The sequence below is a fragment of the Mycobacterium sp. D16Q16 genome (genome assembly GCF_002013745.1).
In the GTDB taxonomy this organism is placed as follows: domain Bacteria; phylum Actinomycetota; class Actinomycetes; order Mycobacteriales; family Mycobacteriaceae; genus Mycobacterium.
The window spans coordinates 1-57,671 of sequence record NZ_MAEY01000027.1; the positions used below are offsets into that span (position 1 = coordinate 1).

Sequence of the window (57,671 nt, forward strand, 5' to 3'; positions counted from 1 at the left end):
TCGATGGCCTCGGGAGCCAGGATCGTCATCTTGAGCCTCTCTGGTGCTTAATACTTGCCAAAGGCAAGCGCAACGTTGTGCCCGCCGAATCCAAACGAGTTATTGATTGCGTATTTAAAATCCCCGTGTCGTGGCTCTCCCGCAACGACATCCAGGTCGATTTCGGGATCAAGGTTGTCAAGATTGAGCGTCGGCGGGATAACGCCGTCGCGCAGCGCGAGCACGGTGAGCACCGATTCCAGGGCGCCGACGGCGCCAATCGAGTGACCCAGTGCCGACTTGGGCGCGTAGACCGCGGCGTGCTGCACACCAGCGACATGGATGGCGTTGGCCTCGGCGATGTCGCCGATCGGGGTGGCCGTGCCGTGCGCGTTAATGTGGTCAATGTCCTTGGGGGACAAGCCTGCTGTCTGAATTGCGCGGGTCATCGCGGCACCGGCGCGCACACCATCGGGGCCCGGGGCCACCATGTGGTACGCGTCGGAGGTGATGCCGGCGCCCATGACGCGGGCCAGGATCTGCGCGCCGCGAGCCTTGGCGTGCTCCTCGGTCTCGATGACCATGAGCGCACCGGCCTCGCCGAACACGAATCCGTCGCGGTCCTTGTCGAACGGGCGAGAAGCCTTCTCCGGCTCGTCATTTCGCGTCGACATGGCGCGCATCATGGAGAACGCAGCGATCGGCAGGGCTTCGATCATGCCCTCCACACCACCGCAGACGACCATGTCGGCATCGCCCATCACGATCTGGCGCCATGCGTGCGCGATGGCTTCCGAGCCGGAGGAACACGCCGACACCGGCGTGATGACACCCGCGCGGGCGCCGATCTCCAGGCCCACCACCGCGGCGGCACCGTTGGGCATACACATCTGTACGGCGAGTGGCGAAACCTTGCGAATGCCATGCTCATTCATGGTGTCGTAGGTCTCGACGATGCGCTCGCCACCGCCGAGCCCGGTACCGATGACGACCGCGAGGCGGTCCTTGTCGATGTCATCGGGCGTGCCGGCGTTCTGCCACACCTGACGGCCTACGAGCAGCGCCATGCGCTGCACGTAGGCCATCCGGCGAAGCTCCAGCCGGGTCATGTGGCTGTCGATGGGCTCCTTGAGGTGCCCACCGATCCACACGGGCAGACCGAACTTCTCGACGAATTCGTCTTCGAGAACCTCGATGCCGCTTTCCCCGGCGATGAGTCCCTTCCACGTGCCCTCGATGTCAGGCGCGATAGAGGTCGTTGCGGCGAGAGCCGTCACAACGACATTGGGGAAGCCACCGTTTGCAGTGGAAGGGGTTGTCACTGGTCCTAGCCCTCCAGCTGCGCGCGGATGTTGGCTGCGGCCTCGGGGTTTTCCTGCTCGAGCTTCTCGATGTAGTTGACGACATCGCCAACGGTCCGCAGACCGGCCAGATCCTCATCGGGGATCTTCACGCCGTACTTGTCCTCGGTCTGAACGGCGATCTCAACCATCGACAGCGAGTCGATGTCCAGGTCGTCGACGAACGACTTCTCGAGGGTGACCTCGGAGGGCTCGATACCGGTGACCTCTTCGATGATCTCGGCGAGACCGGCGACGATGCGATCTTTTTCTTCTGCGGTGGCCACTCGGTGGCTCCCTTCGGTGTTATGGACTGCAGGCGCAGCCCTGGGGTGAACTCTGATATTTGAAACTGGATGAGCGGGCGGCTCTGCCCACTGATCCGGGGTACTACTTATTGGTGGTTTGGCCGCTTACAGCTCGGCCAGGGCGTCGAGGTCTTCGAGGGCTTTCAGCGCGTGGTTGGTGACGCCACGCATCTCACGCTTGGCGATGCCGGACAGCGCACCCGAGGGCGGCAGTTCGACGACGGCCTGTACGTCCGCCGTCTTGAAGTACTCGGTGCACAGGTCCCAGCGCACCGGCGAGGTCAGCTGGTTGATGAGCTTCTCCATGGCATCGGCGCCGGAGGCGACGGGGGTGCCATCGAAGTTGGACAGCAAGGTGGTGACCGGTTCGGCCGGGACGATCGCGGACGCCGCGGCGGCGTACGCCTCCTGTGCGGGAGCCATGAAGTGGGTGTGGAAGGCACCGGCGGTGGCGAGCTGGCGGACACGCGCCTTGGCCGGGGGATCTTCGGCCAGCTTCTCCAGCGCCGTGATGCGGCCGGCGGCGACGATCTGTCCGACGGCGTTGCGGTTGGCGGGGATCAGCTCGAGAGCTTCCAGGCGCTCGAGCACCTCGGCCTCGTCGCCACCCAGCACGGCAGACATGCCGGTCGGATCCAGCGCGCAGGCCTTGGCCATCTCGGCGCCACGGGTGGCGGCGAGAGCGACGGCGTCATCGGCGGAGATGACCCCGGCGATGGCGTAGGCGGCGATCTCGCCGACGGAGTGGCCCGCGACCACGGTGGTCTTGGTGTTGAGGTGGCCACGCTTGGTCAGCTCGTCATAGGCCAGCAGGGTCAGGGCGACCACCAGTGGCTGGGTGATGGAGGTATCGGTGATCTCCTCGGCGCTGGCCGTGGTTCCCAGGCGCACCAGATCAAGTCCGCTGGCCTTCGACCACTGCTCAACTTGGTCCGTGACACCGGGCAATTCGAGCCACGGAGTCAGCATGCCGGGAGTCTGGGATCCCTGTCCGGGAGCAAGCAGCGCGATCACGTGTTTAAGAGAACACTGTGAAGGGTGGTTTGCGCCGTGTAAGAGAAAATGAATCTTGTCTTAAGTATTTGTGGGAAGTCTACAAAAAGGCATCCATTGCGACCCGATCTATACCGTCTCGCAATGTGGGACCTCGCAGGTGACCGGTCAGTAACTGTTCTAAGCCTTGATGACATTTATTGTGACTGGCGTGATTCCTGGTTCAGGAGTGAAAACGTCCGCATGGTCCTGGGCCAGTCTGCCGACGGTTGCCGCGACTCGCAAGACATAGGCATCACGCGGGGACGTTGGGTCTCTTCCGGTGAAATCGGTGATTCGCTTGAGTCGATAGCGGACGGTATTTGGGTGAACAAACAGTGCGCGCGCGCACGCCTCGATGGCGCCCCCGGAATCTAAGTAAGCGTCCAGGGTTTCGGTGAGCGCCGGGCCGGCATCGGCGAGAGGGCGCATCACTTCGGTGTTGAGGGCCGCGATGGCCGCCTTATCGCCCAGCAGCGCACGTTCGGGCAGCAGCTCGCGCGAGGACACCGGACGTGGGGCGCCGCGCCACCCCGATACCGCGTCCATCCCCGAGAGTGCCTCCACGGCGCTGTTGTGTGATGCGCTCAGGGTTCCTGAGGTCGGGCCCACCACTACTGGACCATCGGAGAAGACCTTGATGAGGTCCGCCAGGAACTTGTCGTGCGTGGTGAACGTGCCCGACACGATGGTCAGCAGCCGGGTGCCCTGGATGACGGCGAGTGCGCCACGCCCGTGGCGCTGTGCCACCTCATGCACCAGTGTTGTTGACGTCGCGATGATTTCTGGCCGGGGAGTGCCGACGATGACGGTGGCGGGTGCGGTGGTGTCCCAGTTCAGGGCCGCCGCGCGCGACAGCATGTCCGGACCGGTGTCGCCGCGCACCACCGCGTCGACCACCGTCGCCTCCAGCCGGGAGTCCCAGGCGCCCCGGGTTTCCGCCGCCTCGGCGTAGGCGCTGGCAGCTCCGAAGGCAAGGTCACGGCTGTAGCGCAGGATGCCCTCGGTGAGCGTCACCAGCTGCTCGTCGTTGCGGGCCAGCAGGGGCAGCACCTCTTCGAAGAACTCCATCGCGGTGCGCACCATGTCGACCGAATGACGCAGCGCGATGCGTTTGGCCAGGTCTTGCGGCACCACCTCGAAGGCCTGCATGGTGAAGCCGACAGTGCCCTCGGGGTCGCGGATCCACTCGACGAAGTTATTGATCGCCGTCTGGACCACCAGCGCCACGCTGGAGCGCTGTGAGGCCTCCAGGTCGGCGAAGAACGGCAGCCGGTCTTCCATGACATGTACGGCCTCGGTGGAGAGGCGTCCGGAGAACTGCTTGATCCGGTGCAGCAGCGCCTCGGGCACCTCGGCCCGCTCCCGCGGGGGCCGGGCGGCGCGAAACCCGCGCAGAGTGCTCACCGAATTGTCGGTCATCCCTAAAAGGTACCCCGGATTCCTGGTGGGAACCGCTAAATGTCCGCACTTTTGGGTCAGGTGCGCAGTTTGCGCCGAATGCCGTCGATGGCCAGATCGAGGCTGTCGCGCAGGACCGTGATGTCCATGGTCGCCCGCCCCATCAGCATGCCGCCCTGCAGGGTGGCAAGGACTGTCGCGGCCAGCCGCTGAGGATCTTCGGTGCGGTCGAGGTCGCCGCGATCCTGCATCCGGGTCAAGCCGTCGGCGAGCAATGACTGCCATTGGTGAAACGCGGCGGCAAGTGCGGGTTGATAGGCCGGATCGTTCTTGAGTTCGGCGGCCATGCTGCCCAGCGGGCATCCGAACGGGCCGCCGGGTACCTCGTGGTTGGCCAGGATTGCGTGGGCCCACTGTTCGACACCCTCGATCGAGTCGATCTGGGCGAGTGTCGGCTGTGCCTGCAGGACGAGCTCGGTCTGACGTTCCAGGACCGCCCTTACCAACTCGGACCTATCCTTGAAATAGTGGTACAGCTGCGACTTGCCCGTGTTGGAGGCGGTCAGGATGTCGTCGAGACTGGTTGCCGTGACACCCTTTTGATACATCATCTGCGCCGCGGCATCGACGATGGCCGCGCGGGTACGGCGGCCGTGTGCGGTCGCTGGGAGCTTGGCGGCGCTCTGTGGTGACGACTTACCTACCATCCTGGACAACATTAGCTGCGACCGTGGCGCGTCTCCGTCGCCGTATTGAGTAGTGGCCACTCGGCGCCGGAAACGCGAGGATGACCGCCGACAGCACCGCCATCACCGGGTACTGGCTGATCAGTTGGTCTGAACTCCAGTAGGTCACGAGCATCAACAGCGAAACCATGGCCGCGGGTTGGGGAAACAGCCCCAGGATCAGGATTGCCCCGAGTGCCACCTCCAGCAGGGGGATGGCGACGCCGAAAAAGCCCGGCCACACCCGAAGCACGCTGTCGGAGAAGACGGTGAAGTACTCCGGCACGCGAGTGTTGGACCGCGCGCTGTGGGTGATGAGCAGAATGTCCGCGCGGCCGAAGTGTGCGCTGTATTTGAAGATGCCCTCGTGCAGCCACAGCGCGCCCAGCGTCACCCTTGCCACGCCGAGGGCGATCGGCGCGGCAAGGGCGATCCAGCGTGCGTGGGTTCTCACATCAAGGCTGCCGCGCCGAAGGCCTCTTTGGCCTTATCGCAGTTGATTAGAACGGTGTCGTACATAGAGGTGTCCGCACCGTTGATGTCGAATGTCTGTGACGCTGCGTCGGAGGCGACCATGCCGAGCTCTTTGCCCGTGCTCACCGCGCTCTGGTCTGAGCCCTTGGTCAGGTAGATGTGCAGGTCGGGCCCCTTATCAGAGGAGAATCCGGTCAAGCTGACCCGCCCGTTGGCGATCGTGACGGTTCCCGAGACGTGCTTGCCGTCGATTCCGTTGAACGAGCCCGTACGCCTGGCGCCGGCCATGGCCTGCGAGGTCATGGGCTGTGACGACATCGCCTGCGGTGATTGACCGCTCGGTTGAGTGTCGCGTGCAGGGGCGTTACATGCGGCAACGGCTAAGCCGATGCCCAGAAGTGCTGTGCCAGCGAGAACGTTGAACCGCATGGTGGATTCCTTTCCGAGGGTGTGAGCGAGCGATCTCGACTGTACCGATCAGTACAATTGATGTCGACAAAAAAGCGCGAGCAGACACGTACCGCACTCGCGACCTGCGATCTAGGTGCGGTACATGTCTGCTCGCGCCAGCAGGACTAGGCGCTGCCGGTGTCCTTGAACGACACGTCGGCGGCCAACACGTCATCGATCTTGTACTGAGCCGCCGCACGGATGGCGACATCGCGGTCGACGGTGCCCTCGTCCGAGAGTGCCTCCAGGACCGCGACCACAACCGACTCGGCATCGGTGTTGAAGAACCGGCGCGCGGCGGGCCGGGTATCGGAGATACCGAACCCGTCGGCACCGAGCGTCCGGTAGGTGCCGGGCACCCACGGCCGGATCTGCTCGGGCACCGCGCGCATCCAGTCCGAGACCGCCACCTTGGGCCCCTGCGCGCTCTCCAGCGCCGTCGTCACGTACGGAACCGGCTTGGGACGGTCCGGGTGACGCAGCGCCTGGTGATCGATGGCGAGGCCGTCACGGTTGAGCTCACCCCAGGACGTCACCGACCACACGTCGGCGGCCACATCCCAGTGCTCGGCCAGCAGATCGGCCGCCCGCAGCGCATCGGGCAGCGATACCCCCGAGGCCAGGATCTGTGCCTGATGCGTGCGCGCCTCAGGTGCGGCACGGAACTTGTAGATGCCGCGAAGAATGCCCTCGACATCGACGTTCTCCGGCTCCACCGGCTGCACGTACGGCTCGTTGTACAGCGTGATGTAGAAGTACACGTTCTCGCTGTTCTCGCCGTACATCCGCTGCAGGCCGTGCTCGACGATATGGGCGATCTCGTAGGCGTACGCCGGATCGTAAGCCACCACAGCGGGATTGGTGCTGGCCAGCAGCAGCGAGTGGCCGTCGGCGTGCTGCAGCCCCTCGCCGGTCAGCGTGGTGCGACCCGCTGTGGCGCCCAGGACGAACCCGCGGGCCATCTGGTCGGCGGCGGCCCACAGGCCGTCGCCGGTGCGCTGGAACCCGAACATCGAATAGAAGATGTACAGCGGGATCATCGGCTCGTCGTGGGTCGAGTACGCCGTGCCGACCGCGGTGAAGGTGGCGGTGGACCCGGCCTCGTTGATGCCCTCGTGCAGGATCTGGCCCTGCGCACTTTCCTTGTACGCCAACATCAGTTCGGCATCCACCGAGGTGTACAGCTGGCCGTTGCGGTTGTAGATCTTCAGCGACGGGAACCACGAGTCCATACCGAAGGTGCGCGCCTCGTCGGGGATGATCGGGACAATGCGGTCACCGATGTTCTTGTCGCGCAACAGTTCCTTGAACGTACGCACCAATGCCATGGTGGTGGCGATCTCCTGCTTGCCCGAGCCCTTCTTCAGCGGGGCATAGGTCTCCGGGCTCGGCAGTGCCAGCGGGCGCGACTTGTTGCGCCGTGCCGGCACGAACCCGCCCAGCGCGCGGCGCCGGTCCAGCATGTAGCGGACTTCGGGCGCCTCCGGGCCGGGGTGGTAGTACGGCGGCAGATAGGGATTCTCCTCGAGCTGGGCGTCGGAGATCGGGATGCGCTGCTTGTCGCGGAAGTCCTTGAGGTCATCCAGCGTCAGCTTCTTCATCTGGTGGGTGGCGTTGCGCCCCTCGAAGTGCTTACCGAGCGTGTAGCCCTTGATGGTCTTGGCCAGGATGACCGTCGGCTGGCCCTTGTGCTCGGTGGCCGCCCGGTAGGCCGCGTACACCTTGCGATAGTCGTGGCCGCCGCGCTTGAGGTTCCAGACCTGGTCGTCGGTAAGGTTTTTCACCAGTTCCTTGGTGCGCGGGTCGCGCCCGAAGAAGTGCTCGCGGACGTACGCGCCGTCGTTGGCCTTGTAGGTCTGGTAGTCGCCGTCGGCCGTGGTGTTCATCAGATTGACCAGCGCGCCGTCACGGTCGGCGTGCAGCAGGGCATCCCATTCGCGGCCCCACACCACCTTGATGACGTTCCAGCCGGCGCCACGGAAGAAGGACTCCAGCTCCTGGATGATCTTGCCGTTACCGCGCACCGGGCCGTCCAGACGCTGCAGGTTGCAGTTGATGACGAACGTCAGGTTGTCCAGGCCCTCCGTCGCGGCGATATGCGTCAGGCCGCGCGATTCTGGCTCGTCCATCTCGCCGTCGCCGAGGAACGCCCAGACCCGCTGATCAGAGGTGTCCTTGATGCCACGGTCGCGCAGGTAGTGGTTGAACCGCGCCTGCATGATCGCGTTCATCGGCCCCAGGCCCATGGAAACCGTTGGGAATTGCCAGAAATCGGGCATGAGCCGCGGGTGTGGGTAGGAGGGCAGGCCACCGCCGGGGTGGCTCTTTTCCTGCCGGAACCCGTCGAGCTGATCGGTGGTCAGCCGGCCTTCCAGGAAGGCGCGGGCATAGATGCCGGGGGAGGCGTGGCCCTGAATGAACACCTGGTCGCCACCGCCGGGATGGGCATTACCGCGGAAGAAGTGGTTGAACCCGACCTCGTAGAGGGCCGCCGAGGAGGCGTATGTCGAAATGTGGCCGCCCACACCGACCCCTGGCCGTTGCGCGCGGTGCACCATGATCGCGGCGTTCCAGCGGATCCAGGCGCGGAAACGGCGTTCGGTGTCTTCGTCGCCGGGAAACCACGGCTCATTCTCGGTGGCGATGGTGTTCACGTAGTCGGTGGACGTTAGCGCCGGGATGGCAACCCGGCCGGCGTTCGCTCGTTCCAGCAGCCGCAGCATCAGGTACCGGGCGCGGGCGGGACCCGACCGGGCCAGCAGGCCGTCAAACGACTCGAGCCATTCACCCGTCTCGTCCGGGTCGATATCAGGCAGATACGACGCGACACCTTCGCGGATCACCCGAACGCGCTCGGATTGATTTGCGGCGCTTGAATTTCCGGCCAGGTCTTGGCGAACGAACTCCGTGGTCAACTTTTCTGCTCCTTAGGGGTGGGGGTGCAGATCTCAGTCACAATCAGATCGGTACCTCCATCGTGCCGCAAGTCACTTGCTACTAGCGAGTCTGGTCCAGTCACAAGGTCAGGAGCTGCTCTAGCGGGTACCGTCATGAGATGCGTATTGCGGCGCTGTTCATCGCGCTGGCGGCCATCTGTGCGGCGGCCGTGGCGGGCTGCACCGTGACCACCGGAGGGCAGGCGTCGGCGCCCAGCGAGTCGGTGTCGGAGTACCGCACCTACGTCTCACAATCCATCGAGACGTCGCGGTCCGAGGAGTCCAAGCGCCAGGAGACGTCCCGGGCGCAGGCGATAGCCGATGCGTGTGAGACCTTCGCCATGACGTCGAACGCCGCCGTTTCCGCGGGTAATGACCTGATCTCCGTCATGAACGACGAGGGCGGCTACGGCGCGAGCGCGGAGTCCAAGGTGGGGCCCGTCGTCAATGCCCTCAACACCAGCGCCGGGCAAATCGACTCCGCCAAGGCGAGCGCTCAGACCGACGAGCTGCGCGATGCGTTCACGCAGTACGCCGAGCAGTCGCGAAAACTGGCCGGGGCGTTCGATAATCGGCTGAGTGGCGGCACTCTCAACTCGGTGGTCCGTACTTTCAACGATGCGCGGGAGCGCGCCGGGAAGATCTGCGAGCCGCTTCTCCAGACAAAAGGTCGATAGTGCCTGACGAGGATTGCCGGTGGCATGCGACGATGTGAGCATTCATCCCAAGTGCGAAAGCACGCATCTGTGAACAAGGAGGGGCCGAACGGTGGTCGCGGCGGCTGACGCCTCGAACTACGCCCACAAGCTGGGCGTCCAGCGAGATCAGCTTGTGCAGGAGCTGGGCTGGGATGAGGACACGGACGACAATATCCGGGCCGATGTCGAGGACGCGTGCGGTTCGGAGCTACTCGACGAGAGCTCCGACGACGTCGTCGATGTGGTCCTATTGTGGTGGCGCGATGACGACGGCGACCTGGTCGACGCGTTGATGGACGCCATCACTCCACTTGCTGAGGACGGCGTGATCTGGGTGTTGACACCCAAGACAGGCAAGCCGGGCCATGTGCAGCCCTCGGAAATCGCTGAATCGGCGCCGACCGCGGGTCTGGTACAGACCTCGTCGGTCAACTTGGGGGACTGGAGCGCGACGCGTTTGGTGCAGCCCAAGACGTCACGCGGCGGGCGGCGCTAATGCTGCCTGTGGGCTCCGTCGCTCCCGATTTCACCCTGCGTAACCAGAACAACCAGCCTGTCAGCCTGAGCGATTTTCGCGGCAAGAAGGCCGCGTTGCTGGTGTTCTTCCCGCTGGCGTTCACCGGGGTCTGCCAGGGCGAGCTGGACCATGTGCGCGACCACATCGGAGACTTCGAGAACGACGACGTGCAGATCATCGGGCTATCGGTGAGTGCCGGGCCGATCCACAAGATCTGGTCGAGCTACAGCGGCTTCACCTTCCCGATCCTGTCCGACTTCTGGCCGCACGGCGCCGTTGCCGAGGCGTACGGGGTGCTCAACGAGAAGGCCGGCTATCCGAACCGCGGAACTTTCGTGGTGGATGCCGACGGAATCATCCGATTCGCCGAGATGCTGGATCCCGGGCAAGCCCGTGACCAGGCGGGTTGGGTAGAAGCGCTCGCCGCGCTACATTCGTGAGCTGATTCCCACGTCGGTGACGGCGTGGTCCGGGCGTGTAGCTCAGTGGTAGAGCTCTGGTTTTACACACCAGCGGTCGGGGGTTCGAAACCCTCCGCGCCCACCATATTCGTGATGCGGTTATGGCCTCCCTCGGGAGCATCGAGCGCAGCGATGGAACGCTGTGGGGCCGGGGAGCCGCAATCTCCTGGACGCGTGCCGCCGGAACGGGCCACCGTGCGACACATCCGCGAGTGGGTGGCATGGGCCATCAACTATGCACCCGGCTCACCAACATCTGTTCTATCGAAGCACGCCTAGCCGCAAGCCGCCGTCAATGTTTGCGGTTGGGTAAACGAAAAGTTCCCTAGCGATAAATCATCCGTCTCTGGTGACGCCGGTTCAAGATCTGCTCTGGCGAAGTTTCTGCAGCTAGCTGGCAGTCTCGCATTCCTTTTGATTCAGATATTTTTCAGTTAGCTTCAAATAAGGTTATGAACTCGTATTTTATGTTCTGTAGCGACGGTGTACCGTTCCGAACCATGGCCGCAAAAGAGACTTTCCAGCGCAGTAAGGGCAAGCTTATTTCTGTCCGTGATTGCCACCGGATTTGGCCAACAGGGCGCCGTGTGAGTCGGGATGCAGGTTTCCTGGAAGCTCCTTCCAGAAGATTGCCGTCATTGGTCAAGGCAGTAGCATTGCTCGCTGCTGTGGCGATCCCGCTGTCGGCGGTACAGCCAGGCACACTCTCGGATAGCCCGGTGCGGCTGGCCAGTGCACAACGCCAGGTAGATGCCGCTGAGTCGGCCTTCGAAGCCTCACCGTTCACCAACACCGCACCGTTGAGCGCCCAGCAGCGCAGCCAAGACTTACCTGTCGATCCGGAAGCGGGATTCACACTCCAAGACGGCCCCCAGGGAGCAGTGCAGATGGTCGCGGCCGACGGACTCGGCCAGGGCCGTGCGACCGAATCCGGACACATGCTCTACCCCGATGCAGGGGCCGGATACACCTTGATCGCGGGACGCACGGCGGCCGGTACCCGCACGTTCGCGCGTCTGGACCAGGGCAGTGGCCCACGGTCGGTGACGATGTTCCTGCGCACTCCGGCTGACACGGTAATGCTCGGGCACACCAACGGTTTTGTAACGATCAACGCTGCCACCGAGGCGGCGCCGACGCTGGGCATGTTCACCCCGGCAGAGGCCCGCGACAGTGCGGGCCGCATCGTGCAGTCTTCGGCGGTCCTGCAGCAGGTAGGCCCGCAGCTGTATCAATTCTCCGAGGTTATTGTCCCTGACGCCCAGACCGCATGGCCGGTGTACGTCGATCCAGGGTTCATGGACTTCGTCAAAGACCCCATCGGAGCCACCAAAGAAGTTGCCGCATCGGCAGTCTCGGCGGTCTCCAACGTCGCCGAGAAAGTCGGGGACCTATCCCAGCAGGCGGCCTCGGCCACCTGGTCTGGCATGAAGACCGTTGGTAACTTCGTCAAGGAGAACCCGCTTGAATCGGCGATGATCGTCGGCGGAGTTGCCTTGTCATTCACCGGGGTTGGCTCGGGTGCGGGCGCCGCGCTGATCGGCGCCGGCGTAGTCAACGCCTCGGCCACCGTCATGGATGCCGTGGCCGCTCACAACCCCGAAAATCAAACCCTGGGCAATGTGGCCATGGTGCTGGATACCGCCTCGCTCATCACCCCGCAAGGAGCGACCAAGAAGGTTCTCAAAGAAGGCCTGGAAGCCGTCGGCGAGCAGGCCGTCAAACACGTCGACGACGCGGTAGACGCCACCAAAAGCCTCCCGATACCCACGCCCAAAGAGCAACTCCGCCAAGATATCCCTGGCGCGGGAAGTGCACCGGCAGTCGCCAATCCGGCCGACGTGCCGAAGACGCCGAACGCGCCCCCGACAGCAACCACACCGAAAATACCCGGTTATGGCCCGTATGGGCCACGGTCGCTACCGGCGTGCACCAGCCGCGACTGCGGACATGTCGCCGACCTGCCGTCGGCGGTGTACAACGAGCATGAGATGCCCGGGCACATCGACCACAATCTGGATGCCATCGAAAACGGCAAACCGTCAATCATGACGAAGAACAACGGCCGACAAGAAACCGACCAGAACCGTTACCAGGCACAGAAGGGTCACGAGCGCGCGCCCGAGGGAAGTGTGCTGCACGAGTATCCCGTCGCCTCATCCCAGGAAGGCGGCCGGGGAGCTGTGGTAAGCCAGCAGCCGCGAACCGAATCCGATATCGAAGGGCAGACGTACAGGGACCTGTTTCGCCGCCAAGGCGTCAAGCCGGGAGACAAATTCACCCTCACCTTTCAGGGCACTGACGGCAAGACACGTTGCGCCCAATGCCAACTTGACCGACGCGCCCAGCAGCAGCACGCCGAGAGCGAAACGCAGCAGCACCGTGTCAGCGCTATTGAGGGCGCCCGGCCGCAGGACCAGCGCGACAAGCTCGCCCGCACAGCGGGGCAGGTAAACCGCGAAGCACTGCGGGAGCGGCCCGAATCGGCCGAGGATCAGCGCAAGCAACAGGCCACGCATGTGCAGGCCTCTACCAACCAAACTCGTCAACACGCCGTGGAACGAGCCCGCACCACCAACTCCCAAAGCGGCGGTAGCAGCAGCAATAATGGGCATAGCTCAAACTCTCACGAGGGTAGTGGCGGTTCGCACTCCAAGAGCAACGGCAGCAAGAAGAACAACAAGAAGAACGGTAAGGGCAACCGTGCCAAGAGAAGTAGAACGGGGCGCCGCTAGCAATGTCAGGTAATTCGCTACTACTTGAGACCGAGATCTTCCCCGACTACGGGGTGATCATCTTGGAAGACGTTGGCACGTTGGATTTTCCAGACGGGCCGTTCGATGAAGTGCTCGCATCGGACCACCAAATATCCGTTCGCGCACTGCCCACCGACCAAGCAGTCGCAACGGGGACGAACGTTCACGTCAGGGTGTTCAAAGGCGAAGAATCCACCGGGCTTGGCACGATTGTCTTCGACGGAAAACTCACGTTCACTAACCCCATTCTGGGTGTGGGCCAAATGCTCAGTGATCCAGAGGAGCTCGAGACCGTACCCCTCGACCGATCCGGGCCTGTGCACCTCCAGATATTCGTTAACCCGCCTCAGGATGCAACCGAGGTCAACGTCCTGATCCGCTACGACCTGAGCTAGCCAAGACTTCAATGGACCCGCGTCGGCACGAGCTCTTGCTCGACGTCAACGTGTTCCCCGACTATGGACAGATACGCATCGAAGACCTTGGCGCAAAAGAAGTTCCAGATGGCTGGGGCGTAGAAGAAGCATTCATCGCAAGAGAGCACGCTGTCTACGTCCTAACCATGACCGCCGACGAGGCAGACATGGCCAATCGGGGAGTGCAGGTACGAGTTCTACGCGGGTCGGATCATGACGGCCTGGGCGAGCTGATATTCGACGACCGATTGACTTTCGATAGCCAAATCCTGGCCGTCGGTGAGATATTGGATATTGACGACAACATGCACAAGGTTCAGCTCCCGGATGGTGGCCCGCTCCAGGTGCGGATTTTCACGGTAAGCAACATCCCAAGCGACGGACTTGAGTGGCCGATCGAAGGTGCTACCGAAATCAACATCGTTATCTAGCACCGACAATGGTCCCGCGAGTCTGGTTTACCGTCAGTCCAAGTCGGCGAGGGCCTTGCGGGCGGCCTCGAGTTCGGCTTCCAGCGCGGCGACTCTAGCGGCCTGCTGGGAGCGCGCTTCCTCGATGACCGCGTCGATAGGGGTAGACAGATCCTCGTGCAGCTCCTTGGCTGCGCGGGAGACGGCGGCGGCCGCGACGGCGAGGTTACGAGCTAGGTAGGTGCTGCCCTGCTTGAGCTCGGCGTGCCATTCGCCATCGGCGGTACCGGTGACGGTGAGGGTCAGTTCGAGAGTCTTGGTTCTCTTGCCCGTCGTCTTCTTGGCTGATGCCTTTTGCGGCTTGTCTTCGGTGGGAGCTTCAGAGATCGGCGTAACAGCGCTCGTCGGGACGTCGACGGGGCTCATCAAGACGTCGGAAGTGCTTGGCTCGGTGTCCAATACGTCTGCTGCTGAAGTGTCTACAGTCATCGTCACGGTGAGCTCCTTCTGAAGTTCGCGCGCAGGGGCGGGTAGTGACAGTCATTAGAACACATGTTCGATGCACTGGGTCAACCTGACGCGCGCGTGATCGGTCGGCTGGGGACCGGGGGTGAAATCCTCGGCGGTTACCAATACTGGTTAGCAGGCAAACGTCTCAATGTTGCCCCCTGGCAACCATTTGCTCGGCCGACCTTCGACGCTTGAGTCGGCGGCTCGGTGATCATCTGCCATCTTTCCGCAGATCTGGCGTGGGTTGGTGGCCTGGTCCTGTGGCATCGTGCCGTGCCTGGCGCTGCATGTTCGCTATCGCCGATGTTGAAATGTTTCCTGTAGCTGTGCTCACACTCTTTGGCTCTGGCCCGCAGTGACCTCGGAAAAGTTCGCGATCTTGATCACTCAAACTGTGACGACACGGTCTCAGTGTTGACAAGAGGGTGTCTCGGCCTTAGATTCTCCAACATTGCCATGTGATGTATTTTCCCAGGAAAAGGCAGTTGATGGCATTGCCTACGAATAGGCGGGCGTACGGGGGTCCGGCCCGATCGGGTTAGGACGGGACACGGAGGGGTTCGGTTTCATGAAGTTGCCAAATCTGGCACGTCGAAGCTGTGTCGCTGCCATCGCAACGTCTGTGACCGTTGCGATGGGGCTCATGGTGGGCGTTTCTGACGCTGCCGCGGATCCGCAGGGGATGCCGGACCAGTACCAGCAGTTCGTGACGGATGACGGCTGGACTGTCGGTTTGACACTGACCAACGAGGTCATCGACCACATCGACAACATCGCTGGTGCGAGCAACTCTTGGCAGGCGCGTGTTTCTTACCGGGCTGAGGCCACGATCACCGGTAACGGTGGCGCCGTGATCCAGGATGCGCAGCTGGAAACGGGGTATTTCGTGGGGTGCCGCACCGACTCCTCGTCGGGAGTCGAGCTGGGCGGTGACCTCGGTTTGACGCTCTCGCAGCAGGTATTCGGCCAGGGCTATGGCGGCGGCTACGGACAAGGTAGTCAGAGCGGTGGCGGTGGTGGCGGCTTCGGTGGTGTGTCCGGTGGCGGTTCGCTGGGTGCCCAGGAGCATATCGGCGGCTACATGCGCGTGCTGCTGAAGCCTGGTGGCCTGGCTCAGCTGCCGATGGACCGGATCAACTTTCGGAACATGCGTGCGGTCTCGCAGGTGCGTAACCAGAACGTCGAAGCCGACGGCTGCGGCGGCCAGGTGAAGATCCAGTCCTTCGCGACATTCCGGATCCGCACTGAGAACGGCAACGACACCCAGACCATCTACGGCGAGCCCAAGGACCTGTGATGACTACCCGTACTCGTGGTGTGGTACTGATGGCCGCGCTGGCGTTCGTGTTCTCAATTGTGATGGGTTCTGCGCCAGGAACTTTGGCGGATCCCATCCAGCCGCCACCCCCGAAGCCCATTCCGTATCCGGTGGCGCAGCCCGATGATTTGCCGCGAATTGCGCCGATCGGTGGGGCACAGGTCAAGACCAATACGCCGTTGGGTCTTGGGCCCGGGACGGGTCGGCCGTTGGCGGCCGGCCGCGAACGTTCCAACGCCACCATCTCGCCGTCACCCACCGATGGCACTCATCTGCCGACCGCGATCGCCGGTAAGGATGTCGTACTGCATCTGCCTCAGGAGCGAGAGCTCACACCGGCGCAGTGGGGCGACGGTGGTTCGGCGACCTTCACCTCCCATGACACCGACTACCGGATTTCACCGTTCGCGGGCGGCGGGGTCGATGTGAACATCATCCGGCGCACCATCTTCACGCCGGAGAACTTCACCTTCGGTCTGCGGGTTCCTGAGGGCACCCACGTGCGCCAGGGCTCCAATGTGGTGTTGGTCGAGTCCGACGCCGCGCCGGGTCTGCCGGCCACGACGATCGCCACGTTGTCGGTGCCGGTGGCACGCGATGCCAAGGGCAATCCGGTGCAGGTGAACCCGGTGATCCACGGCGACTACATGTATCAGCAGTCCAACCTCGCGTTGGATCTTGGACCCGCCGACATCTTCGCGTTCCCGATCACGATCACGCTGTCCTATCGTGCGTCGTCGATCCCCGCCAGCGGTCAGCTGACCAGTGACTGGGACGGGCTGCCCGAGGGGGGAGGCCCGCCAGAGGCGAAGAAGGCCGCCCAAATTATTGGTGCGCCAGGCGATTACGTTGTCGACCCGGGTGGCGCTTACCGGCCTGCCAGTGTCGATCCGGTGCTGTATGCCCAGCGGCATGCCGACCGCTGCCTATCTGGTCCGAACGAATTCCGATCCGAGGACGGACGGACGGCTGATTTCTGGAGTTCGTGCCAGCGGCAGGCAATGTGCCTCGACGTCACGCCAGCGCAGATGTCGGTGGACGTGTGCAAGAACCAGGCGTTCGCCAATATGTCGGCGCAGTGCACGGCCACGTTCGGCCAGACCGGGCCCGATTACGAGGCATGCCTGAACGTGGCCAACGGGCATGCGGCCTGGTCCAAGGAGAACTTGTTGGGCGGCGGGCTATGCCAACCCGCAGGCCCAGGTGCCAACACCAGGTTCCTACCTTCAAACAACAACCGTTATTGCAGTTGACCGGTCGGGGGACAACGATCGCAGGCCGAGCCTGACCTAGAAGAGAAAAGGCAACTGCTGATGACGCCGATGAAGGCGCGCAAAACGTCTGTACCCGAAGGTATCCGGCGCAGCTTGGCTGCTGTCGCAGTGACTGCTGTGGCTATGGCGGGCTGGCACATCACCGACGAGCCGGCAGGGATCGGAGCCATCAACCTGGTGCCGGGGGCCACCGCGGACCCCACAGGTCCTACGGGACCCACCGGCGGCATGACTGACGGCGGCGGATCGCAATTTCAGCCCCCAGGCATGCCCAGCTCCATGCCGGACTACCAAGGCGGCAACCGGGCGCCGTTAGACCAAAACAATGGGATCAGCATCTACAACACGGGTGCCCCGCAAGCTGGACAACAAGCAGGGCAGCAAGGCCAGCAGCCCCAGCAGGGCGCGCAACAACCCCAACATGGCACCCAGCCTCCCAATTACCAAACCGCTACCCCGTACACGCAAGGGCCCGGCCAAGCGAACCCGGACTATCAAGCCCCACAACAGAACACGCCACAACAAGGTTCGCAGCAGCAGCCTGAACAGCAGCAGCAGCCTGAACAGCAGCAGAATCAGCAGTCTGATCAGCGCCAGAACCAGCAGGATCAGGACAAGCAGGATTCTGAACAGCGGCGCCAGCAGTGCGATGAAGTTGGACAGCACTATCAAATCGCAGAGACGGTGTGGAACACCGGAGCCAGCGGTGGCTCTTTTGTTGGCGGTCAGGTGGTGCCGGGTCGGGAAGGGCCCGGTGAAGACGGCTGTAACTGCTCGAATACACGCAATAGCCAGAAGCAGTCCAAGGACGAGGAGTCCCAGAAGTGCAAGGGACAGCCCGTCAATGTGCCAGATGGCCAGGCCGCCTCGGCGATCGCATCGGGCCCTAACGATACCGATGCCGCCTTGCGCCCGCAGTTGGCAGAGCAGAAGAAATGGCTGGAGAACCGCAGAAACGAGATCAATGACAGCTTCTTGCGGCGCAACATCGGCAACCGCGGTGAGCTGTCCAACATCAACGATCGACTTAAAGAAATAGACGCGATCAAAGCCGCCCTGGATCAGTCGCCGAATACATACTTGGTGGATTTCAACGGCCCGGGCACCCCGACGACCGGCCGCGGGATGTGGGACACCAGTGAGCGGATTCTGGCCGCAATTTCAGTGGGCAATCCGGCGATGGCCGATCACGTCTCGGTGACGGTGCCCGGCATCACCAGCTGGACATCCTCATCGCTGTCGAGCATGGTTCCCGAGGCTTACAACCTCGCCGTAGAAGGCGGCAAGCAACTGCAGTTGTCCGGTCACGGCGGTGAGACGGTAGCGTCGATTGCGTGGATTGGCTACGACGCGCCCGGCATCGATCTGGGGGCCGCCACCCCGAGTAAGGCCGCCAAGGGCGCCCAGAACCTGAAGCTGTTCTTGTCCATGATGCAGGCGACTAATCCGAACCAGACGGTGGCCTTGTTCGGTCATTCCTATGGTTCGCTGCTGAGTTCGTATGCGCTCAAGAACGGCGCATCGGAGTATGTCGACTACGCGGTGCTCTATGGCTCGCCGGGACTGGCCGCGGGCACGCCCGGCGGGCTGGGGATGAGTCCTGATCGGGTGTTCGCGATGCTGGCCGAAAATGATCTGATCGGCGGTATCAACCCGTTGTGGTCCAGCCCCTATAAGGGAAATTTCAAGCAGCTGCTCGCTGACCAGGGAGGCTGCAGCCCGCTAGATAATCAGTTCCGCGAGCGTGCCTACGGGCATTCGGAATATCCGCGTAAAGGCTCTAACAATTTGCTGCGTATGTCGGGATACAACTTGGCTACCGTGCTCATCAACCAGCCGGGGCTGGCGATACCGGCTGAACCAGGAATCATCACCAAGGAAATGAAGTGAGGTTCCAAGTGCGAAGGTATCGCGATAACGTCCACGCAGGAGGATCTGTGTATGCCACGTCCAGACGTTCACGGTCACGCTGGAGCGCCGGGGCCGCGGCATTGGCAGCTGCGGTCGTGGTCATGAGCGGTTGCGGTAGCGGCGATTCGGGTAAGGGGCCAATGAGCGCGGAGCGCCTTCAGGAGGAAATCGCCAAGCTGGCTCCGAAAGGCTCTTCGGAAGAGGGTTACGCCGCTGCCGAAGCCGCTATCGCCGAGATGGCCGATCAAATAGCTGCTCTGGTGCCCGGTCTCACCTGGAAATGGCACGATGACGGGCTCCATTGGCTTAGCTGCCTCCAAAACATGGATTCGGATGCAATTTGGTCGGGCGACTCGGTGCTGGCGGTCACCCGCAACACACGGTCTGCATTGTTCAGCGGCCCGATCCCCGAGGACGTGTGGCCAGCCGCCGTCAAGATCGTCGAGGACAAAGCGCGCGGTTTCGGAATCACACAGTGGGCAGGAAACACCGATGTGGCCCAAAACCACGACATCGTCATCCACGACAACGACTACAACCCGGACTCCAACAACCAATGGACGAACAGCTTCGAAATCGGTACCCGCGTCGTAGCAAGGTTGGCAGGGTCAGTGGGCTGTCGGCTATGGCAGAAGACTCTGGACCGTTACCAGTCCGAACAGGGCAATCCTCCCGCCAGCGGCACCCGGTAAGGCCCAGAACGTGACTGACTCTGTAGATAACGACACCGACGAAACGCAGCGGAGCGAACAGCTCGATGACGACCCGACCACGGGCCCGGTCCAATCCGGCAGCCACCATCGGCAGACGAGCCGCCCACCGATTTGCCGCTGGGCATTAGTTGCGAGTGCAGCCCTCCTAGTTGTGGCAGCCCTCGCTGTCGCCGACATGATCTGGTGGCGCCGTGCCGGGCACGGCCCTTGGTGGTTCCTGGTCGCCGCGCTAGCAGTGGCGGCGGCCTGGCTGCTCGCCACACACACCTCGCGCACCGGGCGCCGCGCCCTGGCCGCCGGCGTAGTCGCGATAGTGGCCGCCGTCGCGGTCGGAGCCGACTATCTAGCCATCAGCCAAGGATGGCTAGCCCGCCAGTTCACCGACAGAGAAGTAGCGGCAGCCTGGGAACAAGCGTGGAAAGACCTCGACAAGGCTCCTCAGGCAGCACCTGACTTCACAATCCTGCCGCGCCAGTACCCCGACCCCGCACAAAAGGTTTCCACAGCGGACACCGCTGCTCCGGTAGGTGCCTGCGCGCAACTCGGCGGCACCACGGCGCACTCAACGCTGTCGGTCGTGCCCTGCGACTCCGAGCGCAGCAATGTCAAAATCATCCAGCAAGTCAGCCACCCTCGTGAATGCGTCCGCGATGCTGACCAAAGCTACTACCACAATGGCCCTGATGGGCAATGGACCGCATGTCTGGACTACGCCTGGCAAACCAGCCGCTGTCTAGCAATCAGCCCCGGGAAAATCATCAACGTTGCATGCGACGACCCCGCCATACCCAACAAAGAGAAACCGGTACGAGTCTTCCGCAACGTCAACCACACCCACGACTGCGCCCAAGGCGGATTCGCCCACCCCGTACGCCTCTACACCATCTGCACCGAAACCCAGCGCTAGCACACGCCGCAGCGTGGGTGTGGGCTGCTAAGGACGTATCGGCAACGATAACTGCGCGGCTCGCGACCAGCACCATTGCTCGCCGTTCCCGTATCGCACAGAAACTTACAGGCGTTGTACGCCAAGGGATCTGCCAAATCCCAACACGCTCTGCGACTGTAAACGTCACATAGCTACCCACAGCGGGCAAGTCATACTTGCCAACATTGGCCAGTTTTGCCCTGACTTAGTGCGATAAGTGAGCAGGAACTCGAACGGGCCACGCGTAGGCGTGCGTACGAGAAGCTGGCCAGTCTAGGTGTTCCGGTCCCACCCGAAAATCTCCCTGCTGCCGCCAGAGTCTGCGTCTGAGATACCAGGAGAGTCGGAGGATGAGTAGTATTTCGCCGCCACGCGACGGACAGAGACGCTGTTACTGGGCCCACCTCCATGACCCAAAGCAGCCTCCGTTGGCGGAGGTCTGTGCCGGTGTGAGTACATATATCCCGCGGCTCGAGTTGACCGTTTGTAGTCAATCCCTGCCTTAGGCTGATCCAATGATTCGGGCACCTAGATGGATGCTGGCAGTGGCTTGTGCCGTGACGATGCTGGTATCGGGATGCACGGCGATCGTCGACGGTGACGCGATAGCCACTCCTGGCGAGGAGGGTAAGCGGCTTACCAACCCCAAGTGCAGTTCGGTGACGGTACCCCTGTTGGAAATGCCGTTGGATGACGATTCTGAGCCGCGTGTAGAGGTTCCGCAGCCCTCAGGCTGGGAGCGCGTCAAGCGGTTCGAAAGCGGTGTGGTGCGTGTCTACTTGGCGGCTCCCGACCTTCAGGCCAACGGGTTTGTTCCGAACGCCACGGTGGCTATGGCCAACCTGACGGGCAAGGTGTCGACCGAGGAGGCCGCCTTCGCTGCGGAGCAGCAGGGGTTGGAGATGTTCGGCATTACGGACCTTGTTGAAGCTTCGAGCACTATCTGCGGGTATCCGTCGAAGACGTTGACCTACAACATGGCGCTGGGGACAATCCCTGTTCACCGGGTCACCACCACCATTGTGGTGGTGAAGAATGGCAGCAAGGTGTTCACCGTTGGGGTGTCGGTGCAGGCGTTGGACGACACCGTGCGGGGTTTCGACAGTGCCCGCGAAACAATCTTGGCGGGGCTACAGGTCAGTCCGCCGGCTACATCCTGATATCGGTTGCCGGAGGGGCCCATTGGGCATCGACAATGGCAGTGTGCTCCGGTAGCGGTGGCCGGTAGTTCCTGTCTTCTGCCATACGGTCGGCGACGCTGGCGTGAATCCAGGCGCCGTCGGGGATGTGTCGGCGGCGGAAAATCAACAGCGCCCAGAGCCAGTTGACGCGATGAATCTTGCCCATGGCATAAGTAGGTTCAACCGAGCAATACCGTTGGTATTTATCGGTATTGAGTAGTAACCCATGTTCGGCAGTGCCCTCGATTACCCACTTCAGTGCGATATCGGAAAGCCTGTCGTCATCGGCGTAATCTCCGCCGATGTCGGAGTGGATGCCAGCGAACCACGCTTCGTCGACGAGCCGCTGATCACCCAGGGATTTGATGAGGTACTCGCGGTAGGGTCGGCGTTTCTCGTCGATGGCTACCGCGTGGCGCCCGGCCAGTGCGTTGGGAACACTTGGTGCATAAGGCCATTGCATGCCGCGCTTGAAGATGCCGGGCGCGCTGACGGTATCCCACAGGCCCAGATATGCGATAGGGATGGAGAACTTGTCATCCTCGCGACGAGCGAGGGTCCGGGAGAACGAATGCAGCTGATCCCAGCGCTCGGGGGGCCAGCTCGCGCACGACTGCGCGTACAAGCTCGCTGCATAGGGTACGAGGTCTTGCGAGCCTGGGCGCAGCATGCCGACCGAGTTGAGAAGCCCGGCAAGGCCTCTGGCGCAAAAAGCACCGCGGCTGAATCCGAAGATGAAGATGCGGTCTCCGGGCTGCCACCGCTCGATCAGATATGTGTAGGCCTGAGCCAGTTTGGCACGCAAACCAATCCCGAATGCGAAACCTAGGACGCGGGCGACGAATTGACCTGCCGGAGCATAGGTGCCAACGGCTGGATCGGTGCCTACGCCGGGGTCGTAGTACGAGATCTGGCGGTCGGTCTGATCGTGGATCACCATGTCATAGCCGCGCACGACATTCGTGTTCCCCGCGGCGCGGATCTGATTGCCAGTGCCGTCGAAGCAGATGACGATGTTCTTACTCATCGTCATCTGGCGTTAGTCCTCGCCGTCGTATGGCTTCGGGTCGTACGGCGAAGCGTGCGGATTCTGGTAGTCGACGTGCTCCTCGTTCCAGACACCGATGACGGCGGGGGACACCTTGGGCAACGGGCCGATTAGCTCGTTGCCGTTGTCGAGGCTTACCAGGAACTCCGGCGTGAAGTGCTGGTCCTCGTCCTCTTGATGATGCTGACCGGCGGCACCCGCCGACATCATGGTTGGCGGCTGAGCGATGCCCATGCCCGACATCGGCGACACTGTGGGTGCGGCCGCGAGTCCCATGCCAGCACCCGCGGTGTACGAGCCGGCGATGATCGGTCCGGCGGCAAGGGGAGCGAGATCCGCGTTCTGATCCTTGTCCTTGTTTTCGTCCTTGTTGGTGGTTGGCTTGCCCCACCGGCCGATGCCGTAGGTGCCCGGGACCGATCCAGTGTTAGGACCGGTCGCGGTCGTACTGCCACCCGAGGAGGGTCGGGTTCCGGCTCCGGCGCCCGCTCCGGCAGCAGCGGACGCTGAGGCTGCGGGGCCTCCGGCGCCAGCTCCCGAACCACCACCCGCTGCACCTGCGGCGGCCGCAGCAGCACCGGCAGCGCCAGATCCGCCGGAGGCGGACGCTTGCGCTGGGTCCGCCAGAGCGGCGGCTGCAGCTGCGCGCACTGAGGCCTCGTCGATCGGCTTGATCTGGTCGGGCTTGATGTCCTTGCCGTTCCCCAAGCCGGATAACGATGATGCGGCGTTGACCGGCATGGCTGCGGCATCTGCGAACTGTGGAGCCGGAGGAAGAGCCGGGAGACCGGAAGCCGCCTGTTGAGACACGGGGGACCAGACGTTCCGCATGATCATGCGAGCTTCGTCTTGCTTCTGCTGAGCCAGCGCTTGTTGGGCGTAATAGTGCTCGTACGCCGCCTGTGTCCGTACCTGCGGTTCATCCACCTGAACGACCTCGGGCATGAGGCCCTTGATCTGCGTCATCGCTGTCTCAACCTCAGCGGGCTTAGTGGCCATGAGCGACATGCCATCGCTGACCTGTTCGGCGTGGCTCTTGTATGCGGAGATTGCCTGCTTGGCTGCCTCAGCTCCTTCTCCTGTCCAGCTGCCATTGATCGCTGTATCTAAGGAGCTCTTGAAGTTGTCGAGTACCGATTTGAAGCCGGTGGCGAGCGTCTCCCACTGGTTTGAAACTTCGAGGGCCGACTCCGAATCAAATGCGTCAGAAGCTTGCTTGATCTGTGCATGTGCCCAGCTGCCGAAGTCCTCGGTTGGGATGCTCGCCGACTCAGTTCCACCGTCGATGTTGGAGCCGTGTAGACGCTGCTTGGCATAGAGCACGTCGCGTTCGCGGTTGCCCTTAGTCCAGTCGTCTTCATCTCCGCTCATGGCAGCTCCTTCGTCTCGTGGCACACAAGTCCGCTATTAGGTTCTGACGTGACGGGCATCGATCCGGTTCCATGATTCTTGAACTTTTTCGAGATACTCGACGCGGTCTGATCAGTAGGGGAAGTACGGCATAAACGCCTCGATGTTCGCTTGGGCAGCAGACAAGCAATCGGGATATGGGTCAAAGCCATTCAGTCCATCCGAGACCAGGACCCCGTACACGCCAGTGGACGCCGCCACATCGATCGCACACCCGTCCTTCCTAGGCTGGGTGGATAGGTAGAAACTGAGTGCCTTCCTACCGTTGATTTCGAAATCTCTATAACCCCAATGGGTTGTGTCCTTTTTGTCCATCTCAAGGGTGTAGTTCGACGCAGATATGGAGAGGTAGTACCCAGACTGTGCTCTGTACTTGCATAAGTAGTTTTCAACCCCGCCGCCGTTGATTGAGCTTGGCTGCGGCGGCCGAGAGTCGAGTTTTTGCTGTGCGATGACGCTCGCTGGAATCTCCTTGCAGGGGTCGTAAGTGATACGAGTGTGGCCTTTGTCGTTCGTTGGGAGCGGCGACGTCACCGGTGTGCCGGAGATGTGCGGCCCGCACCCAATGAGGATCATGCCGACACCGGCCAGCGTCAATCTGCGAAGCAACATGTTTCTATCAGTCGGTTAACGACCGAATCCGCCAAACGAGTTCGCATTGCTGTGGTCGGTCCGTTCGTAGGCATCCCGAAGTGCAACAAACAAGCTCTTCATTTCCTCGACACGATCGATGTGCGACTGGAAGGTGTTCTCGGCACTGTTAGCATCTCCGGCCGCCTTCGCCTGGAACTTTCGCGCAAGTTGTGCACCTGAGTCGAGGTGCTCCTCAGAGAACCCGAGCTTACGTTCACTCAGCGCCTGGGCATCGTGTTTCAGGCTCTTCAATCCGTCCGTATACACATCACATGCCGTGAGGATTGCCTTGAACTGGCTCGGGTCCAGGTGTAGTACCAGGCCGTCATTGTTGGCGCTGTTTCTCAGGTTTTCCAGCGACATAGAGCCCCCTCAGGTCTTGGCCGGGTTTGGCCAGGTCAGGTTCATCGTATGTATATAGGACGTCGGACGTCCCGAATCGGTTCCATCGAATTTCGGGCAGTTGTGAAAAACCCGCGCTAGCCGCCCCAGCGTCTGCGCACCCCGGTGTAACGCCAGCCCAGCGCCGCTAACGCCCACGTCACGATGAACAGCGCCACGATCACGTAACCCATAGCGGCCAGATCCAACTCGCCCACCGCGGCCAGCGGACCCGTCGTGATGTTGAGCTTCTCGGTGAGAATCGAAATGATCTCCTGCGATCCGATCAGCACAGCCACCGCCACCGACAGTCCGGTGACCACCAGGTTGTAGTAGATCTTGCGGGCCGGCTCCTGGAACGCCCAGTCGTAGGCGAAGTTCATCAGCGACCCATCCAGCGAATCGAACAGCGACATCCCGGCACTGAACAGGATGGGCAGCACCAAGATCGCGTACCAGGGCAGCCCGGTCACGGCGGCACCTCCGGCGATCACCAGCAGCGACACCTCGGTGACCGTGTCGAACCCCAACCCGAACAGCAGGCCCACCGGGTACATCTGCCAGGGCTTGCGGATCGCCGCCATCAGCGGCCCGAAAAGCCGGTTCAGCCCACCGCGGTTGGACAGCTCGCGCTCCAGCGCCGCCTCGTCGACCTCGCCGCCGCGCATCCGCTTGGCAATGCGGTATATCCCGATCAGCGACACCAGATTAAGCAGCCCGATGAGCAACAGGAACGTGCCGGAGACTGCTGTCCCGAACACGCCCGTCCACTGTTGCAGCGACGAGTGCTCGTCGGACACATTGGCCGCCAACGCCTTAACGCCAAGCGCCAGCAGCCCGACCATGATGAACACGATCGACGAATGCCCCAGGGAGAACCAGAAACCCACCGACATCGGACGTCGTCCATCGGCCACCAGCTTGCGGGTGGTGTTGTCGATGGCCGCGATGTGGTCGGCATCAAAGGCGTGCCGCATGCCCAGCGTGTACGCCGTGACACCCAGCCCAACCCCGAACACGCTGCCCTGCACCGTGAAATGTGCGGGAGTGACCAGGAAGAGCAGCATGCCCCAGCCCAGGACGTGCAGTGCGCCCACCGCGACACTCATCCCGATGACGCTGCGCCTCTGACCTTCGTCCAATCGACGCCAGCCGGTGAGAATCTGCACGTCTGCGAGCCTAGACGACAGGCTTACCCAGACGCTCGCGTAATCGCATGTCCCAGATGAGCGCGGTATAGGACAACGTCCACACCTGTGCGGGCACCATCCGATCGGCGATCCGTAGCGCGCTCAGCAGTGCATCGAAGCGGCGCTGGTCGCGATCCGTCCAGGGAACCTGCAACAGCTCGCGGAACTGCGGGGGCAGAAACCCTTTGGTCGCAAACAGATTGAACCGTCCGGCCATCCGCAATGGCCACGGCAGCATCGTGAACGACGCGACACCCAACAGATGTTCGCGCACTGGTGCGTCGATCCGCAGCTCGTCGACGGACCGTTTCCAGTAGTCGTTGAACGCATCCCGATCCGGCGGCCACTGCTCGGGCCGCACCTGCAACGCGGTGCCGATCCGTGCGCCGTCACGATAGATCTCATCGGCCGTCGCATCATCGAGCGGGCCGTGCAGCGACTCATAGGCCTGCACGTAGTACTGGTACAGGCACGCCGCCACCCACAGCTGCAGTCCTGGATCAAAGGCGTTGTACTTCACTGGGCTCTTGGGGGTGGGGCGCACCTGCCGGTGCACCGCGTCAACACCGCGTTTCATCACCTCACGGTCGTGGCGGCTGCCCATCGTCGCGACCGCGAGAAACATCCCGGTGGTCCGGGCTCGTTTGAACGGATGCTTGTAGACGTTGCCGCTGTCGACGGGGCTCTCCAGCACTCCATATCCGACGCCCGGATGCGACAACTGCATGATCACGTTCGAGGCAGGCAACAGCAGCGAAGCGGGATTGACCAGGTCCACGAGCCTGGCAGGGGAGTGCTTCATTGCGCAGCAAATTCTATAGGGTGTGTGCGTGTCGCGCCGAGGATTCCGCGCCGCGGGTATCGCCCTCGGTTACGCCCTGGACCGGGCTTTCGGCGACCCGCGCCGGTTCCACCCGGTCGCCGGATTCGGGCAGGCCGCCGCGGCACTGGAGACGTACACCTACCGGGACACCAAGCTTGCCGGCGCAGCCCACACCGCCGCGTTACTGACCGCCGTCACCGTCACCGGATGGGCAGTTGAACGCGCAGCGCGCCGCTCGGCGACCGCCACCGTCATCGTGACCGCCATCGCGACCTGGGCGACCCTCGGCGGAACATCCCTGGTCCGGGTGGGCGCGCAGATGTCGGAACACCTGTATGACGACAACATCGACGACGCGCGGGCGCTGTTGCCGTCCCTCTGCGGCCGGGACCCGAGCCTGCTGGACGTCGACGGAATCGCCCGTGCCACCGTGGAATCCCTGGCAGAGAACACCTCCGACGCCCACACCGGGCCGCTGGTATGGGCGGCACTCGCGGGCGTTCCTGGTGTGCTGGCCTACCGTGCGGCCAACACCCTCGACGCGATGATCGGCCACAAATCGGCCCGATACCTGCGATTCGGCTGGGCGGCAGCACGGTTGGACGACCTGCTCAACCTGCTGCCCGCCAGGCTCACCGCGCTGGCCACGGCGGTTGCGGCCCCGTTTCTCGGGGGCTCAGCGGTCGCGACGCTGCGTGTCTGCCTGCGCGACGGGCAGCGTCACCCCAGTCCCAACGCCGGTGTCGCCGAGGCGGCCTTCGCGGGTGCTCTCGGCGTGCGTCTCGGTGGCCCCGTCCGGTATCCGTACGGCGAGGAGATCCGTCCCACACTGGGGTGCGGTGTCGCACCCAGGATCGGGGAAGTGCATGAGGCAGCTCGGCTTTCGCGTGCCGTCCAGAATGTGACAGCCGTTGCCGCGGTGATCGCTGCGTGGCGTCAGCGCCGCCCGTAACGGTCGGCCAACCGTTCTTCGGTGGTCTGTGGTGTCCCGGGTTTCACGGCGTTCACCGCGGCGGCCGCCGCGCGGCGCTGTCTGATCTCAGAGAAGACGAAGTACCCCAACCCAAATGGCGCCAAAATCCCGAACGCGATCCACTGGATGCCGTAGGACAGGAACGGTCCGGCGTCCAGCTGCGGCAGCGGGATGGCCCCTAAACCGCCTGGCTGATTCTCCGAGAGCTGTAGATACGGCCCGGCAAGCGGAGTCTTCAGCAGCGTCGAAACCTGCCCCGGAACGATCGAATATACCTGGTATTCACCGTTTTCCAGGAAAGGCGCCTTGTCTGACTGCTGTTCGGGCTCTCGCAGCCGCGCGTTGATGGTTACCGGGCCGGTGGGCGCCACGGGTACCGGGGGCGCGCTGGTGCCCTCTTCGGGCCGCACATAGCCGCGGTTCACCAGAATCGCAGGACCACCATCGACCTGGAACACCGTCAACGCCTCATAGGCGGGCTTGGCATCGACCACGCGCAGCCGGGCCAGCACCTGGCGGTCCGGTAGATAATGCCCAGTCGCCGTCACCCGGCGCCATTCGGAGTCCTCGGGCATCGAATAGTCAGGCCGCAGCTCGTCTTTCAGTGGCACCGGGTCGGCGCTTACCGAATGGGCGATGCGGTCGTTCTCCCGCGAGGTCTTGGTGTTCTTGCCCAGCTGCCACGGCGCCAACACCGTGAAACACAGATACGCGAATGCGATGACCACCAGCGCCAGGGCAATCCATCCCGGGCGCAGCAGAAACGCGAGACGTCGCATCAGCTGGTCTCACGCTCCGCGAGCGTCTTGTCGACCCAGGCGTGCAGGCCGGGCATCGCGGCCTCGATGACCGACAGCACGTCCGCGAAATCCTTGCGGTCGCCGTAGTAAGGGTCCTCGACATCCATGGCCGCCCGGCCCGCCCGCGGATCGAAGGACCGCAGCAGCCGCACCCGTTCGGGGTCGGCTCCCAGATGCAGCAGCATGCGGGAGTGGTTGCGCGCCAGGGCAATGATGAGATCGGCGCTCAGATGATCACCATCCACCTGGGCCGCTCGGTGCTGCGTCGGGTAGCCGTGCTCGGCCAGCACACTGGCCGCGCGTTCGTCGGCTGGCTGTCCGGAATGCCAATCTCCGGTACCGGCGCTGGTCACGCGCACCCGATCGCCCAGGCCGCGCTCGGCGAGCTGGTGCGCCAGCATCTTCTCGGCGATGGGGGAGCGACAGATGTTGCCGGTGCATACGAAGGTGACATGGAGAGGCTCAGACATGAAGTTCCTCCCGCAGTTCTTGCGGGGTGCCGACACGCCCGATGATCCATCGGGAAAGATCGCCGGAGTTCGGCGCATCGTCGTCGAAATCCGTTGCTCCGTAACCCCAGTCGACGACGACGGTGCCGATACCGTGTGCGGCCGCACCTTCCACATCGTGTACCCGGTCGCCCACCATCACCACGCCGGTCGAGGGAACCTCATCCAGCTGGGACAGGGCGTGCTCGATCACATCGGCTTTACTGGACCGGACACCGTCCGGGCTTGCCCCGGCGATCACCTGGAAAAACTCGGCAAGCCCAAAATGCTCCAGAATCCGTGCCGCGATCGGTTCGGACTTGGATGTCGCCACCACCATGGGCACCCCCGCCTCGCGTAGCCCGATCAGCACGTCGTGGATGCCGTCGAACGTCTCGTTGACGGCCCATCCGCGTGCGCCGTAGTCGGCTCGGTAGGCCGCGATCGCATCGGCGGCACGGTCGCCGAGCCCCATCGAACCGAGTGTGACGTGCATCGGCGGTCCCACCACCCGCGACGCGATATCACCGGTCGGTTCGGGCGCGCCGACGTGACTGAGCGCGTGACGGAAACTGGAGACGATCCCCGGTGCAGAATCGGTCAGGGTGCCGTCGAGATCGAAGATCACCAGCATCGGAGGAGCCACCCCCCTACATTAGTGTCGAGACATGACTGGGCCGCGAAAGGGAGTGCGCTATCACGGCGACCAGGCGCTGATTCCGGGCGTCCTGGACTTCGCTGTGAATGTGCGCGCCGCCGCGCCACCGCACTGGCTGCGTGATCGGCTCGCCGTCCGGCTCGATGAGCTGGGCAGCTACCCGCGCCGCGCCGATCAGGAGCGCGCCGTTTCCGCGATCGCCGAACGACATGGCCGAACGACCGATGAGGTGCTGCCGCTGGCGGGGGCCGCAGAGGCCTTCGCAATGCTGCCCCGGCTGAGTCCGCGCCGGGCCGCTCTGTTTGCACCGGGCTTCACCGAACCGGAAGCCGTGCTTGCCGAGGCCGGTGTCCCGATCGACCACGTGGTGTTGCCGCCACCGTTCACCCTCGGCGCCGCCACGGTTCCCGACGACGCCGACCTGGTGGTCATCGGGAACCCCACCAACCCGACCTCGGTGCTGCACCGCCGTGCGGATCTGCTCGCGTTGCGTCGTCCTGGACGAGTCCTGGTGGTCGACGAGGCCTTCATGGACGCGGTGCCCGGCGAGCCGGAGTCATTGGCGGCGGAGCGACTGCCCGGCCTGGTAGTCCTGCGCAGCCTCACCAAAACGTGGGCACTCGCCGGATTGCGTGCGGGCTACGCCGTGGGTGACCCCGAGGTGCTGGACAGTCTTACGCACGGCCGTGCGCATTGGCCTTTGGGCACACTGCAACTCGAAGCCCTCATCGCCTGCAACACCCCGGAAGCGGTCGCGCTCGCCGCGGAGGACTCCCAGCGTCTTGCCGACACGCGGCGCCAGCAGGCCGATGCGCTGCGCCGCCTAGGGTTGACTGTCACCGAAGGGGCGGCACCGTTCCTGCTGGTGACCGTGCCCGACGTCAAACTGATGCGAAAACACTTGGAGGTCAAGAACATCGCCGTCCGCCGCTGCGACACCTTCGTGGGGCTGGGCGGCGACTATCTGCGGGTGGCGGTGCGACCCGAATGGCCGGAGCTGGTGCAAGCGATGAAGGAGATTCTGTAGTGGGTGTGCGGCTCGCGGACATCATCGGTGTGCTTGACGCGGCGTATCCGCCCGCCCTGGCCGAATCGTGGGATTCAGTGGGCTTGGTCTGTGGTGACCCCGAGCAGCAGATCGAGGCGGTGACCGTCGCCGTCGATGCGACCGCGTCAGTGCTCGACGAGATGGATAGTGCTGGTTCGCCTGCCGGTTCGCATCTGCTGTTGGCGCACCATCCGCTGTTGCTGCGCGGTGTGGACACGGTGGCGGCCAGTACGCCCAAGGGCGCGCTGATCCATCGCCTCATCCGTTCGGGCGGCGCGTTGTTCACGGCGCACACCAACGCCGACTCCGCGAGCCCCGGTGTGTCCGATGCCCTCGCGGAAGCCCTTGGGCTGCAAGTGACCTCGGTGCTCGCCCCGCAGTTCGCCGACTACGACAAATGGGTGGTATTCGTGCCCACCGAATCCGCGGAGGTGGTGCGCCGCGCCATGTTCGACGCCGGCGCCGGACAACTCGGCGCCTACTCGGACTGCTCGTGGAGCGCCACCGGTACCGGGCAGTTCCGCCCGCTGGAGGGTTCGGACCCCGCAATCGGTGTGCACGGTGTCGTGGAGCAGGTTGTCGAGGATCGGGTGGAGATGGTCGCCCCGTCCCGGCTGCGCTGTGGGCTGTTCGCGGCAATTCGGGCCGCCCATCCCTATGAAGTGCCGGCCATCGACGTCCTGCCCATGGCACCCGTGCCGACGGGCACCGGTCTGGGGCGGGTGGGTGTGCTGCCCGAACCGGAGCCTCTACGTGACTTTGTATCCCGCGTCGGTGCCGCCCTACCGCGAACCGTGTGGGGAACCCGGGCCTCCGGTGATCCGGATGCTCTGATTCAGACCGTCGCGGTCTGCGGCGGTGCGGGCGACTCGCTGTTGAGTACCGCGGTCGGATCCGGGGCTGACGCGTATGTCACCGCCGATCTGCGGCACCATCCCGCCGACGAGCATGCCCGGGCAAGTAGCGTTGCACTTGTCGACGTCGCCCATTGGGCCAGCGAGTTCCCGTGGTGTGCGCAGGCAGCGCGGGTGCTCGACACCGAATTCGGAGAGAAGTTACCGACGCGCATCTCGCCAGTTCGCACAGACCCTTGGACCCTGGGTGGTCCAGAGAAAGAAGAACGAGCATGAAAGCCGATGTGGCACAACAGCGTCTCCTGGTAGATCTGGCGTCCGTAGATGCCGAATTGACGCGCCTCACGCACCGGCGTGCGAATCCGCCGGAACGCCAGGAGCACGGGGAGTTGCAGGCGCAGCAGCGGAAGATTCTCGGCGACGTGAGTGCGCTCGGTCTGGCTCTGGAAGACCTGGATGTTCAGGTGGCGAAGCTGGACACCGAGGTGACCGCCGTGCGTCAACGGGAGGACCGCGACCGTTCCTTGCTGGCCTCGGGCAGCGTGAACCCGAAGGAACTCGTCGATATTCAGCATGAGCTCGACACCCTGGAGCGCCGCCAGTCCAGCCTCGAGGACTCCGAGCTGGAGCTGATGGAGCGTCGCGAGGAGCTCCAGGCCCAACAGGCTTCGGCTCAGGCCAGCGCCGACAAGATCGCCGAACGGATCGCGGAAATCGAGCGGCTCCAGCGTGCGATTTCCATCGACACCGATGCCGAGGAGAACCAGATTCGGCAGCGTCGTGACGGCCTGTCGTCCTCCATCGACGGGGCGCTGCTGGAAGCCTATGAACGGCAGCGCCGCTCGGGAGGTCCGGGAGCGGGATTATTACAAGGCAACAAGTGCGGCGCGTGCCGTATTGAGTTGGACCGCGGTGAGCTGTCCCGGATCTCGGCCGCGGCCGCCGACGAGGTGCTGCGGTGCCCCGAGTGCAGTGCGATCCTGGTGCGCCTGTGAGAGTTCTTGTCGAGGCCGACGGTGGTTCGCGCGGTAACCCCGGGCTGGCCGGATATGGCGCCGTGGTGTTCGCCCCGGATCATGAGACGGTACTGGGCGAGGCCTGCGAGGCGATCGGTCATGCCACCAACAATGTGGCCGAATACCGCGGTCTGATAGCGGGATTGGCGGAGGCGGCGCGACTGGGCGCCACTGAGGTAAGCGTCTCGATGGACTCCAAACTCGTCGTCGAACAGATGTCCGGCCGCTGGAAGGTCAAACATCCCGACCTCATCACGCTGTACCGGCAGGCGATCACCGCGGCGATGCAGTTCGAAACCGTCGACTACAAGTGGATTCCCCGGGAGCGCAATAAGCACGCCGATCGGCTGGCCAATGAGGCGATGGACCGTGCCAGTGGCATCGAACCCAAGGTTCCGAAGAAGCCCAAGGAAACCAAAGAAGCCAAGGAGCCCAAGCCTGCCGATGCCGCGCCGGGCTGGACCGGTGCGCGCGGCAAGCCCACCCGAATGCTGCTGCTTCGCCACGGGCAGACCGAGCTTTCGGTGCAGCGCCGGTACTCCGGTCGCGGGAATCCTGAGCTGACCGAACTGGGGCGCGATCAGGCCGCGAAGGCGGCACGTTACCTCGCGAGCCGCGGTGGTATCGCGGCCGTCATCAGCTCGCCGCTGGGCCGCGCTAAGGAGACTGCCGCTGCGGCCGCCGAGGCACTGGGAGTACCGCTGACGGTTGATGACGATCTGATCGAAACCGACTTCGGCACGTGGGAGGGTTTGACGTTCTCCGAAGCTTCCGCGCGTGATCCGCAGCTGCACGCCCAGTGGCTCAGCGATGCCTCGGTGACTCCGCCGGAAGGGGAGAGCTTCGATACCGTGCACCACCGGGTGCGCCGTGCCCGCAATCGGATCATCGCCGAGTACGGCGACGCCACGGTTTTGGTGGTCTCCCATGTGACGCCCATCAAGACGCTGCTGCGCCTGGCACTAGATGCGGGACCCAGCCTGCTGTACCGGTTGCACCTGGATCTGGCCTCGCTGAGCATCGCCGAGTTCTACTCGGACGGGCCGGCTTCAGTGCGACTCGTCAATGAGACCTCGTACCTGACTTAGGCTGTCGCCATGGCTTCTCGCGATCACGGCGATCCGGGCGATGCGCCCACCATTGCCCCACCCCTGGCAGATGTCGCCAACCCGGCTCGGCCTTCGGCCGCCGAGGAGGCGAGAACGGTTGCGGCGTCGACGAACATCGCGACCCTTGCGAGCCTGTCTGCCGACGGTGAGCCATGGGCGTCGCTGGTCACCTATGGGCTACTGGGTGGGTCGCCGGTGCTCTGCGTATCGAAGATGGCTGAGCACGGACGCAACCTGATACGCCACCCCCGAGCGAGCGTTTCCATCGTGGCGCCCGACGCCCCCGAGGATCCGTTGGCCAACACCCGGATCACCCTTGCCGGGAAGGTGCGCCGGCCCAGCCCGGACGAGCTGCCCGCGGCGCGTGAGGCCCACATCGCTGCGGTGCCCGCCGCCCGCTATTACATCGACTACAGCGATTTCTCTGTCTGGATTCTGGACGTCGAACGCGTGCGCTGGGTGGGCGGCTACGGCCGCATGGACTCGGCAAGTGGCGCCGATTACGATTCGGCCGCACCAGATCCCGTCTCGCCCAAGGCTGATCGAGCGGTCACTCACCTCAACGACGATCACGGGCAGGCGCTGCTCGCGATGGCACAACGACTCGGTGGATACCCGGACGCCACCGCGGCTCGTTGTGAGGGAGCAGACCGATACGGGCTGGATATCCGGGTGAGTACGCCGCGGGGTTGGTCCGTGACCCGAGTCGGCTACGTCGATCCGATTGATTCGATCGATGAGCTCCGCGGTGCGACCGTGCAGCTGGCACGGCTGGCCGACCCGGGCGCCTAGCGCACCCAGGTTTCGATATCCACCAATCGGGGCAAGATTGTGGATGACTCAGATCGCGATCGTCATCGCTCCACGGTGCCGCCGCTGCCCTGGGTAAAGGGCCGCAGCGCCAGAACATAGATGACGACGATGGCGACAGGTACGGCCAAAGGCAGCCACGATGCGTGCCATGCGGGTGCCGCCGCGAGCAATGCCACGCAACCGAACAGCAGCGCGGGAAGAACGTCGGACGGCCAATGCCGGGTGTATGCGGCCGACAGACACATCACGGCGGTCATACCGGAGAGCATCGCGATCACCGGGGACGTATCGGTGCGTGCCAGGACGCCGATGACCAACAGCACGGCCAACACCACACTCGTTTTCATCGGCGCCGTGCCATTCGCGGGCGCCGCGGCAGCAGGTGCATGGCGTGGTTGAGTCCCGAGTCGTGACTCCAGCCGATCACGTCGACTCCCGTCACAGCGATATTGCGATACATCCGGGAACGTTCCAATCGCCACCAGCGCGCGACGATCGGATCGGGTTCCTCACGGAAAGGCAAGCGGTCGAGCACATCGACCACCAGCACCGTGCCCGCGCCGCCTAAGGTCGGTGAGGGCCAGACCGAAATCGGCGTTCATCAGCGTGGAGAACGCCACCACGATCGCGTTGGGCGGCATCGCCGCGCGCGGGGCCAGCGCACTGACGCTCTGTGAATGCCATTCTCCGGCATCCAGAACGGCGTCCAGCAGGCGATAGAACTGGTGGCGGCCGATGTCGGGAGCAAGCCAGCGTGGAGCACTGCCCAGCAGGACAACACCCGCCCGGTCTCCGCGCTGCAACACCGACTGCACCAGCTGGGCAGCGCCACGTGCGGATCGCTCCGTCGCCGTTGTTGCCGGACCCGACGGCTGCGGATAGGTGTCGATCAGAACGACAACATCGGCGGCCCGATCGGTCAGCCGGTCGGTGACATGCAATCTTCCCCGCCGCGCACTGACTCTCCAATTGACGGTTCGCAGTGAGTCACCCGGGACATACTCACGAATGTCCGCATATTCGACGCCCGGTCCATGGTGTCGCGTCAGGTGTGTGCCGATCCGGTCGGGCAGGTCGGCGGGCGGCAGCGTGACGTCCTGCGGGTCTGCCAATGGGTACACACGCAGCTCTGCGGCAGGCAGCGTTACCGGAGCGCCAGCCCACAGGCCAGACGTGGAAACTGTGTGAACCTGAACCGCAATGGTGTACCGGCCCCAGCGTTCAGCCGACACGTGCATGGTGATCTGGTTCGGCGCTCTTGCCTTGCCCACCTCGATGTGCAGACCCTCCACGGGCGCCGGGAGTAGCCGGCAGACCACCGCCGGTTCGGCCGATTCGATCGTCGTGGTGATGGTTACCGTCTCAGACTCCAAGCACCGTAACGGTTCTGACTCCTCGGAAACCCATACCCGGCCATCCTTGGGGCGTTGGGTGGCTCCGACGAGGACGCCGATGAAAGGTGCCGCGAACATGACCAACTGCCACCGGCCCGTCACCATCGCAAGTGTCAACGCGGTGCCGGCGCAGGCAGCCAGCGCCGATGTCAGCGGGGAAGCGCGCCAACTGATCATCCGGACGCTCGCGGTACCGGCAGCCGGTGTAACAGTTCGTCGACCACATGCGCGCCGGTGATGCGGCGTACCCACATCTCCGGACGCAGACTGATCCGGTGCGCGACAGCGGGTACGGCGAGCGCTTTGACATCCTCGGGTATCACAAAGTCGCGGCCGAGCAGCATGGCCCGCGCCCGCGACATCTGCACCAAGTCCAGCTCCGCACGCGGACTGGCACCGACCTCGACATGCGAGTGAGTGCGCGTCGCGGCGGCCAGCGCGACAATATAGCGAAGGACATCCGGATGTACCGAAACGTGTTCCACCGCTTCCCGCATCATCACAAGGTCTTCGGCGGCGATCACTTGCGACACAATCGGCTGCGCTGATCCGCGGTTCAATCGCCGCTGCAGCATTTCCATCTCGAGGTCCTCGCTGAGATATCCCAATTGCAGCCGCATCGCGAACCGGTCCAGCTGTGCCTCCGGTAGCGGATACGTTCCCTCATACTCGATGGGGTTGTCCGTCGCCAGCACCACGAATGGGGCTGGCAGTCTGCGGGTTTCGCCGTCGATGCTGACCTGCCCCTCCGCCATCGCTTCCAGCAGCGCCGATTGCGTCTTGGGTGGAGTGCGGTTGATCTCGTCGGCCAGCAGGAGATTCGTGAAGATCGGTCCGGTACGAAACTCGAACAGCCCGGAAGACATGTCGTAGATCGTGGAGCCCAGCAGATCGGCGGGCAGCAGATCCGGCGTGAACTGCACTCGGGCGAAATCTAGCCCCAGCGCTGCCGCGAACGATCGGGCGATCAGCGTTTTGCCCAGGCCCGGTAGATCCTCGATGAGGACATGCCCGCGCGCGAGGATCGTCAACAGAATCAGTTGCAGCGCATCGCGTTTTCCGACAACAACCCGTTCGATCTCCGTCAGCACCGCGTCGGCGTGTTGGGTCGCGACGGCAACCGGAAGTGTCGTCACATCTGCTCCAATCGGTCGAGTATCGATTGCAGTACGGCGCGCCCGGGGGCCGGTTCAGCACGGTCCTTATGCGATGCGCCATTCGGGTCGACCCAGGGCCACAGGTCGGGGCCAAACATCATGCGCCCGGTCGCGGCGAGCGCGGCGCGATCTTTTGACTGTCGATGACCTGCCGCGGTCTCGAAATCGGCCGCGATGAGGGGCCGCAGATGTCGATCCCAGTCGCCGCGGGTCCGTTCGGCCCAACTGATCCTCGCCTCGGCACGGGCAAGCCATCGGTGCAACGTCTCGTCCGCCGGAAGGCTGGCCGGGGGCAGCGGCCTTGGTTCCGGCGGATTCCGCAGCTGCCTCCACAGCAGGTACAGGGCGACGGCGACCACTGCGCCGGTGATCGGAAGAGTGAGGGAGCGCAGCGGACTGGAAGCCACACAGGCTTCGGCCAGGATCACCACCAGCAGCACGGCCGGTACGAACCATTTCATTGCCTGCTCCGAAGGTCGTCCAGCACGTTCTGCAGCCATCGCACCGCGGACTCTCGATCGGTCTGCGTCATCTGGTGTGGGCTGAATCGTGCCTCGGAGAAGAGCGAGACGAGCTGGGTGCCCGCATGCGAGTGGAGGGCACCGATGTGAACCGCTCGCTGCAAGACTTCCGACGGGGTATCCGAGGCAAGCGGTGCCGCCTCCGGTGCCGCCGTGAGTCCCTGCTCCATGGCGGCGTAACACGCGATGATCGATGCGCGCGGATCCCGGCCCGGCTCGGCGACCTCGGCGAGGCCGAGTTCGACGAGATGGGCGAGCGACCCGGGTGTCGCATCGAGGACTTCGGATTCCACAGAGGGGCCACCACCGGCATCTAGGGCATCCGGATCGTTGCGTCTCAGCACGAAGATCGCCACAGCGATGCCGATCAACACCACACCGAGGATCACCGTGGGCGCGCCGGACTCTTCCCGACCGGGTGCGTTGCCCGAGGTCTTATGGGACCCGGCCTCGGCGGCCGGTCGCGGCTCGGAGGTGCCCGGGGCAGGTTCTCGCACCGGAGAATCGCCCGCCGGCCGGGTCAGATAGAGCGACATCCACACCGCACTCGTCAGGGCGAGAACGCTGGCGGCGGCGATGATCGCCTCGCGCCGGGTCAACCCGTGTAACCGCACATACGATGGGCTCTCGGCCGAGACCGGCATTCCGGGACGCCGTCGCCGCAGACTCAACAGAATGAGAATGGCGACGACACCACACAGCAAGAGCTGCAAGGCTATTGAACGAGGCTCATCGCGAGGTTCCTCGGGCCGGGGGAGAATCGCTGGGTCCGGCAGATAGCTGCGTAGTGCGACGACCAACAGCGCGACGAGGACGAGGAGCCCGGCCGCTCGAACGAACAGTTTGTTTGTACTGTTCATGCCTCATCGTCACATGTAGACGGCCATTCGCGTCAGCAGACGGTCATGAATAGGTGCCCTCAGGGATGAGGTTGGTGATGCAGAACGGGTGACCGGCCGGGTCGATCAGTACCCGCCATCCGCCCGGATTCGGCTGGGTGTCGGCCTTGGTCGCCCCGAGCCCGAGGATGCGTGCCTCCTCGGCATCCAGGTCTGCCGCCGCGAGCTCGAGGTGCAGTTGTTTCGGTAGCGCACCCGTCGGCCACTGCGGCGGCTGATGGTCTGCCACGCGCTGAAAGGTCAGCAGCACGGCGGCACCTTTCAGTGCGGCCATATCCGGGCTCTCGAACAGAATCTCCAGGTCAAGCACCTGCTGGTAGAACCGGGCGAGTGCCGCTGGATCCGAACAGTCGATCGATATCGCGCCCAGTCGAGCCGTTGTCGTCATGGCGATGAGCTTGTCACGAGTACGATGACCGCGCGGACGAGTTGGCCGGGCGGCCGCGGATCGTGGGAGAAATCCCGCGGTTCGAGGAAAGTCCGGACTTCACAGAGCAGGGTGATTGCTAACGGCAATCCGAGGTGACTCGCGGGACAGTGCCACAGAAAACAGACCGCCACCGCTGGGTCTTTCGGGACTCAGGGGTGGTAAGGGTGAAACGGTGCGGTAAGAGCGCACCAGCGGACCGGGTGACCGGTTCGGCTCGGTAAACCCCACCCGAAGCAAGGCCAAAAGGCTGTGCTTGCACAGCTGCGGAAGTGTTCGAGGGCTGCTCGCCCGAGCTTCCGGGTAGGCCGCTTGAGGTACCCGGCGACGGTGTGCCCAGATGGATGGTCGCCGCTGCGCGGCCGCGGCTAGCCCGTGGCTGCGTGGAACAGGATCCGGCTTACAGGCCAACTCGTCCGCCTCCCGACCTGGATTAGTCTGGATCGGTGACGTTGAAGCGCTTGGTCGCCCGCGACCTCAGCTTTGACGGCATCCGTGCGGAGTTCACGCTCCCCACCGAATTCGGTACCGACGCGCAGCGTGATGCCGCCCAGGCCGTCGACCGACACCACGCGGAGCGTATCGACCGCACCGATCTGGAGTTGGTCACCATCGACCCGCCCGGATCGCGCGACCTGGATCAGGCCCTGCACCTGGAACGCACCGATAACGGTTACCTGCTGCACTACGCCATCGCCGACGTCGCCGCGCAGATCGAACCCGGCAGCGCCTTGGACAGCGAGTCCCGCACGCGCGGTGAGACCATCTACTTGCCCGACGGTTCGGTGCCGCTGCACCCCTTGGTGTTCTCCGAGGGATCGGCGAGCTTGCTGCCCCACGAGATTCGGCCAGCCGCGCTATGGCGCATCGAAACCGATGGCGATGCCAACCCGGTCAGCTGGAGCGTTCAGCGCGCCCTGGTGAAGTCCACACGGCAGCTGACCTACCGGGAGGCTCAAGACGCGGCGGATGCCGGGGACCCGCATCCCTCGATCGCTGTGCTCCCTGAATTCGGGCGTAAGAGAAGAGATCTCGGACTGGCCAGGGGAGCGATCGAGTTGAGCCTGCCCGAGCAGGAAGTCGTGCGCGGCCCGAGCGGTGACTGGGAGCTCGGCATCGAGGCGCGCACGGAAACCGACGGCTGGAACGCGCAGATATCGCTGCTCACCGGGATCTGCGCCGCGCAGATCATGCTCGATGGCGGCATCGGCATTCTGCGCACGCTGCCGCCCGCGGACGGCGATGTGCGCCGGTGGATCCGCCGGACCGCCGATGCACTCGGGCTGCCCTGGTCGAGCGATACCCCGATCGGTGCCCAACTGGCCGCTCTAGATCCCTGCGCCACGACAACATTGGCGATGATGACGCAGGCGACCACGCTCCTGCGGGGCGCTTCGTATCTAGTCTTCGACGGTAACCGCCCGGATGACCAGGCGGCGGGGCATGCGGGTATCGCCGCCCCCTACGCGCACGTGACCGCACCGCTGCGCCGGCTGGGCGACCGGTTCGCCACGGAAATCTGCCTGGCGCTGTCGGCGGGTACGCCGGTGCCGCAGTGGGCACGCGACGGCCTGGCCGACGTCAGATCGTCGCTGCTGACCTCGAATACGCTGGCCAATAAGGTGGAGCAGGCGTGTGTGGACCTCACCGAGGCCACCGTGCTTGCCCCGCAGAAGGGTCAGACCTTCGATTCGGCCGTGCTGCGAGGCGCGGAGAAGAAGCGAGCCGCTGAGGTTTTCGTGGCAGATCCGCCGATTCTGGCCCGTTGCGAAGGCGATCCACCCGAGGGCCAGCGCACCAAACTCACTCTGCGTGAAGCGAATCCGGAGACCCGGACCGTGCTGTTCGGCTTTCCAGCGGAGGGCAGCTGATCACTTCTTGTGGCGCACGGCCTGACGGAGCGCCTTGAGTGTCGCCTCCACCTGGTGGCGTGCGGTCTCGGCGGCGTCGTGCTCACGCTGGTACAGCACCCCGTAGGTGAAGGTGTCTTCACCGGCGCTGTGCGCCTCGGCGGCCTGCGTGGCCAAATATGCGCGACTCACCGTGCTGTCCTGATGCTCACCCAACAGTTCCTGGATGTCCTTGGCCGCTTGCGAGACTCGCTTCGCGCCCTCGGCGCTGGCCACGTAGCGCAGCCGCTTAGCCGACTTGCGGATGCGGTGCAGGGCCTCGTCGCGATACTCGCCCTCGGCACGCGCCGCTGCCCGGGCCGCGCGGCGCACCTTGCGGTACGCGGCGTCGAGTGTTCCGCCCTCGTCCGCGTGATGGGTGTCCGAGGGCGGCCCGGCGGAAGCGACCAGCGCGTCCAGAGAATCGAGCAGCCGGAAGTAGCGATGACTGCGCATTGCCGCCAACGACCGGCGTAACCCGTTGTCATAGTGCTGCTGGGCCGCATCCACCAAACGTTCGTGCACCGGGCCCCGGATGAGTGGTTCGGGAAGCTCGGTGAGCGCGGCGGCGTAGCGCTGCGCCAGCACCTCGGCATCACGCGCACCCCCGAGGATGTTGGCCAGCAGGCGCAGCTCGTCGAGCGGCTCGGTGTTCGTGTCCACGCCGAAGCGTTCCGGATTGGACTGCAGCAGGCTGCGGATCCGCCGAATGGTGACGCGCATCTGGTGCACCGAGTCATCGGTGTCCGCGCGTACCGCGCGGTCCCAGCCGAGCAGCTGATCCAGCTGCTCGAGGAGGGCGCGTTGGATGGGATCCTTACCGGAGGGGCGTGCACGCTCGGGGACGTCAAGAACACGAGCCAACTTGGAACCGTGCCCGGCCGGGGCCGCTCCGGCGTCCAGCAGACGAGCGGTCACCCGGTCGAACAGTGCGGTGTCGCCGAATGTCGACAGCTCCAGCTCCCATTCCCGCCAGCTCTGCACGGCGGCCTCCTCGCCGGAGTCCTGGCCCGTCAGCCGAGTGGCGGTCACCTGGTCATCGCAGAATTCGGCGAGCTGCTCACCTTCGGCGCCGATCAGCCGCACCACCGTGCGCACGGTGCTGATGCGGGCCACTGGGGCCAGCTCGTCCTCGCGCACCACCGCGAGCACGGTGTCCCGCAGCTCCTCCGGAACCGCAAGAGAATCCGCGTCGTCGCCTTCGTCGAGGGGGAGCCGCAGCTCGGTTCGGGTGTCCGGCCCCGCCGGCAACTTCAGGTGCCATCCCGCGTCGGTGCCGCCCGTGCGTCGCCGCAACGTGATGCGCTGGTAGGCCAGCCGCTGGTCGGGCGTGTCAAAGTACACCGCGTTCAATTCCTGCTGGGGTTGCTGCTCCACATGCGCGACAGCGGAAATCCCGTCGAATGATGGATTGATGGTCGCGTCGGTGACGTCGAACTTCCGCTCGACCTCGACGTGCTGAGATGGCATGAGGGGTGTGCCCTGACGGTCGAAGGGACGGGATGCTCGGCGTGTGCGGGCTTGGGCGAGTATGAGACACGGTGCCACATTCAGGTAAACAATGGTCACGACTTGTCACGGGGTAATCTAAGATTCTCTTAGGATTCTCATAAGGTCGGGGTATCAGATTGGGCAGCCGTATTCGTTTCGCACCGCGTGTGGTGCCGAGTGTTGGTGTTGTGCGGTCGGTATCGTCCCCTTATGGGACGCCCGCCGTATCCACAGCTAGACCGAGGTCGACATGAAATTACGTGTTGAGGAGTACTTGGACGGCAAAGGTGCGATCACCTTGCCGGATGGCTATACCGTCAACTACTACCTTGAACGTGCCGTAGCCGAGCTGGGCGACACTTTCGCGTACCGGTATCTGGACTTCAATGCCAACTCCGACGGCGAACCCAACGATCTCAACTGGACACAGCTTGGCCAGCGCTCTCAGGCTGTCGCGGCCCGTCTTCAGCAAGTCACCAAGCCCGGCGATCGCGTCGCGATCCTGGCCCCGCAGGGCATCGATTACGTGGTTGGTTTCTATGCCGCCATCGAGGCCGGCAACATTGCGGTTCCATTGTTTGCTCCGGAGCTTCCCGGCCACTCCGAACGACTCGATTCGGTGCTCACCGACGCACAGCCGACCGTCGTCCTGACCAACAACGCCGCCGCCGAGTCCGTCAGCCGATTTGTCCGCGGACTGCCGCGGGAACGGCGTCCCCGCGTGATCGCCGTCGACAGCGTGCCCGATTCGGTGGCCGCCACCTACGTCAAGGTGACGCCGGATACCGACGACATCGCCTACCTGCAGTACACCTCGGGGTCCACCAGGGTGCCCGCCGGTGTCGAGATCACCCACCGTGCGGTGATGACCAACGTCTTGCAGATGATCATCTCGGTGGGGCTCGACGACAGCATCCGCAGTGTCAGCTGGCTCCCGCTGTATCACGACATGGGTCTGTTGATGATCCTGTTCCCACTCTGTGGGGGCCGGATCACCCTGATGTCGCCGGTGTCGTTCGTGCGGCGTCCGGGACGGTGGATCAAGGAACTTGCCGCCGAGGGGCACCTGGGCCGAACCTTTGCCGCCGCACCGAATTTCGCGTTCGAGCTGGCGGCAGAGCGCGGCCTGCCCAAGGACGGCGAGACGCTCGACCTGAGTAATGTCGCGGGTCTGATCAATGGATCCGAGCCGGTCAGCATCTCCTCTATTCGCAAGTTCAACGACGCCTTCGGGCCGTACGGACTGCCGCCGACCACCATCAAGCCCTCCTATGGGATGGCCGAGGCGACGCTGTTCGTCTCCACCATTCCCTCCGACGCCGAGGCCTCGGTGGTGTATCTGGACCGCCAGGAGCTGGGCAGCGGGCGCGCCATACGGGTGGGGGCCGACCACGACAACGCGGTCCCGCAGGTGTCCTGCGGCAAGATCGCGCGCAGCCAATGGGCCGTGATCGTCAACCCGAACGCGGACACCGAGCTGCCCGACGGTGAAGTCGGGGAGATCTGGTTGCACGGCGACAACATCGGCCGCGGCTACTGGGGCAGGCCCAAGGAGACCGATTTCTCGTTCCGCAACAAGCTGCAGGCCAGGCTCGACCAAGGCAGCCACGCCGCTGGTACCGAGCCCGGTGCCACCTGGTTCCGCACCGGAGACCTGGGCGTCTACCTGGACGGTGAGCTTTTCATCACCGGACGGGTCAAGGACCTGGTCATCATCGACGGTCGCAACCACTACCCGCAGGACATTGAGGCCACCGTCGAGGAAGCCTCACCCGCGGTGCGGCATGGATTCGTGGCGGCCTTCTCGGTGCCCGCGAACGAGCTGCCCGCCGGCGTCGATCAGGGCAACGGCACGGGGGAGCGGTTGGTCATCGTGGCCGAACGTGCTGCCGGTGCGGGCCGCGCCGCTCCAGAGCCCATCGTCGATGCCATTCGCGCGGCCGTATCGCGGCGGCATAACCTGCCCATCGCGGATGTGCAGCTGGTTCAGGCCGGTGCGATTCCACGCACCACCAGCGGAAAGCTCGCACGCCGAGCCTGCCGCCAGGAATACCTGGACAACAAGCTCGGCGTGCGCGCCTGAGCTATCAGTAGCTGTGTTCGGGGGCGGGGAACGCTCCGCGCGCCACCTCATCGGCGTACTGCTCGGCGGCCTTGCGTAATTCCGCGCCGACCTGACCGAACTGCTTGACGAACTTGGCGGTCTTGCCGCTGGTCATCCCGGCCATGTCCTGCCACACCAGCACCTGGGCGTCGCATTCCCGGCCGGCGCCGATGCCGACGGTGGGGATGGTGAGCTTGCCGGTGATCTGTGTTGCCAGCTCTGCCGGCACCATCTCCATGACGACGGCGATGGCTCCGGCTTCCTGCACCGCGATGGCATCGTGAATGAGCTGTGCGGCGGCGTCATCGCGGCCCTGAACCCGGTATCCGCCAAGCCCGTTCACGCTCTGCGGGGTGAACCCGATGTGTGCGACCACCGGAATCCCGGCAGCCGTCAGCGTGGCGATCTGATCGGCAACGCGTTCTCCGCCTTCGAGTTTTACGGCGTGGGCGCCGGCTTCTTTCATGAACCGGGTGGCACTGGCGAGGGCCTGAGCGGCCCCGCCCTCGTAGGAGCCGAAGGGTAGGTCGGCGACCACCAGGGCCTCGGTGGCACCGCGAACCACACCACGTACCAACGGAATCAATTCGTCGATGGTGATCGGCACGGTGGTGTCGTACCCGTAGACCACGTTCGCGGCCGAATCCCCGACCAGCAGAACGGGAATCCCGGCATCGTTGAAAATCCGTGCGGTCGAGTAGTCGTACGCGGTGAGCATCGACCATTTGTGGCCCTCGGCTTTCCACTTCTGCAAGTGGTGCACGCGGGTCTTGGTACGCGGTTTTGCGTTCGTCTCGGAAGCAGCGCCGTACAAAGCAGATTCGGACATCTCGGACATCACTGTCACCTTTTCGATAATCTCCTCAAGGCCCGTTCGGGTCCCTGGGTTACCAACGATGTTCAGTGTGCCACCGGGCGGCGATGAGATGAATATCCGAGCGCGTGGACTTGGTCACATCTGTGGTCGCCGCATTCGGGCACGGGGGCTACCAGGCTCGCCTAGCATCTGCGGCATGCAGCGGCTTTCCGGACTCGACGCCAGTTTTCTCTATCTCGAAACACCCACCCAACCCATGCACGTGTGCGGGGTACTGGAATTAGACACCACAACCATTCCTGGTGGCTACTCGTTCGAGAAACTGCGGGCCAAGCTGGTCGAGCGCGTCGAGGGAATCTCCTCGTTCACGGAGAAGCTCGCCGACAGCCGCCTGAACCTGGACCACCCGGTGTGGGTGGACGACGACGACTTCGACATCGACCGGCACCTGCACCACGTCGGCCTGCCTTCGCCTGGAGGCAAGGGCGAGATCGCCGATATGTGCGGACACATCGCCTCGTTGCCCTTGGACCGCGCCCGGCCGCTGTGGGAAATGTGGGTCATCGAGACAGGCGACACGAACCGCCTGGTGGTCATGACCAAGATGCACCACGCCTCGGTCGACGGTGTCACCGGCGCCAACCTGATGTCGGCGCTGTGCGGTGTGGAACCCGATGCCGAAGCGCCCGAACCCGAGCCGGGTGTCGGCGGCGCCAACAGCCTGGAGATCGCGGTCACCGGAGCCCTCAAATGGGCCTCGCGGCCGCTGAAGTTCGCCAAGCTGCTGCCCTCGACCATCGGCGTCATTCCGGCCTGGCTGGAGCGCTCCAAGCGCGGCGAGGCCATGACCGCGCCGTTCTCGGCGCCGCGGACCTCGTTCAACTCCACGATCACCAGCCGCCGCAACGTCGGCTACGCCCAACTGGACCTCGAGGACGTCCGCGCGGTCAAGAACCGCTTCGGCGTCAAGGTCAACGATGTCGTGATGGCCATCTGCGCCGGCGCACTGCGTAAGTATCTGGACGACCGCGGTGAGCTTCCAGAGAGCTCATTGGTGGCCATGGTTCCGGTGTCGGTGCATGAGAAGTCGGACCGCCCGGGGCGAAACCAGGTCTCGGGAATGTTCTCCCGCCTGGAGACCAATATTGAAGATCCCGTGGACCGTCTCGGTGTCATCGCCGAGGCCAACAACGTCGCGAAGGAACACACCGCCGTGTTGGGCGCGACGCTGCTGCAGGACTGGAGCCAGTTCGCGGCGCCCGCCGTGTTCGGCACCGCGATGCGGGTCTACTCGCGCATCCGGCTGGCCGACCGCCACCCGGTGATCCACAACCTGGTGGTCTCCAATGTGCCGGGACCCCAAGTGCCGCTGTACTTCTTGGGCGCGCAGGTCGTCGGGATGTATCCGCTGGGGCCGATCTTCCACGGCGCCGCGCTCACCGTCACGGTGATGTCGCTGGACGGCAAACTCAATGTCGGCCTGATTTCTTGCCCCGATCTGATGCCCGATCTGTCCACGCTGACCGACGATTTCGGCGTGGCGCTCCAGGAGCTGAAGGCCCGGATCTAGTCCCTTCTGGCACCATGGCTGAATGATGTTTCGTGGTCGGCGGGTTGCTGCCGTATTGGCTCTTGCCTCGGTGGTAGCCGTCGTCTCTGGTTGTGTGCGGTCAGTGGAAGGTCAGGCGACGGCGGCGCGACCGTCCGAAACCGGCCTCAGTTGGGGGGACTGTGACGGCTTCACGCCGGAAAACACCACGGTGCCGGCCAGCACGGTGTGCTCGGAACTCGAGGTGCCTGTCGACTACGCCAAACCCGACGGCGCCAAGGCGCGCCTGGCGATCATCAAGTACCCGGCAAAGGGCAACAAGATCGGGTCGCTGCTGATGAACCCCGGCGGGCCGGGCCAATCGGGCATCGAGGCCGCAACGGCCATCGTCAAGCAGGTGCCCAGGGAGATCCGCGACAGCTTCGACTTCATCGGCTTCGATCCGCGTGGTGTGGGGTCCTCCACCCCGGCCGTCGAGTGCAACTCGGACCAAGACGTGGACCGCCTGCGCGCGCAGAACGACACCGACTACAGCCCCGAGGGTGTCGCCCGCATGGAGCAGGACTCCAAGGACTTCGTGAAGCGCTGCATCGACAAGGTGGGCCTGGAGTTCCTCGCCAACGTCGGCACGGTGAACGTCGCCAAAGATATGGATCGGCTTCGTGCCGCCCTCGGTGACGAAAAGCTGACCTACCTGGGCTATTCGTACGGCACCCGAATCGGCACCACGTACGCCGAGCAGTTCCCCCAGAATGTGCGGGCCCTCATCCTCGACGGGGTGATCGATCCCAACGCTGATCCCACCCAGGCCGATATCGACCAGATCGCTGGATTCCAAAAGGCTTTCGACAACTACGCGGCCGACTGCGCCAAGAGCCCCAGCTGTCCGCTGGGCACGGATCCCGCGCAGGCGACCGCGCGCTACCGGGCCATGATCGATCCGCTGGTCGAGCATCCGGCCAAGACCAAGGACGGCCGCGGCCTGTCCCACGGTGACGCCATCATCGGCACCATCATGGTGATGTACTCGCCCACGCTGTGGGAGGCGTTCACCAAGGCGCTGCGCCAGCTCAGCGAGGGGTCGGGTGACATCCTGCAGCTGCTCGCCGACGCGTACATGAAGCGCGACGAAGAGGGGCACTACAGCCACGCGCAGGATGCGCAGACCGCCATCAACTGTGTGGACGAACCACCGCAGACGGACCGCGCCAAGACCGTCGAGAAGGACCGGCGCATCCGTGAGGTGGCCCCGTTCCAGGACTTTGGCGCATTCACCGGCAACGCACCGCTGGGCGTGTGTGCGTTCTGGCCGGTACCGCCGACGAGCAAGCCGCACCCCATCAACGTGCCCGGCTTGCCCAAGCTGCTGGTGGTGTCCACCACGTTCGATCCGGCGACCCCGTACCAGGCGGGTGTTGAGCTGGCCAAACAACTCGGCGGAGGCCTGCTCACCTACGAGGGGACCAAGCACACCATCGTGTTCGACGGGAATCAGTGCGTCGACAAAGCGGCGGAGACATATCTCATCAAGGTCACGACTCCGGCCGAAGGCGCCCGCTGCTGATCCCTTTTGGCATCCGACATGGCACGATGTGGCCCATGATGCGGATGCGCCGAGCGTTGCCGGTGATTCTTTTGATGTTCTCGGCGGCCCTCCCTGCCATCCCCGCGGCCGCTGTGCCGTTGCCGGCACCGAGCCCGTCGCTGCAGGCGTTCTATGACCAGAAAGTCACCTGGGGCAGTTGCGACGGCTTCGTCAGTGACACCAGCCGCATCCCGACGGCCCGGTGCGCCAAGGTGAAGGTGCCCGTCAGCTACGACAAGCTGATGGGTGCGGTGGCAGAGCTCGCTGTGCTGAAGGTGCCCGCCACCGGAAAGCGCGTCGGCGCACTGCTGGTGAACCCGGGCGGGCCCGGGGGATCGGGCGTGGACCTGGCGGCCGGCATGGGCGCCAAGCTCGGCGAGAGTGCGGTCGGGCAGAGCTTCGACATCGTCGGGTTCGATCCGCGCGGTGTCGGCGGCTCCACCCCAACCCTGCGGTGCCGCACCGACGCCCAGTTCGACGCCTTCCGCAAGGAGCCGCTGGCCGACTACAGCCAGGCCGGGGTCGCCCACATCGAGGATGTGTACCGCCAGTACGTCAACGACTGCGCGAGCCGGATGGGACTGGACTTCCTTGCCAATGCCGGAACCGCTTCGGCGGCAAGGGATATGGATATCGTCCGGGCGGCAGTCGGCGATAACAAGCTGAACTACCTGGGTTACTCCTACGGCACCGAGCTGGGCACCCAGTACGCCGAGTACTTTCCGCAGAATGTGCGCACGATGGTCCTGGACGGCGCGATCGACCCGACCATCGATCCGGTCGAATCCAACGTCCGGCAGATGACCGGATTCCAGGTGGCGTTCAACGACTACGCGGCCGACTGCGCCAAGGACCCCAAGTGCCCTCTGGGCACCGACCCGTCGCAGGCCGTGAAGCGTTTTCACCAACTGATCGATCCGTTGGTCACCAAGCCCGCGAAGACCAACGACCCGCGCGGCCTGGGCTATCAGGACGCCATCACCGGCACCATCCAGGCGATGTACACACCGCGCTACTGGAAGTACCTCACCTCCGGGTTGGCCGGGCTGGTCGATGGCAGCGGACCCGATGACCTGCTGTGGCTGGCCGACCAGTACCAGGAGCGCGACGACCAGGGGCGCTACGACAACCTGCAGGACGCCTTCAACTCGATCCGATGCGTCGACGGGCCGACCCCGCGGGACTCCGCTCCCTGGGTGGCCGCCGACAAACGACTTCGTGAGCAGGCGCCGTTCTCGAGCTACGGCACGTTCACCGGATACGCTCCGCGCGATTTGTGCGCGTTCTGGCCGGTGGCGCCGACATCGGCACCGCACACCCCGTCGACTCCCGGGCTTCCTCCGGTGGTGGTCATCTCCACCACCCACGACCCGGCGACGCCGTATGAGGCCGGTGTGGCGCTGGCGCAGCAATTGAACGGATCCCTCATCAGCTACGAGGGCACTCAGCACACCGTCGCGTTCAACGGAGAGGCATGTGTCGACGAGGCGGTCACGCGTTACTTCGTCGACGGCACGGTGCCTCCTAAGGACGTGCGGTGCTGAGCATCCGTGCCCGTGTACGCCGGATGTAATAGCCTCTGACCATGGATCGTCAGAAGGAATTCGTGCTGCGCACGCTGGAAGAACGCGATATCCGTTTTGTCCGGCTGTGGTTCACCGACGTGCTTGGCTACCTCAAGAGCGTGTCCATCGCGCCGGCCGAACTCGAAGGCGCCTTTGAAGAGGGCATCGGCTTCGACGGATCCTCCATCGAGGGCTTCGCCCGTGTCTCCGAATCGGACACCGTCGCGCACCCCGACCCGTCGACATTTCAGGTGCTGCCCTGGACCACCAGCGCCGGCAAGCACCACTCCGCGCGGATGTTCTGCGATATCAAGCTGCCCGACGGATCGCCGTCCTGGTCGGATCCGCGGCATGTGCTGCGTCGCCAGCTGGCCAAGGCAAGCGATTTGGGCTTCTCCTGCTACGTGCACCCGGAGATCGAGTTCTTCCTGCTGAAGAACTTGCCCGACGACGGCTCGGCGCCCATCCCGGCCGATGACGCGGGGTACTTCGACCAGGCCGTGCACGAGGCGGCGCCGAACTTCCGCCGGCATGCCATCGATGCGCTCGAATCCATGGGCATCTCCGTGGAATTCAGCCACCACGAGGGCGCGCCCGGCCAGCAGGAGATCGACCTGCGCTACGCCGACGCTCTGTCCATGGCGGACAACGTGATGACGTTCCGCAATGTGGTCAAGGAAGTGGCGATCATCGACGGTGTGCATGCCACCTTCATGCCCAAGCCGTTCAGCGATCACCCCGGCAGTGCGATGCATACCCACATGAGCCTGTTCGAGGGCGATACCAACGCATTCCACAATCCCGATGACCCGCTACAGCTTTCCAGCGTCGGTAAGTCGTTCATCGCGGGAATTCTGGAGCACGCCAACGAGATCAGCGCTGTCACCAACCAGTGGGTGAACTCGTACAAGCGCCTGGTACACGGTGGTGAGGCGCCCACGGCGGCATCCTGGGGTGCGGCCAACCGTTCGGCGCTGGTGCGGGTTCCGATGTACACGCCCAACAAGTCGTCCTCGCGCCGCATCGAGGTGCGCAGCCCCGACTCGGCCTGCAATCCGTACCTGACGTACGCGGTGCTGCTGGCCGCCGGGTTGCGTGGTGTGGAACAGGGTTACACGCTTGGGCCCGAGGCCGAGGACGATGTGTGGCAGCTGACCGCCGCGGAGCGTCAGGCCATGGGTTACAAGGAGCTGCCCAGCACGCTGGAGAACGCGCTCATCGCGATGGAGCGTTCCGAGCTGGTCGCAGAAGCCTTGGGAGAGCATGTCTTCGACTTCTTCCTCCGGAACAAGCGGGCCGAGTGGGCGCGCTACCGCAGCAATGTGACCCCGTTCGAGCTGCGGGCCTACTTGGGTCTCTGAGGTGACTCGAGCCTCCACCGAGCGTTCGAAGGTTCCCAGTGTCGGGAGGCTGGGGCTTGTCGATGCGCGGGCCGCGTCACTGCTCGAAGAGCTGGGTTGGACCACCGAGGCGCACGTCCCGCTGTTGTGGTCGTTGTCGAGGTCGCCCGACGCCGACGCCGCACTGCTCACCCTGATCCGGCTGCATGAGGAAATGGGCGCCGACTGGGCGGCGCTGGATCGGGAGCTCGGCGCCGACACCGCACTGCGTGGGCGGATGCTGTCGGTGATCGGGTCTTCATTGGCGCTCGGCGATCACCTGGTGGCGCATCCGGACCGCTGGCAGCTGCTGGTCGGGGATATCGAACTCGAGTCCAAAGAGGCTCTCCAAGAACGATTCCTGGCGGCCGTGGGTGCGGTCGGGGGACGCGCCTCGGTATCCGAGGGCACCGCGATCTCGGCGTTGCGCGACGCCTATCGGGATCGGCTCCTGGTGCTCGCCGCACTCGATCTCGCGGCCACCGTCGAGAACGAACCGGTGTTGCCGTTCCCGGTGGTGGGCCAGCACCTGGCGGATCTGGCCGATGCCGCGCTGACGGCGGCACTGGCCGTTGCGGTGTCGCTGGTGGTGCCGGACGGGCAGGAGCCGCCCCGGCTCGCCGTCATCGCAATGGGCAAATGCGGTGCGCGCGAACTCAACTACGTCAGCGATGTCGACGTCATCTTTGTGGCCGAGGAGGCGGACTCGCTGACCACCCGCGTCGCCGGGGAGATGATGCGCATCGGCTCCAGCACCTTCTTCGAGGTGGACGCGGCACTGCGCCCGGAAGGTAAGGCCGGCGCACTGGTGCGCACCCTGGATTCTCATGTGGCCTACTACCGGCGCTGGGCCAAGACCTGGGAGTTCCAGGCGCTGCTGAAGGCGCGGCCCGCCGTCGGCGATCCCGAGCTGGGCAAGGCGTATATCGACGCCCTCATGCCGATGGTGTGGACCGCTTGCGAGCGTGAAGATTTCGTGTCTGAAGTGCAGGCCATGCGCCGCCGGGTGGAGTCGCTGGTGCCGGCGGACCTGCGCGAACGTGAGATCAAACTGGGCACCGGCGGGCTGCGTGACGTCGAATTCGCGGTGCAGCTGCTGCAGCTGGTGCACGGCCGGGTGGATGAGTCGCTGCACGTCGCCTCGACCATCGACGCCCTGGCGGCGCTGAGCGCGGGCGGCTACATCGGGCGCGACGACAGTGCGAATCTGACTGCCTCGTACGAGTTCTTGCGGCTACTGGAGCATCGGTTGCAGTTGCAGCGGCTCAAGCGCACCCACACCCTGCCGGCGCCGGAGGACACCGAGGCGATGCGCTGGCTGGCCCGGGCCGCCCACGTGCGCCCCGACGGGCAGAACGACGCGCTGGGGGTGCTGCGCGCCGAGATCAAGCGGCAGGCCGTACGGGTGTCTCGCCTGCACACGAAGCTGTTCTACCAACCGCTGCTGGAATCGGTCACCGAGTTCGACAAGGAAGCGCTGGGGCTGTCCAACGAGGCGGCGGTGCGTCAGCTCGCCGCCCTGGGTTACCAGCAGCCTCAGCATGCGCTCAGTCACCTGTCCGCGCTGACCAAGGAGGGCGGGCGCCGCGGGCGCATCCAAACGATCCTGCTACCAACACTTTTGGATTGGCTGGCGGACACTCCCGATCCGGATGCCGGACTGTTGGCCTATCGCCGGGTGAGCGAGGCGCTGGTCGACCAGACGTGGTACCTGCGCACGCTGCGCGACGAGGGCGCGGTGGCCAAGCGCCTCATGCGAATACTGGGCACCTCCGCCTATGTGCCGGACCTCATCATGCGCGCGCCCGAGGTGATCCAGCTGTATGCCGACGGGCCTAATGGGCCCAAACTTCTTGAGGCAGAACCTGTCTCGGTGGCGGGAGCGCTCATCGCGTCCTCGGCACGGCATGCCGATCCCGAGCGTGCGATCGGGGCGGCACGATCATTGCGGCGCCGGGAGCTGGCCCGGGTGGCCTCGGCGGATCTGTTGGGTCTGCTGGACGTGGTCGATGTCTGTGGCGCGCTGACCTCGGTGTGGGTGGCGGTGCTGCAGGCGGCCCTGGACGCCCTGATCAAGGGGAGTGTCCCCGAAGGGGACGAGGCTCCCGCGAGTATCGCCGTCATCGGGATGGGCCGGCTGGGCGGAGGCGAGCTGGGCTATGGATCCGATGCCGACGTGCTGTACGTGTGCGAGGCGCGCGGTGCCACCACCGACGACGAGGCTGTCCGCTGGTCGGCGACGATCGCCGAGAATCTGGGCAAGCTGCTGGGCGCGCCGAGCACCGATCCGCCGCTGCAGGTCGACACCGGGCTGCGTCCGGAGGGGCGCAATGGGCCGATGGTCCGCACCCTGGCGGCCTACGAGACCTATTACGCGCAGTGGGCACAGCCGTGGGAGGTGCAGGCGCTGCTGCGCGCGCACAGCGTCGCCGGCGATGCCGACCTGGGTCTGCGGTTCCTGCACATGATCGACAAGACGCGGTATCCGGCCGGTGGCATCGCCCTGGATTCGGTGCGCGAGATCCGCCGGATCAAGGCGCGGGTGGATGCCGAGCGGCTGCCCCGCGGCGCCGATCCGAACACCAACACCAAGCTGGGCCGTGGCGGGCTGGCCGACGTGGAGTGGACCGTGCAGCTGCTGCAGTTGCGCTACGCCCACGAACATCCGTCCCTGCACAGCACATCGACCCTGCAGACACTGCATGCCGCGGCCGAGGCCGGGCTCATCGAGGCCGAGGATGCCGAGCTGCTGCGCCAGGCGTGGCTGACTGCAACCAACGCGCGTAACGCGCTGGTGCTGGCGCGCGGTAAGCCCACCGACCAACTGCCAGGCCCCGGGCGGCTGCTCAATACCGTGGCGGCGGCCGCGGGCTGGCCGGACACCGACGGCGGCGAGTTTCTGGACAACTATCTGCGGGTGACCAGGCGCGCGAAAGCGGTCGTACAGCGCGTCTTTGGGGGGTAGCTTCTTGCGGGTCACGATCCCTTTCCGCGGATCCCAGTCCTTCAAGGAGCGGCCATGAAGTGCACATCGATCGTCGTGGGTCTTGGTGTTGTCGCCGGTGCTCTGGGCATGGCGGCGCCCGCCGCGGCGAAGCCGGGTGACTGCACCGTCTCCGAGGAGGCACGGCTCGATGCGGTGGAGGCGACCAAGCGCGCGGAGTATCTGGAACGCCATCCCGACGTCAACGCGGGGATCAGTGATGCCCTCAAGAACACCCCCGGCGACGGCGGTGCCAAGCATGAGGCCGTGCAGGCCTACCTCACGGCGAATCCGGCGGCCAGGGCGGACCTGGACGCGATCCGTCAGCCCGTGCAGGACTTCAAGAACCGCTGCTGGCCCGACGGTTAGGTGCTCGTCAAACCTCACGAATGTAATTTTCTCAGCGCTTCTCATGGTTTCTTAACGTTCGGGCCATGACCGTCCAACCAACGCTCGATAGCGTCCCGGACGAGCCGGCACGTCGTCGGCTGTAACGCTGAACAAGGAGTACTCCATGAAGTTCACCTCTGCTGTACTCAGCGGTGTCGTTGGTGCCGGCGCGGTCGCCAGCGCCCTGGCCTTCGCGGGTGCCGCTGGCGCAGCTCCCGGCCAGTGCACTGCCGCCGAGTTCGCCCGGACCCACTCGACCGTGTCGAGCCAGGTCGCGAGCTACCTGGACAAGAACCCGACGATCAACGACGGCATCACCAAGGCCGCCAAGGGCGCGCCCGAGGGCGAGCGCCGTGAAGCCATCAAGACCTACCTCGATGGTCAGCCCGCCGCCAAGGCCGAGCTCGACAAGATCCGTCAGCCGCTGACGAGCCTGAAGAACAGCTGTGGCGCGGACACCGATGACGCGGCCCCGGCAGCTCCTGCCGGACTGGTGGGCCAGCCCGCTGCGCCTGCCACCGAGAATGCCCCCGCTGAGCAGCCGCAGCAGCCGTGGAACCCCTTCGCGCCGCAGCAGCAGCCGGCTCAGGAAGTCGCGGAAACGGCCAACACGCAGCCGGCCGCGCCGGCCAAGCCGGCATCGCCGGCCGTCACCGCGGTGGTCGATCAGCAGGACGTCTAACAACACACTTAGACGGGCGGCCTAGCCTTAGGCAGCAATGACTCAGGAAACCCCCGCTCGTCACAAGGTGTTGATGGTCGATGACGACCCGGACGTTCGGAACTCGGTAGCCCGCGGGCTACGTCATTCGGGTTTCGACGTCCGGGTCGCTGTCGATGGCCGTGATGCGCTTACCCAGCTCGCGGCCGACGAACCCGACGCCCTGGTGCTCGATGTGCAGATGCCCGAGCTGGACGGGGTGGCGGTGGTTACCGCACTGCGGGCCCTGGGTAACGACATTCCCATCTGCGTCCTCAGCGCACGCGACACCGTCAACGACCGGATCGCCGGCCTGGAGGCCGGCGCCGATGACTATCTGACCAAACCCTTCGATCTCGGCGAGCTGGTGGCGCGCCTGCGTGCCCTCCTGCGCCGTCGCGGCGCCGGTGGCGGCGGTCTGGCCGCCTCCGCCATCACCGTCGGACAGATCACCGTGGACGTATCTCGCAGGCTGGTCTTCGCCAGCGGAGAACGCGTCGAGCTGAGTAAGCGCGAGTTCGATCTGCTGGTGGTGCTGGCCGAAAACACCGGTGTGGTGCTCAGCCGCGCCCGGCTGCTGGAACTGGTGTGGGGGTACGACTTTGACGTCGAGACCAATGTCGCCGACGTCTTTGTGAGCTATCTGCGCCGCAAACTGGAAACCGGAGGTGCCCCCCGTGTCATCCACACCGTCAGAGGTGTGGGGTACGTGATGAGGGAAGAGCCGTGAAACGCTCGCTTTCCCTGCGCACCAGGGTCGCGGTAGCGGCCTTCCTGGCCGCTGGCCTGGTTGTTGCCCTGATCGGCATCGTCGCTGGTATCGCGTTGGTGCGCAACGATACTCAACAGCTGGACCGCCGCCTCGACGTTCTCGTCGATGCGGTACAGGCCACCACCCGGCACGGGGACACCACCTTTGTGCTCACCGTCCGGGACTCCACAAGCGGTGGGCTGGTGATCTTCCGGGGTGTCGAGCTGCCGAGGCTGCCGCTGGGAACCGAGAACGTCAACGTCGGGGGTGTCACCTACCGTGTCCGGACTATCGAGAACCCCGAAGAGCAGACCGTGCTCTCGCTGGGAACCCGGGCGGACGCGGTACTGGTGAACCACCGCGGAATTCCGGTGTTCATCGCCCTTGGTGTGCTCTCGATGCTGCTGGCCGGCGGCTTCGCGTGGCTGTTCGCCGGGCGGGCGGTGCGGCCACTGCGTCAGCTCACCGAGCAGACCCGGCAGCTCGATACCGACGGCCTGCAGGTCGCCGCGGTGCGCGGTGCCCGGGAGTCCGAAGAACTTGCCGACGCCCTGACCGCCATGCTCGGGCGGGTCTCGGCGGCGCAGTCCGACACCACCAAATCGCTTCTGGCCGCCCGCGATTTCGCCGCCAGTGCCGCCCACGAGCTGCGCACCCCGCTCACCGCGATGCGCGCAGACCTGGACACCTTGCGCGCACATGACCTCTCGAATGAGGAACATTCCGAGGTGATCGGCGACCTGCAGCGCGCGCAACGCCGTGTCGAGGCCACCATTACGGCACTGGGGCAACTGGCCTCGGGAGACCTCGCCCGGCGTGAGGACCGTGAACTGGTGGACATCGCCGACCTGCTGGACCGGGTGGCAGCGGATGCGTTGATGCACCGTGCCGCCACGCCGGAGATCACCGTCAATTCCGACGACTGCGGCGTGGTGCTGGGCTGGCCGGACGGGCTGCGGCTGGCTGTCGACAACCTGGTGCGCAATGCCATCAACCATGGCGACGCCAAACACGTTGTGCTTTCCGCCAATCGGGTGGATGACCGGTTGGTTATCGAGGTCGATGACGACGGCACCGGGCTACCCGAG

The 57,671-nt window shown here is 64.5% G+C and carries 53 protein-coding genes, 1 tRNA gene, 1 other RNA gene and 2 pseudogenes (1 of these 57 running past the window's edge); 31 read left to right on the plus strand and 26 right to left on the minus strand.

Features of this window, described 5'->3' with window-relative positions; genetic code table 11:
- Positions 1–47: 47 nt before the first annotated feature.
- The 8 genes from kasA to aceE all read right to left on the minus strand — a co-directional run bounded on the left by kasA (position 48) and on the right by aceE (position 8,624).
- A complete protein-coding gene (gene kasA / locus B4394_RS22830; protein WP_078313173.1) occupies positions 48–1,301 on the minus strand; it encodes a 3-oxoacyl-ACP synthase KasA in 1,254 nt (417 codons plus the stop codon).
- 5 nt (positions 1,302–1,306) lie between these two features.
- On the minus strand, positions 1,307–1,606 hold the full coding sequence (gene acpM, locus B4394_RS22835; RefSeq protein ID WP_030095371.1) for a meromycolate extension acyl carrier protein AcpM: 300 nt from the start codon (positions 1,604–1,606) through the stop codon (positions 1,307–1,309).
- A gap of 126 nt (positions 1,607–1,732) precedes the next feature.
- Complete coding sequence (locus B4394_RS22840) at positions 1,733–2,641, minus strand: ACP S-malonyltransferase (protein WP_078313172.1); 909 nt, start codon at positions 2,639–2,641, stop codon at positions 1,733–1,735.
- Between the two features lie 159 nt (positions 2,642–2,800).
- Positions 2,801–4,081: a PucR family transcriptional regulator gene (locus B4394_RS22845; protein ID WP_078313171.1), complete on the minus strand. Its 1,281-nt coding sequence runs from the start codon at positions 4,079–4,081 to the stop codon at positions 2,801–2,803.
- Positions 4,082–4,137: 56 nt separating this feature from the next.
- Positions 4,138–4,767: a TetR/AcrR family transcriptional regulator gene (locus tag B4394_RS22850; RefSeq protein ID WP_078316370.1), complete on the minus strand. Its 630-nt coding sequence runs from the start codon at positions 4,765–4,767 to the stop codon at positions 4,138–4,140.
- Positions 4,757–5,239: a DoxX family membrane protein gene (locus B4394_RS22855; protein WP_078316371.1), complete on the minus strand. Its 483-nt coding sequence runs from the start codon at positions 5,237–5,239 to the stop codon at positions 4,757–4,759. Before B4394_RS22855 ends, B4394_RS22850 begins: the two co-directional genes overlap by 11 nt.
- Positions 5,236–5,688, minus strand: coding sequence for a DM13 domain-containing protein (locus B4394_RS22860; RefSeq protein WP_078316372.1), 453 nt, complete (start codon positions 5,686–5,688; stop codon positions 5,236–5,238). Before B4394_RS22860 ends, B4394_RS22855 begins: the two co-directional genes overlap by 4 nt.
- Positions 5,689–5,834: 146 nt before the next feature.
- Positions 5,835–8,624 (minus strand): pyruvate dehydrogenase (acetyl-transferring), homodimeric type, encoded by a 2,790-nt coding sequence (gene aceE, locus B4394_RS22865; protein ID WP_078316373.1) that lies wholly within the window; start codon positions 8,622–8,624, stop codon positions 5,835–5,837.
- A 140-nt stretch (positions 8,625–8,764) separates the two neighbouring features.
- Here aceE and B4394_RS22870 point away from each other — a divergent pair, with 140 nt between their 5' ends.
- The 7 genes from B4394_RS22870 (at position 8,765) to B4394_RS22900 (ending at position 13,924) form a co-directional block, all read left to right on the plus strand.
- A complete protein-coding gene (locus tag B4394_RS22870) occupies positions 8,765–9,322 on the plus strand; it encodes an Rv2240c family protein (protein ID WP_078316374.1) in 558 nt (185 codons plus the stop codon).
- 91 nt (positions 9,323–9,413) lie between these two features.
- The gene (locus B4394_RS22875; RefSeq protein WP_078291347.1) at positions 9,414–9,839 is read left to right on the plus strand and encodes a DUF3052 domain-containing protein; all 426 of its coding nucleotides are present in this window, start codon (positions 9,414–9,416) and stop codon (positions 9,837–9,839) included.
- Complete coding sequence (locus tag B4394_RS22880) at positions 9,839–10,300, plus strand: peroxiredoxin (protein WP_078313165.1); 462 nt, start codon at positions 9,839–9,841, stop codon at positions 10,298–10,300. The genes B4394_RS22875 and B4394_RS22880 overlap by 1 nt, the downstream gene beginning before the upstream one ends.
- Before the next feature lie 31 nt (positions 10,301–10,331).
- Positions 10,332–10,406, plus strand: a tRNA-Val gene (locus B4394_RS22885).
- Between the two features lie 502 nt (positions 10,407–10,908).
- On the plus strand, positions 10,909–13,056 hold the full coding sequence (locus B4394_RS22890) for a NucA/NucB deoxyribonuclease domain-containing protein (RefSeq protein ID WP_139360399.1): 2,148 nt from the start codon (positions 10,909–10,911) through the stop codon (positions 13,054–13,056).
- Positions 13,057–13,058: 2 nt separating this feature from the next.
- A complete protein-coding gene (locus B4394_RS22895; RefSeq protein ID WP_078312569.1) occupies positions 13,059–13,472 on the plus strand; it encodes a hypothetical protein in 414 nt (137 codons plus the stop codon).
- Between the two features lie 35 nt (positions 13,473–13,507).
- Positions 13,508–13,924 carry a hypothetical protein gene (locus B4394_RS22900; RefSeq protein ID WP_176138363.1) on the plus strand — a complete coding sequence of 139 codons (417 nt, stop codon included), beginning with the start codon at positions 13,508–13,510 and terminating at the stop codon, positions 13,922–13,924.
- A 33-nt stretch (positions 13,925–13,957) separates the two neighbouring features.
- Here B4394_RS22900 and B4394_RS22905 read toward each other — a convergent pair whose 3' ends face one another.
- On the minus strand, positions 13,958–14,329 hold the full coding sequence (locus tag B4394_RS22905) for a DUF6319 family protein (protein WP_078316412.1): 372 nt from the start codon (positions 14,327–14,329) through the stop codon (positions 13,958–13,960).
- 652 nt (positions 14,330–14,981) lie between these two features.
- Here B4394_RS22905 and B4394_RS22910 point away from each other — a divergent pair.
- The 6 genes from B4394_RS22910 to B4394_RS22940 all read left to right on the plus strand — a co-directional run bounded on the left by B4394_RS22910 (position 14,982) and on the right by B4394_RS22940 (position 21,717).
- Positions 14,982–15,710, plus strand: a complete 729-nt coding sequence (locus B4394_RS22910; protein WP_078316377.1) for an MspA family porin — start codon at positions 14,982–14,984, stop codon at positions 15,708–15,710.
- Positions 15,710–16,984 (plus strand): protein kinase family protein, encoded by a 1,275-nt coding sequence (locus B4394_RS22915; protein WP_078316378.1) that lies wholly within the window; start codon positions 15,710–15,712, stop codon positions 16,982–16,984. The genes B4394_RS22910 and B4394_RS22915 overlap by 1 nt, the downstream gene beginning before the upstream one ends.
- Positions 16,985–17,053: 69 nt before the next feature.
- On the plus strand, positions 17,054–18,895 hold the full coding sequence (locus B4394_RS22925) for an alpha/beta hydrolase (RefSeq protein ID WP_286142369.1): 1,842 nt from the start codon (positions 17,054–17,056) through the stop codon (positions 18,893–18,895).
- A 47-nt stretch (positions 18,896–18,942) separates the two neighbouring features.
- A complete protein-coding gene (locus B4394_RS22930; RefSeq protein ID WP_286142355.1) occupies positions 18,943–19,608 on the plus strand; it encodes an LppA family lipoprotein in 666 nt (221 codons plus the stop codon).
- A gap of 10 nt (positions 19,609–19,618) precedes the next feature.
- A complete protein-coding gene (locus B4394_RS22935; RefSeq protein ID WP_078316381.1) occupies positions 19,619–20,536 on the plus strand; it encodes an LppU/SCO3897 family protein in 918 nt (305 codons plus the stop codon).
- A gap of 584 nt (positions 20,537–21,120) precedes the next feature.
- Positions 21,121–21,717: an LpqN/LpqT family lipoprotein gene (locus B4394_RS22940; RefSeq protein ID WP_078316414.1), complete on the plus strand. Its 597-nt coding sequence runs from the start codon at positions 21,121–21,123 to the stop codon at positions 21,715–21,717.
- Here B4394_RS22940 and B4394_RS22945 read toward each other — a convergent pair.
- The 6 genes from B4394_RS22945 to B4394_RS22970 all read right to left on the minus strand — a co-directional run bounded on the left by B4394_RS22945 (position 21,707) and on the right by B4394_RS22970 (position 27,202).
- Positions 21,707–22,765 carry a T6SS phospholipase effector Tle1-like catalytic domain-containing protein gene (locus tag B4394_RS22945; RefSeq protein WP_078316382.1) on the minus strand — a complete coding sequence of 353 codons (1,059 nt, stop codon included), beginning with the start codon at positions 22,763–22,765 and terminating at the stop codon, positions 21,707–21,709. The genes B4394_RS22940 and B4394_RS22945 overlap by 11 nt on opposite strands.
- Positions 22,766–22,777: 12 nt before the next feature.
- Positions 22,778–24,157 (minus strand): WXG100 family type VII secretion target, encoded by a 1,380-nt coding sequence (locus B4394_RS22950; RefSeq protein WP_078316383.1) that lies wholly within the window; start codon positions 24,155–24,157, stop codon positions 22,778–22,780.
- Positions 24,158–24,268: 111 nt separating this feature from the next.
- Positions 24,269–24,793 (minus strand): DUF3558 domain-containing protein, encoded by a 525-nt coding sequence (locus B4394_RS22955; protein ID WP_286142357.1) that lies wholly within the window; start codon positions 24,791–24,793, stop codon positions 24,269–24,271.
- Positions 24,794–24,823: 30 nt separating this feature from the next.
- The gene (locus B4394_RS22960) at positions 24,824–25,192 is read right to left on the minus strand and encodes a hypothetical protein (protein ID WP_078316384.1); all 369 of its coding nucleotides are present in this window, start codon (positions 25,190–25,192) and stop codon (positions 24,824–24,826) included.
- A 116-nt stretch (positions 25,193–25,308) separates the two neighbouring features.
- Positions 25,309–26,352 (minus strand): Nickel transporter NicT, encoded by a 1,044-nt coding sequence (gene nicT, locus B4394_RS22965; protein WP_217697782.1) that lies wholly within the window; start codon positions 26,350–26,352, stop codon positions 25,309–25,311.
- 37 nt (positions 26,353–26,389) lie between these two features.
- A complete protein-coding gene (locus tag B4394_RS22970) occupies positions 26,390–27,202 on the minus strand; it encodes an oxygenase MpaB family protein (RefSeq protein ID WP_078316386.1) in 813 nt (270 codons plus the stop codon).
- Between the two features lie 28 nt (positions 27,203–27,230).
- Between B4394_RS22970 and B4394_RS22975 the strand changes: the two genes are divergently transcribed.
- A complete protein-coding gene (locus B4394_RS22975; RefSeq protein ID WP_078316387.1) occupies positions 27,231–28,175 on the plus strand; it encodes a cobalamin biosynthesis protein in 945 nt (314 codons plus the stop codon).
- Here the strand turns inward: B4394_RS22975 and B4394_RS22980 are convergent.
- From B4394_RS22980 to B4394_RS22990, 3 genes are read right to left on the minus strand one after another with little or no spacing between them, the layout of a single operon-like run.
- Positions 28,160–28,975, minus strand: coding sequence for an SURF1 family cytochrome oxidase biogenesis protein (locus B4394_RS22980; RefSeq protein ID WP_078316388.1), 816 nt, complete (start codon positions 28,973–28,975; stop codon positions 28,160–28,162). The two genes, B4394_RS22975 and B4394_RS22980, sit on opposite strands and share 16 nt — an antisense overlap.
- On the minus strand, positions 28,975–29,466 hold the full coding sequence (locus B4394_RS22985) for a low molecular weight protein-tyrosine-phosphatase (RefSeq protein WP_078312581.1): 492 nt from the start codon (positions 29,464–29,466) through the stop codon (positions 28,975–28,977). Before B4394_RS22985 ends, B4394_RS22980 begins: the two co-directional genes overlap by 1 nt.
- Positions 29,459–30,118 (minus strand): HAD-IA family hydrolase, encoded by a 660-nt coding sequence (locus B4394_RS22990; RefSeq protein WP_078312582.1) that lies wholly within the window; start codon positions 30,116–30,118, stop codon positions 29,459–29,461. The genes B4394_RS22985 and B4394_RS22990 overlap by 8 nt, the downstream gene beginning before the upstream one ends.
- 34 nt (positions 30,119–30,152) lie before the next feature.
- On the opposite strand from B4394_RS22990, the gene cobC reads away from it, so the two are divergent.
- Genes cobC through B4394_RS23015 form a run of 5 tightly spaced genes read left to right on the plus strand, consistent with a single transcriptional unit; the run spans position 30,153 to position 34,961 of the window.
- Positions 30,153–31,169 (plus strand): Rv2231c family histidinol phosphate aminotransferase CobC, encoded by a 1,017-nt coding sequence (cobC, locus tag B4394_RS22995; RefSeq protein WP_078316389.1) that lies wholly within the window; start codon positions 30,153–30,155, stop codon positions 31,167–31,169.
- Positions 31,169–32,320 carry a Nif3-like dinuclear metal center hexameric protein gene (locus B4394_RS23000; RefSeq protein ID WP_078316390.1) on the plus strand — a complete coding sequence of 384 codons (1,152 nt, stop codon included), beginning with the start codon at positions 31,169–31,171 and terminating at the stop codon, positions 32,318–32,320. Before cobC ends, B4394_RS23000 begins: the two co-directional genes overlap by 1 nt.
- Positions 32,317–33,039, plus strand: coding sequence for a zinc ribbon domain-containing protein (locus B4394_RS23005; protein WP_078312585.1), 723 nt, complete (start codon positions 32,317–32,319; stop codon positions 33,037–33,039). Before B4394_RS23000 ends, B4394_RS23005 begins: the two co-directional genes overlap by 4 nt.
- Positions 33,036–34,148 (plus strand): bifunctional RNase H/acid phosphatase, encoded by a 1,113-nt coding sequence (locus B4394_RS23010; RefSeq protein ID WP_078316391.1) that lies wholly within the window; start codon positions 33,036–33,038, stop codon positions 34,146–34,148. Before B4394_RS23005 ends, B4394_RS23010 begins: the two co-directional genes overlap by 4 nt.
- Positions 34,149–34,157: 9 nt before the next feature.
- Positions 34,158–34,961: a HugZ family pyridoxamine 5'-phosphate oxidase gene (locus B4394_RS23015; RefSeq protein ID WP_078316392.1), complete on the plus strand. Its 804-nt coding sequence runs from the start codon at positions 34,158–34,160 to the stop codon at positions 34,959–34,961.
- A 62-nt stretch (positions 34,962–35,023) separates the two neighbouring features.
- Here B4394_RS23015 and B4394_RS23020 read toward each other — a convergent pair.
- From B4394_RS23020 to B4394_RS23045, 6 genes and pseudogenes are all read right to left on the minus strand, one after another.
- Positions 35,024–35,329 (minus strand): annotated as a pseudogene (locus tag B4394_RS23020) (hypothetical protein); the annotation flags it as partial.
- A pseudogene (locus tag B4394_RS23025) lies at positions 35,326–36,553 on the minus strand (DUF58 domain-containing protein). The pseudogenes B4394_RS23020 and B4394_RS23025, both read right to left, overlap by 4 nt.
- The gene (locus tag B4394_RS23030; RefSeq protein ID WP_078312590.1) at positions 36,550–37,512 is read right to left on the minus strand and encodes an AAA family ATPase; all 963 of its coding nucleotides are present in this window, start codon (positions 37,510–37,512) and stop codon (positions 36,550–36,552) included. The pseudogene B4394_RS23025 and the gene B4394_RS23030 overlap by 4 nt, the downstream one beginning before the upstream one ends.
- Positions 37,509–37,994 carry a hypothetical protein gene (locus B4394_RS23035; protein ID WP_078312591.1) on the minus strand — a complete coding sequence of 162 codons (486 nt, stop codon included), beginning with the start codon at positions 37,992–37,994 and terminating at the stop codon, positions 37,509–37,511. Before B4394_RS23035 ends, B4394_RS23030 begins: the two co-directional genes overlap by 4 nt.
- Positions 37,991–38,914 (minus strand): DUF4129 domain-containing protein, encoded by a 924-nt coding sequence (locus tag B4394_RS23040; RefSeq protein WP_078316394.1) that lies wholly within the window; start codon positions 38,912–38,914, stop codon positions 37,991–37,993. Before B4394_RS23040 ends, B4394_RS23035 begins: the two co-directional genes overlap by 4 nt.
- 43 nt (positions 38,915–38,957) lie before the next feature.
- Entirely contained in the window at positions 38,958–39,341 is a 384-nt protein-coding gene (locus B4394_RS23045) for a VOC family protein (RefSeq protein WP_078312593.1), read from the minus strand.
- 37 nt (positions 39,342–39,378) lie between these two features.
- Between B4394_RS23045 and rnpB the strand changes: the two genes are divergently transcribed.
- Positions 39,379–39,799, plus strand: an RNA gene (rnpB, locus tag B4394_RS23050) — RNase P RNA component class A.
- Positions 39,800–39,826: 27 nt separating this feature from the next.
- On the plus strand, positions 39,827–41,251 hold the full coding sequence (locus tag B4394_RS23055; protein WP_078312598.1) for an RNB domain-containing ribonuclease: 1,425 nt from the start codon (positions 39,827–39,829) through the stop codon (positions 41,249–41,251).
- Here B4394_RS23055 and B4394_RS23060 read toward each other — a convergent pair whose 3' ends face one another.
- The gene (locus tag B4394_RS23060) at positions 41,252–42,739 is read right to left on the minus strand and encodes a CYTH and CHAD domain-containing protein (protein ID WP_078312599.1); all 1,488 of its coding nucleotides are present in this window, start codon (positions 42,737–42,739) and stop codon (positions 41,252–41,254) included.
- Between the two features lie 271 nt (positions 42,740–43,010).
- Between B4394_RS23060 and B4394_RS23065 the strand changes: the two genes are divergently transcribed.
- Complete coding sequence (locus tag B4394_RS23065) at positions 43,011–44,843, plus strand: AMP-binding protein (protein ID WP_078316395.1); 1,833 nt, start codon at positions 43,011–43,013, stop codon at positions 44,841–44,843.
- A gap of 4 nt (positions 44,844–44,847) precedes the next feature.
- Here B4394_RS23065 and panB read toward each other — a convergent pair whose 3' ends face one another.
- Entirely contained in the window at positions 44,848–45,693 is an 846-nt protein-coding gene (gene panB, locus B4394_RS23070) for a 3-methyl-2-oxobutanoate hydroxymethyltransferase (RefSeq protein WP_078312647.1), read from the minus strand.
- 184 nt (positions 45,694–45,877) lie between these two features.
- Between panB and B4394_RS23075 the strand changes: the two genes are divergently transcribed.
- The 9 genes from B4394_RS23075 to B4394_RS23115 all read left to right on the plus strand — a co-directional run.
- Entirely contained in the window at positions 45,878–47,251 is a 1,374-nt protein-coding gene (locus tag B4394_RS23075) for a WS/DGAT/MGAT family O-acyltransferase (RefSeq protein ID WP_078316396.1), read from the plus strand.
- 25 nt (positions 47,252–47,276) lie between these two features.
- The gene (locus tag B4394_RS23080) at positions 47,277–48,794 is read left to right on the plus strand and encodes an alpha/beta hydrolase (RefSeq protein ID WP_212566666.1); all 1,518 of its coding nucleotides are present in this window, start codon (positions 47,277–47,279) and stop codon (positions 48,792–48,794) included.
- A gap of 35 nt (positions 48,795–48,829) precedes the next feature.
- Positions 48,830–50,359, plus strand: coding sequence for an alpha/beta hydrolase (locus B4394_RS23085; RefSeq protein ID WP_078312603.1), 1,530 nt, complete (start codon positions 48,830–48,832; stop codon positions 50,357–50,359).
- A 41-nt stretch (positions 50,360–50,400) separates the two neighbouring features.
- Positions 50,401–51,741: a type I glutamate--ammonia ligase gene (glnA, locus tag B4394_RS23090; protein ID WP_078291412.1), complete on the plus strand. Its 1,341-nt coding sequence runs from the start codon at positions 50,401–50,403 to the stop codon at positions 51,739–51,741.
- Position 51,742: 1 nt separating this feature from the next.
- Positions 51,743–54,724, plus strand: coding sequence for a bifunctional [glutamine synthetase] adenylyltransferase/[glutamine synthetase]-adenylyl-L-tyrosine phosphorylase (locus B4394_RS23095; protein WP_078316397.1), 2,982 nt, complete (start codon positions 51,743–51,745; stop codon positions 54,722–54,724).
- 54 nt (positions 54,725–54,778) lie between these two features.
- Complete coding sequence (locus tag B4394_RS23100; protein ID WP_078312605.1) at positions 54,779–55,111, plus strand: hemophore-related protein; 333 nt, start codon at positions 54,779–54,781, stop codon at positions 55,109–55,111.
- Between the two features lie 145 nt (positions 55,112–55,256).
- Complete coding sequence (locus B4394_RS23105; protein WP_078312606.1) at positions 55,257–55,814, plus strand: hemophore-related protein; 558 nt, start codon at positions 55,257–55,259, stop codon at positions 55,812–55,814.
- A 67-nt stretch (positions 55,815–55,881) separates the two neighbouring features.
- On the plus strand, positions 55,882–56,562 hold the full coding sequence (locus tag B4394_RS23110; RefSeq protein ID WP_286142374.1) for a response regulator transcription factor: 681 nt from the start codon (positions 55,882–55,884) through the stop codon (positions 56,560–56,562).
- Positions 56,559–57,671, plus strand: partial view of a sensor histidine kinase gene (locus tag B4394_RS23115; RefSeq protein ID WP_078312608.1) — the 5' portion only. It continues 177 nt past the right edge of the window; the window shows 1,113 of its 1,290 coding nt (coding positions 1–1,113); the start codon lies at positions 56,559–56,561; its stop codon lies beyond the right edge, outside the window. The genes B4394_RS23110 and B4394_RS23115 overlap by 4 nt, the downstream gene beginning before the upstream one ends.

Bases quoted from the DNA above. Each gene is read 5' to 3' on its own strand.
- B4394_RS22845 (WP_078313171.1), bottom strand. From the start codon at position 4,081: ATGACCGACAATTCGGTGAGCACTCTGCGCGGGTTTCGCGCCGCCCGG.
- B4394_RS22850 (WP_078316370.1), bottom strand. From the start codon at position 4,767: ATGGTAGGTAAGTCGTCACCACAGAGCGCCGCCAAGCTCCCAGCGACC.
- B4394_RS22860 (WP_078316372.1), bottom strand. From the start codon at position 5,688: ATGCGGTTCAACGTTCTCGCTGGCACAGCACTTCTGGGCATCGGCTTA.
- B4394_RS22870 (WP_078316374.1), top strand. From the start codon at position 8,765: ATGCGTATTGCGGCGCTGTTCATCGCGCTGGCGGCCATCTGTGCGGCG.
- B4394_RS22880 (WP_078313165.1), top strand. From the start codon at position 9,839: ATGCTGCCTGTGGGCTCCGTCGCTCCCGATTTCACCCTGCGTAACCAG.
- B4394_RS22895 (WP_078312569.1), top strand. From the start codon at position 13,059: ATGTCAGGTAATTCGCTACTACTTGAGACCGAGATCTTCCCCGACTAC.
- B4394_RS22905 (WP_078316412.1), bottom strand. From the start codon at position 14,329: ATGAGCCCCGTCGACGTCCCGACGAGCGCTGTTACGCCGATCTCTGAA.
- B4394_RS22910 (WP_078316377.1), top strand. From the start codon at position 14,982: ATGAAGTTGCCAAATCTGGCACGTCGAAGCTGTGTCGCTGCCATCGCA.
- B4394_RS22915 (WP_078316378.1), top strand. From the start codon at position 15,710: ATGACTACCCGTACTCGTGGTGTGGTACTGATGGCCGCGCTGGCGTTC.
- B4394_RS22925 (WP_286142369.1), top strand. From the start codon at position 17,054: ATGAAGGCGCGCAAAACGTCTGTACCCGAAGGTATCCGGCGCAGCTTG.
- B4394_RS22940 (WP_078316414.1), top strand. From the start codon at position 21,121: ATGCTGGTATCGGGATGCACGGCGATCGTCGACGGTGACGCGATAGCC.
- B4394_RS22945 (WP_078316382.1), bottom strand. From the start codon at position 22,765: ATGAGTAAGAACATCGTCATCTGCTTCGACGGCACTGGCAATCAGATC.
- B4394_RS22950 (WP_078316383.1), bottom strand. From the start codon at position 24,157: ATGAGCGGAGATGAAGACGACTGGACTAAGGGCAACCGCGAACGCGAC.
- B4394_RS22960 (WP_078316384.1), bottom strand. From the start codon at position 25,192: ATGTCGCTGGAAAACCTGAGAAACAGCGCCAACAATGACGGCCTGGTA.
- B4394_RS22970 (WP_078316386.1), bottom strand. From the start codon at position 27,202: ATGAAGCACTCCCCTGCCAGGCTCGTGGACCTGGTCAATCCCGCTTCG.
- B4394_RS22980 (WP_078316388.1), bottom strand. From the start codon at position 28,975: ATGCGACGTCTCGCGTTTCTGCTGCGCCCGGGATGGATTGCCCTGGCG.
- B4394_RS22985 (WP_078312581.1), bottom strand. From the start codon at position 29,466: ATGTCTGAGCCTCTCCATGTCACCTTCGTATGCACCGGCAACATCTGT.
- B4394_RS22990 (WP_078312582.1), bottom strand. From the start codon at position 30,118: ATGCTGGTGATCTTCGATCTCGACGGCACCCTGACCGATTCTGCACCG.
- cobC (WP_078316389.1), top strand. From the start codon at position 30,153: ATGACTGGGCCGCGAAAGGGAGTGCGCTATCACGGCGACCAGGCGCTG.
- B4394_RS23005 (WP_078312585.1), top strand. From the start codon at position 32,317: ATGAAAGCCGATGTGGCACAACAGCGTCTCCTGGTAGATCTGGCGTCC.
- B4394_RS23015 (WP_078316392.1), top strand. From the start codon at position 34,158: ATGGCTTCTCGCGATCACGGCGATCCGGGCGATGCGCCCACCATTGCC.
- B4394_RS23035 (WP_078312591.1), bottom strand. From the start codon at position 37,994: ATGAAATGGTTCGTACCGGCCGTGCTGCTGGTGGTGATCCTGGCCGAA.
- B4394_RS23040 (WP_078316394.1), bottom strand. From the start codon at position 38,914: ATGAACAGTACAAACAAACTGTTCGTTCGAGCGGCCGGGCTCCTCGTC.
- B4394_RS23045 (WP_078312593.1), bottom strand. From the start codon at position 39,341: ATGACGACAACGGCTCGACTGGGCGCGATATCGATCGACTGTTCGGAT.
- B4394_RS23060 (WP_078312599.1), bottom strand. From the start codon at position 42,739: ATGCCATCTCAGCACGTCGAGGTCGAGCGGAAGTTCGACGTCACCGAC.
- B4394_RS23065 (WP_078316395.1), top strand. From the start codon at position 43,011: ATGAAATTACGTGTTGAGGAGTACTTGGACGGCAAAGGTGCGATCACC.
- panB (WP_078312647.1), bottom strand. From the start codon at position 45,693: ATGTCCGAATCTGCTTTGTACGGCGCTGCTTCCGAGACGAACGCAAAA.
- B4394_RS23075 (WP_078316396.1), top strand. From the start codon at position 45,878: ATGCAGCGGCTTTCCGGACTCGACGCCAGTTTTCTCTATCTCGAAACA.
- B4394_RS23080 (WP_212566666.1), top strand. From the start codon at position 47,277: ATGTTTCGTGGTCGGCGGGTTGCTGCCGTATTGGCTCTTGCCTCGGTG.
- B4394_RS23085 (WP_078312603.1), top strand. From the start codon at position 48,830: ATGATGCGGATGCGCCGAGCGTTGCCGGTGATTCTTTTGATGTTCTCG.
- glnA (WP_078291412.1), top strand. From the start codon at position 50,401: ATGGATCGTCAGAAGGAATTCGTGCTGCGCACGCTGGAAGAACGCGAT.
- B4394_RS23100 (WP_078312605.1), top strand. From the start codon at position 54,779: ATGAAGTGCACATCGATCGTCGTGGGTCTTGGTGTTGTCGCCGGTGCT.
- B4394_RS23105 (WP_078312606.1), top strand. From the start codon at position 55,257: ATGAAGTTCACCTCTGCTGTACTCAGCGGTGTCGTTGGTGCCGGCGCG.